Origin of the sequence: Flavobacterium limi (assembly GCF_010645075.1) — a bacterium.
Taxonomy (GTDB): Bacteria; Bacteroidota; Bacteroidia; order Flavobacteriales; family Flavobacteriaceae; genus Flavobacterium; species Flavobacterium limi.
The window spans coordinates 173014-230684 of sequence record NZ_JAADZV010000006.1; the positions used below are offsets into that span (position 1 = coordinate 173014).

Sequence of the window (57671 nt, forward strand, 5' to 3'; positions counted from 1 at the left end):
ATATAAGATCCTAAGGTACTAAACTTTATTTTAGGATTTAAAATTTTAGGAAGTAGTACCTTAGAATTTAAAACTCAATCTTAATTATGGAAGAGAATAGGTCAAAACAGGTTTTCCCTCAGAACATTTGATGCCTGTTGGTTCTACTACTAACATAGCACAATCAGAGATAGCTCCCCATTTTTTATTGTATTCTTTTTGAGCATCTGAATATTTTTTTATTTTTTCTAAAAACTTCTCGGTATCAATTTTTTTAGAATATACAACATATGTTGCATAGCCTCCACAAGCTTTCGCACCCGTGGCAACATAACTCCATTCCTGAGGATTTGTACATGGTTCAGAGTTAGCCAGAGAAGCTGCAACAATCTCGTCGTACATTTTGTCTAATTTTTGAGAATCTTCTTCCTGGGAATTTTCATCATTACTGCAAGAAACAGCTATAAAAGAGACAATAAAAACAATAAAACTTAATTTTTTCATGGTTAGTGATTTAAGGTTGATTATTGTTAAGATGAGTTGATTGTAAAAGGGTTGCTTAAATCATGAGAAAAATTTATAAGATTTTACTTTTAAAATATTAGAAACTTAAATGTTTAATGTTTTACATCCTTTAAAAAACAATTACCACAACTGATGTACAGAGGGTTTTATGTATTCATTGTAAATTTTATTCATGTCTTCAATCTTTTCCGAGGATAATTTAGGCAGATTATAAACTGATAAATTAGAAAGTACATGATTTTCTTTTGAAGCACCCGGAATGATACAACTGATATCTTCAAAACTCAAAATCCATTGTAAAGCATAAGGAGCTAAATTTGTAGCATCAGGAAATAGTGCTTTTAATTCCTCAACAGTTTTAAGCCCTAATTCATAATCAATGCCTGAGAAAGTCTCCCCTTTGTCAAAGGCATCTCCGTTTCTGTTGAAATTTCTGTGATCTTGCGGTTCGAAAGTTGTTTTTGCATCAAATTTGCCGGTTAAGAGACCACTTGCTAATGGAACCCGGGCAATGATCCCGATATCTTTTTTCCTTGCTTCGGAGAAAAATAATTGTGAAGGACGCTGACGAAATAAATTAAAAATAATCTGTACAGTTGTAACGTTTGAATATTCTATTGCTTTCAAAGCTTCTTCTACTTTTTCAACGCTAACACCAAGATTTAAAATTTTTCCCTGCTCTTTCAGACGATCAAACAGTTCAAAAATTTCAGGCCGATAAAAAACATCAGTAGGAGGGCAGTGGAGTTGAATTAAGTCAAGAACTTCTACTCCCAGTCTTTTTAAGCTGTCTTCAATGTATTTTTGAAGTACTTTTGGCTGGTATCCTTCACTAACATGGGGATTAATATGTCGTCCACATTTTGTAGCTACATAAATACGCTCAGATCTCGAACGAACGACTCTTCCAACAGCGGTTTCACTTAAGCCGTTTTCATAAACATCTGCTGTGTCAATAAAGTTAACTCCATTATCAATTGCTGTATTTAAAAGCTCATCTGCAGTTTTGTTATCAAAAGCTGATCCCCATTTCCCTCCAACCTGCCAGGTGCCAAGTGAAATTTCGGATATATTAAAATTGGTCTTGCCTAATTTTCTGTAGTTCATTTTATTTCTTTTAAGGTTCTAAGTTGCTAAGGTTCTGAGTTGCTGAGATTTTATAAACTAAGTGAAAAAAAACTTAGAATTTTAGTGACTCAGAACCTTAGAATCTCTATTTAATCAAATAAATCAGAAGATAAATAACGATCACCGCGATCGCAGATAATAGCTACAATAACGCCTGATTCTAGCTGTTCTGCAATTTTAAGGGCTACAGCAACAGAACCACCACTGCTCATTCCTGCAAAAACTCCTTCTTCTAATGCTAGCCTTTTAGTCATTTCTCTTGCTTCCTTTTCACTTACATCCACAACGGTATCCACTTTTGAGGCATCAAAAATCTTTGGTAAATATTCCTGAGGCCATTTACGAATTCCAGGAATCTGGGATCCGTCGCTCGGCTGTGCCCCGATGATCTGAACATTTGGATTTTTCTCCTTCAAATAAGATGAGGTGCCAATAATGGTTCCGGTCGTCCCCATTGCTGACACAAAATGAGTTACAGTCCCTTCAGTATCTTCCCATATTTCGGGTCCTGTTGTTTTGTAATGTGCTTTCCAGTTGTCGTCATTCGCGAACTGATTTAACATTACGTAACCTCCTTCAGCTACTTTTTTGTCAGCGTAGTCACGTGAACCGATAATTCCTTCACTGGCAGGTGTCAAAATAACCGTTGCACCATAAGCGCGCATGGTTTGTGTACGTTCTTTTGTGGAATCTTCAGGTAACACTAATTCTATTTCAACCTGAAATAACTGAGCAATCATCGCTAGTGCAATTCCGGTGTTACCACTTGTAGCTTCAATTAATTTATCTCCTTTTTTGATATCACCTCTTTCCAGAGCCGATGCAATCATGTTATAAGCGGCCCTGTCTTTTACACTTCCGCCCGGGTTGTTGCCTTCGAGTTTTAATAAAAGTTTTACGTTTTTATTTTTGACCAGATTGACAGTTTCCATTAGTGGAGTATTACCAATCAGGTTGATTAATTTCTGTGGTTTCATTCTATTTTTTTTCTTTTATTTTAACTTCGGTTGTAGTGGTATTCAATACTATTGAATCTGCAGGGATTGATTTGGTTACCCAGGCGTTTCCTCCCACAATGCTATTTTTGCCTATAATGGTTTCGCCTCCCAAAATGGTTGCATTGGCATAAATACAAACATTTTTTTCAACAGTTGGATGGCGTTTGGCATTTTTCATGTCTTTACTCACGCTCAGGGCACCCAAGGTAACTCCCTGATAAATTTTTACGTGTTTTTCTATTACAGTTGTTTCCCCTATAACAATTCCGGTGGCATGATCAATAAAAAACGGTGAAGCAATGTTCGCTCCGGCGTGAATATCAGTTCCTGTAATTCGATGCGCATATTCGCTCATTAATCGTGAAAATAGTAACAAATCGAGTTTGTATAATTCATGGCTTAACCTGTAAATTGCAATTGCATAGAAGCCGGGATATCCCAGATAAACTTCGTCTATGCTGTTTGAGGCAGGATCATTTTCTAAAATATATTCGGCATCCTGATTCAGTTTCTCTAAAACTTCAGGTAGTTTTTCCAGAAAAAGGTCCCACATAGATCCACATAATCTTTCCGGTTTTTTGCATGCCATGACAGCAATTTCTTTAAAACGAAATTCCAGCTCGTCAATGCTTTCATCTAAAACAGCGTTTGAATCAAAAAGAGTATAAAAAAGCTTTTCTGTAAACTCTTCGGTTTTAGTTTTAATGCCGTAATTTATGTTAGAATGGCTTTTTAAAGCTTTGATATTTTGTATGATAAGATCTTTTGACACAATTGTAAAATTGAATGGATAATTTGAAACGTTAAAAGTAAGGTGTTTTTTGTAAATAAAAGCATGAATTCCCTAAAGAAATTTTATATTGAAAATTCAATTTGTGATAAATAAAATAAATTTTGAGAACAGTAATTTATAAGATTGTTAAGAACTTAAATGTGTAAATTAGCAAGTAAAACAGAGTAAAATGAAAAAAGATTCTACTTTTAAGAGTGCTATTTCTAATCTTTCATTTCCAGAAACTGAGAAAGTTTCAGGGAAATCAATACATGATCCTGTTTTAGGGCTTATTGTTAAAGACCATCCTTCCTTTTGCGATAGTGATTTTATCTCTTTTCAGGAATTAAATAAGTATCGGCAGAAATATATTTCGGATTATTTAACTAATGAAATCGGTGCGCTTTCTGATCTTGAGAAAAGTGTTATTTCTTCTTTAAATGAAGATAAATCGATTGTGAGTATTGTAGAAGATGAAGATGAAAAGAGGAATTTCGGGCAAAAAATCGCTGACAAAGTAGCTGATTTTGGCGGAAGCTGGACTTTTATCATTTCGTTTATAATTTTTATTGTGATTTGGATTGGGTCTAATGTTTATGTTTTAATGAACAAAGGTTTCGATCCATACCCATTTATTTTACTGAACCTTATTTTATCATGCATCGCAGCTTTGCAGGCACCGGTAATTATGATGAGCCAGAATCGTCAGGAAGAAAAAGACCGTACCCGTGCCAAAAAAGATTATATGATTAACCTGAAATCTGAATTAGAAATCAGGATGATTCATGATAAAATTGATCATTTGATTATGCACCAGCAACAAGAGTTAATCGAAATCCAAAAAGTCCAGATCGAGATGATGAATGATATTTTAAATCAAATAAAAAAATAATCCGGATCAAAAAAGTTAAAGATAGAAATGTTTATAATAGTATCCTCCAATCATAAATACAGCATTTATAATTCCCGAAGCCCAAAGTAATTTATTGTAATTTTTGGCTTTGTCTAAAAAATGCAAAGCTACTATCCCTAAAAAAATAAGCGAAGTGTAGATTGCAGGATACATCTTAAAAGCGGCTAAAAAATCACCCTGAAAAAGTAAAAACAAGGCACGTTGGAATCCGCAGCCGAAACATTCAATTCCGAATAAGGTTTTACTGAAACAAGGCAGCATATATTTTTCTAAATCCAACGGTTTTGTTTTTACAATTTTACAAAAATAGATATAAGATTTAAATTAGGACAGAGGTACTACTTTAAAGTTTCTTATTTTTGAGGTCTTATATTAAAAATATGAAAGCTTTTAAAATTCTAATAATGGTTCTTGCAATTTCGGTTGCATTGTACCAACAGGTTTCTGAAGATAAAAATATCTATATAACAGTAATTGCAATTGCAGTATTTATGTTTGGCATGATGCAGTTAAGCGCAAAGACACCAAGTAAAAATCAGGAAAAAGAAGAAGAGGATGCTGAATAAAGGAGATAAGGTTTCTGTTCTGGACGAAGCCATTAACGGAACGGTAGTTTCTGTTAAAAATAACGAAGTTTTGATCGAATCTGAAGATGGGTTTATGATGACGTTTCTTGTCAATGAATTAATCAAGGTACAAGATTCAAGTAACTTAATGAATTCAATTAAAAGAATTGATTTGGATTCTGTATCAAAACAAAAAGAAGAGCCAAAACCACGAAGTTTTGTGAAAGAGAAGAGAGATAAGCGCGAAATTTCGGCTCCGGAATTTGATTTACACATCGAAAAATTAGTTCCGAACAAACGCGGAATGTCGAATTATGATATTTTGACACTGCAGACTGAAACTGCAAAGAGACATATTGAATTTGCAATTAAAAACCGTATTCCGAAGATTGTTTTTATACACGGGGTTGGTGAAGGGATTCTGAAAGCCGAACTTGATTTTTTGTTAGGCCGGTATGACGGTATCGATTTTCAGGATGCAAATTATCAAAAATATGGTCTTGGAGCTACAGAAGTTTATTTTAAGCAAAACAAATAACCGATTCGCTTTTAGAAAATTATTTTATAAGGGTTAAAAAAAGCGTCCTTTTTTAATTCATACTTCTTAATAAAGTAAGACTAAAAAAGGACGTTTAATTTACAAGAAAAAAGAGTTTTTTTAAATCTGTTTTAAAGCTTAATTAGATGTTGTGAATAGCTCACCTAGTAAGAAACTATTTCCTAATTTAAAGTTTACGTTTCCATTATCTAAAATTACATCTCTTAATATGATGACATGTTTAAAAACTCCCGGTCCTACACTGGTGGTGGTTACTTCAATAATGCCGGTTTGTCCCGCTACGCCGTCCAGTCCGGTCCAGGTTTGGGTAATGGCAGGACTTGACGGAATTGGAGTTTTACAGAAATAATCAGTTGGAATAAACCCATTATAAACATTGTATACGACCCTGTTTTGAGTTGGACTAATTAAGCCAGTTCTTGGAGTTCCAGAAGGTGTAGTTTCATTGGCAATCAGAGCAGGGTCAATATTGTTTATCATTAAGGATGTTACGTCATCAAAATTGTATACTACTTTTCCGTTAGTCGTAGAAGTGCATAAATCAGCACTTTCATCAAATGTTAAGTCTAAGCCATCAACAGTTGTATCAATATCCCCAAAAACAAAATCAGGTCCTACCTGTTTTCCGGCAGGTTTGGAATAAGTAAGGTTTTTAAATGAAATACTATGTGTATATCCAACTATTCGGGTACTGTTTTCGGTCGTGTTTGGTGGGCCGTATTTAGCTTTTGTTACAATTACAATTGTACCGTTTTTAGCATACCATTCATCAGTTACATTTGGTAATGATGGTCTAATAGCATCACAAATATTAGTTTTTGCTACAGTTCCGTCATATGTTCTGTATACCAGTCTGTAATTGATGTTGTCAATATCAAAAGTTTGTTCACCTGCCACATTTTCTAGTTTGTCTTCAGGCATTTGTAATAATAAACTTTCCTGGTTTTTTAGTTTATAAAGAAGTTCGTAAGTATCTGTACAATTTTCGATTTTAATATCCGGGTTGTCAAAATCAAAAGTTTCTACAGTTAAATCCCCATCGTCACATCCGTTTAACAAAAGGGCGAATAAAAGCAGGCATGCGTATTTTTTCATCGTAATTTTATTTGCATCAAAAATAGTGAAAAATTTCGCAAATGATATTTAAGAATTGACAATTGATATTTCATAACTTTGCCTTAATGAAAAAAGTATACCTTGATAACGCTTCTACTACTGCCATGCGACCTGAAGTTGTTCAGGAAATGACAAGAATTATGATGGATGATTATGGAAATCCGTCTTCTACACACAGTTTTGGGAGAAATACAAAAACAATTATTGAGCTTTCCAGAAAAAATATCTCAAAATATCTCAATTGTTCGGCTCAGGAAATAATTTTTACTTCAGGTGGTACCGAAGCAAATAACTGGATCCTTCGCTCTGTTGTAGAAGATCTGAAAGTGCAGCGAATTGTCACCTCTAAAATTGAGCATCATGCTGTTTTATATACAGCTCTGGCCTTGCAGTCTGATTATAATATTCAGGTCGATTATGTGAATATAAATCCTGACGGGAGTGTCGATTTAACGCATTTGTCTAATTTATTATCTCAAGAAATAAAGACAATTGTAAGCTTGATGCATGTTAATAATGAAACAGGGACTATTTTAGATATGGAAAGAGTTAGTGTGATCTGCAAACAATATAATGCGCTGTTTCATTCTGATACTGTACAGTCTGTTGGAAAAACCAAAATTGATTTACAAAAATGTTCCGTAGATTTTATCGTGGCGAGTGCTCATAAATTTCATGGACCAAAAGGTGCTGGTTTTGCTTTTGTTCGAAAAAATTCAGGGTTACAGCCTTTACTTTTTGGCGGAGAGCAGGAAAAAGGATTGCGTGCCGGAACAGAGGCTGTTCATCAAATTGCCGGAATGGCAACAGCTTTAGCAATTTCATATGAAAACCTTGAAACCGAGCGTGAATATATTTTTGGTTTGAAAATGTATTTGATAACTCAGTTTGAAATTCATTTTCCGGATTTCCGGATTGTGGGTAAAAAAGACGATTTTTATAATATTATAAATATTGTTTTACCTTTTTCACAAGATAAAACTGCAATGTTGCTATTTAGTCTGGATATGAAAGGAATAGCGGTTTCGAGAGGAAGCGCCTGCCAGTCCGGAAGTGTAAAGCCTTCACATGTTTTAAAAGAAATACTTTCGGAGACCGATTTAAAATTACCTAATCTCCGGGTTTCATTCAGTCATTACAATACCAAAGAGGATATTGATTTGTTGATTGAGGGGCTTAAAATAATGTAGTTGTCGATTATTTACGGATTACTTTTACCTGCGAATCATTTGTTAATTTAATGATTGTTGAAGGTTTTCCAGCAACTTTATCACGATATAAATTCACGACATAATCAACTCCTTTGATAATTTCAGGATTAATATCTTTAAATGCAATTGGTGTTGGCTGTCCTGAAATATTAGCAGAAGTAGACACTAATGGCTTTTTCATTCTCTCTAATAATTTAAAACAAAAAGGTTCTTTTACCAATCGAATTCCAAGTGAATTGTCAACAGCAATGATGTTTGGAGCAACATTTCGCGGTTCGTCTAAAATTAAAGTTGTTGGTTTTTCAGATAAATCAAGAATTTGCCAGGCTACTTCGGGAATATTTTTAAAAACATTGTACATCATTTTTTCGCCATTCATTAATACAATCATGCTTTGAGTTTCTGCACGTTTTTTAAGCTTATATATTTTGGCAACTGCATCAGGGTTTGTAGCATCACAGCCAATTCCCCAAACAGTATCAGTTGGATAAAGAATGATACCGCCTTCTTTTATTATTTCGAAAGCTTTATGTATTTCTTCATTAAGATTTTCCATTTTTATATTTAGAATTGAATATTAATAATTACCCATGCAAAGAAACGAATAAAAAGTTCAAATTACCAGATCGTTTTACTCACAGATTGTATAGACAAATGTTAAAAAATATTTGCAGTAAAAATAATTTGTCAAATATCAATATATATTAAAGCAGTCTTTTTTCAGTTTTTTTTAATAATAATAATAGTTTTAGGTTTATTGTTCTATTATATTATATTTGCATTCAAAAGTGCTTATTTTCTTGTTTAAAGACTGTTAAAATTCAATAAGATTGTTAAAGTGGGATTTTTCTGCTGTTAAGTATAGGCTGAAATATAAGCACTCCAATTATATACTATATTGTAAAAAATAATTACGTTTAATGATTTTAGTTTAAGAAAGAGATGAGGTTAATACAGGTTACTGTTTCAAGAGGTTGGCGAGGACACGAACAAAAGATCATATACTTATATGAGGCATTTAAGGAATTTGGATATGTAGATGAGCAATGGATTATATGTCCGGATGATTCTGAAACTTTTAAAATTGCAACTCAGAAAGGCATGAATGTTATTCCACTAAATAATAAATCAGAATATGATTTAAAGTACGCTAAAAGGTTTTCAAAAATAGCAAAGGAGCTTAATGCAGATTTAGTGTTTATACACAATAGTCATTCTCATACACTGATGGTACTGTCAAAGCTGTTTTTTAGCCTCAGACAGCCTTTGGTTTTGTGCAGAACTTTAATAAAAAGAGTTGATACAAACTTTTTTAGAAAATGGAAGTATGATTATAGCGGCATAAAAAAAATTATATGTGTTTCATATCCGGTAGTTGATATTTTAAAACCAGTTGTAAAAGATCATAGTAAATTATGTGTAGTAGGCTGTGTAACTGATGTACATAAATTTACCAAAACAGAGAAAACCGGTGTTTTGCATAAACAGTTTAATATCCCTTCAGATTATAAAATTATTGGTAATATAGCTGCTTTTGTTGATTTCAAGGATCATGTTACCTGGGTAAATACAGTCGCAGAACTGGTAAAAAGAGGAGTTAAAGCCAAATATATTTTAATTGGTAAAGGTCCTTTAGAAATGAAAATAAGAAAACAAATTTCGGAATTAGGTTTAGAAAACGAAATTATTTTAGCAGGTTTTAGAACAGATATACCGGAAGTGCTGCCTGAGTTTGATTTATTATTATTTACTTCAAACTGCGAACCGTTAGGAGGTGTAGTTTTGGAATCCTATGCTTGCAGAGTACCTGTTGTTGCAGCAAACGCAGGAGGAGTTCCGGAAGTTGTTATAGATAATCAAACAGGGTTGCTGGCTGAGGTTGGAAATGCATTGTCGTTTGCTGATAAGGTAGAGCAGATGTTAAATGATACAGTGCTCCAAAAGAATTGTACTGTAAATGGGCGGAAATTTCTAATGGAAAATTGTACAAAAGAAGTTGTTTCAAAAAAGATGATTAAAGAACTAAAAGAAGTTTTACAGAAAAATAATAATTAAAAAGTTGGAATTTAAATTAAACAATTTTCTACGTAGAAAGTACAATCAAACAAGAGCTATTTTATTAAATAAATATTCCAACGACGATGCAGAAGTAACAAAAGCAAAATATTTTTGTAAAAACAAAAAAATATTGAATTTAGATGATCCTAAAGAATTTATGGAAAAAATTCAATGGCTGAAGTTGCATCACTATAAAGAGGAGTATGGTAAATATGTAGATAAATTTGCTGTACGCTCTTTTGTTGAATCGAAAGTAGGTGGACAATATCTAAATGAAGTAATTGGAATATATGATAACGTTGAGCAAATTGATTTCGAAAGTTTACCTAAACAATACGCTATAAGAGGAACTCATGGTTCAGGATATAATGTGGTTGTAAAGAATGCTTCCTCAATTAATCATATTGACCAGAAAAATAAACTAAAATCCTTTCTAAAAAGTAATTATTATAATAAATATAGAGAAACTATCTATAGAGATGTTAAGCCCAGACTTTTAATTGAAAAATATATTTCAAATTGTGAAGACGGTTTAGTTGATTACAAATTCTACTGTTTTCATGGACAGCCCAAATATATTCTTGTAAAGAAGGCTGAACACGGGAAGGAAAAAAAATGTTTCTACGATTTGAACTGGAAAAAGATTGTTTCCAGTGAAGACGATGCAAACTGGCTGAAATCAGAAATAGAGAAGCCGGCAAATTTTAATGAAATGCTAAAAGTTGCCAGCAAATTATCTGATCAGTTTATTTTTGTGAGGGTAGATTTATATTCTATAGAAGACAGGGTTTTGTTTGGTGAACTTACTTTTTTTCCAACAGGAGGGCATAAAAGGTTACCTGTAGATTATTTAAATCTCGAAATGGGAAATTTAATTAAGCTTCCTGTTTGATTTTTTCCTTGAGAAATAAATTTTAAAATACCCTTTCATCCTGTTAACAACCGGGATTCTAAATCCCATTTGTTTTTTTATTACATTTATGCAGGGAGTGCATTTGCCACAAGCCTTATTTTTTCGAGGCTTATGACAAAACCAGGTTAAGTACATGATATTTTCCCACTTGTTTTTTATCGCAATATCCAGCATATCCCTTTTAGACAGCATAGTGACCGGGAAAGAAAAATGCTTAAATACGGGAGCAATTTTATTGTATTTCTCCTGATTTAACGTGTTTGTAAGATCTGCATTTATAAAATTTGTCATTAAAAAATAAGTAAGTGAATCTGTTCTTAGGTTTTTATCATTACTGATCTCTATATTACTTAAATTATGATTATGACAAAATTGAGCAAGCCAGCTGTATTGAGGGCCTAATCTTACAAGTGAATTGATATATTTTGAACTTTCTTCTATTTCTTTATTAATAGTAAGATCTTCCTCAGCATACCAGACAGGAAGGATACGCTGATAAGCTTCAGGATATAATTCTTTGATTTTTTCCTGGATTTTTTTAATTCCCTCCATCTCAACCTTGAGTGATCTTCGGGTTTTGTCAATGACATATATGGGCTGAACATTTTCTTTTTCGACTAATATTATTTGTAAAAGTCTAAAAGTAGAATCCCATCCACTTGTCCACAATAAATTACGAGTAGGCATTTCTTATATAGTAATGTTTATGATACGAATAAAAATTTAAGTTGTAAATGTAATATTTACAATCTGAAATTAAATCCTTAAAAATAATGATTTGGATAATATTTGTTTTTTTAATATAGTCTTTTTTTTTCTTGTTAATAGAATTTTAATCTTAAAAATGAGTTGTTTAAATAGATCACTTTTTTAGGATGAAAGGCGAAAAAGCATTATTTTTACTACTTAATTACAGGTTCTGGTTTTAATGGTTAACATTAAGCCATGACTTAAATTACTAAATAAGCCGATATTTAATGGAAGTTATATTTCATTATTAAAACGAAATTTTATAAAATGTATAAAGCCATTAAATTATATTTCAGATTACAAAAACTAGCCCGTAAATTAAAAAAAGAAGGAAAGAAGATTGATTTTTTAAGCGAATTAAAATATGATTCATATGTTTTAATTGTTGATGTTAAAATACCTGAGTTTAATAAAGATTCGGGTTCCAGAAGGTTAACAGAGATTATAAAAATTCTTCTGAAGAATAAAGTCGGTGTCTTTTTATTGGCTGATTTTAAAGAATATCGTTATAAATCAGATTATATCGAAATTTTTAAAGAAATGGGTGTTGTTGTTTATGAACCGGCTGTTGACAATAAAGGAAAACTGATTACAAAAAATGAGTTTCTAAAAATAATACTGCCAAAAGTACATTTTGCATGGCTCCATCGTCCTGAAATTTTTGAGAAATATTTTCCTATAGTAAAAATTACGAAACCAGATATGAAAGTGTTTTTTGATATGGTCGATTTTCATTATCTAAGATTTAAAAGAGAATCTGAATTATTGAAAGACCCCAAAATAATGGAAGTTGCTAATAAGTACCTGAATTTAGAGTTGGATAACTGTAAAAAAGCAGATAAGATTATTGTAATCTCTGATTTAGAAGGAAAAACTTTAAAAGACTATTATAACGAAGAATCTAAGATAATAACGATTGGAAATATTCATCAGTTTATAAAAAATGAAAATCCTGTTTCGTTTGAAGACAGAAAAGATTTATTATTTATAGGTGGTTTTGATCATAAACCAAACGTTGATGCAGTAGAATATCTTTACGAAGAAATCATGCCTTCATTGTGGAAATCTCAACCTGAAATTTCGATTTCAATTATTGGGAGCAATCCTCCGGATTCAATATTGAAACTGCATTCTGATAAATTTAAAATTATTGGTTACGTAAAAGACGTATCTCCTTATTTTTTAAATTCGAAGATTTTTGTAGCGCCACTGCGTTACGGAGCCGGAATAAAAGGAAAAATAGGACAAAGTATTGAATTTGGCCTTCCGCTGGTTACCACAAATATTGGTGCCGAAGGATTTGATTTTGGAGAAAATACGCAATATATTGTAGGAAATACAAGTCAGGAAATTGTAATGAACATCCTTTTATTGTATCAAAATCAGGAAATTTGGAATAAGATAAGCTCTGAATCTGAAAAAGTGATTGAACCTTTTTCTTCTCAGACAATCGAGCAGAAAATTCTATGCCTGGTAAAATAATTTACGATAGTTTAAATACTGTATTCACCCAGTTTTCGATTGTATATTTATAGTAAATTTTTTCGTCTAAAGGCTCATACGGTTTAGTGAGAAATTCAGGACTTATGTTTATTTCTGTATTTTCATCCAATACTAAAATATTATTCGGATTATAAAAATCATAGTCCTTTATTGATGCATTTGTAGTGATGATTTTTCGCTGCATGGCTAATGCTTCAAAAATCCGGAAGCTTAATCCATTATGGTCTTTTCGGATCAGATCAAGAAATATTTTTGAGTTTTCAAAGTCCTCATTTAAATCTTCAGGCAGTAGTGTTCTTCTGGAGTAGATAATATTTTGATTGCAGTTTTGAGGAGCTTTTTTACCAACAGCGATAAATTTAAAAGGTACGCTGTGATTAGAAAGATAATCAGCCATTTTATTCAGAAAATCAAAACGCTCATCTATTGAAATTACAATAAAAATGTTACCATTTGTATTGTCAATTACCCTTTCTTTTTTCTCAAGGTAGATATAATTAGGGATAAAAGTGAAATTATATTTTTGAACATCAATTAAATCAAATGAAAATATTTCATCAAATGTACCATAAGGTAAATGGTCTATTGGAAACCTTCTGCAGCTGTCATAAATATAAGTCAGATATTTATCGGTCTGTTTTTTTATTTCTAAATGGGCTTTTTTGCTTATTTTATCAGGGCGTATAAACAAAATGACATCCTGATGCCCTAATTTTTTTATCTGCTGTACAATGAATTCTTCCTGCGCCTGATGTTTTCTGTTTTTTTTTAAAACTAATTTATCAAAAGTATTTCCAAGCCGGTCAAAAACCGATTTGTATTTATACTTAAATTTAGAAGCATCGATATGATGGGTTTCGATACTTCTTTTTTGTAATTCAATAACAATATTGTGGTCAAAAAAGGTTGAATCAAAACTAATCAGACAGATTTTCATAAATGTAGTGGCTTTAATTATGCTTTATCAAAAAGTTTTTGGGTGCTTTCAATCATTGAATTTTTCTCGTTCAGTACAAAAGTCCTGAAATCTAAAAACTCTGAAAAAGCTTCATCATAATTGTTCATTAAGTGATTAATGAGTGCGATAACCTTTTCAGGCTGCATTTCGTTTTCGTGAAGCTTATATTTTTCCGGTATTCCTAAATCTTCTTTAAAACCAGAAGTTCCGTCGCGGCCGGTTAACAGGCAGACTCCTGAAACAAGAGCTTCCCTGGGAATTTTATCACGGCCTGGAAAGTAACCAAAATCGATATGAAGTTTTGCTTTTCTCAAAGTATCTCTCATTTCTTCTCTGGACATTCCTGATAAGGGTTTCCATGTATATTGAGGGAGAAGTGTCATATATTTTTCAATCTTATCAAGCCCTTTTTTGGGATTATAAGTAATGATGTCCTCTTTTGTAAAAGCTTCCGGAAGGTTATCAAAAAATAGCTCCGTAACATAATCGCATAAATAAGCAATTTCATTATCGAGCTTTTTTGTGAGCAAAAATTCTTTAGTTCTTTGTGACTGGTACCAATGTGAAACAGTTGGGTTAGGTTCAAAACGATATTCTGTATGTTTAAAAGGTACAATGAGTTGTCTAATCCAGTTTTTTTTCTTTTCACGGCTATTCATCAGCATTTCATAAAAATCAAGACTCAGCCACCACACTTTTTTTTGCGACAAAGGATATTTGGCAATCAGATTGGTCATTGATTCCGGTATGATTATGACATTATCGATACTGTCTTTTACTCTTGTAACATAGGGCACATTATAATTTTTATAAAAAGGATGTACGGGATCTTTTTTATATTTGGAGTATAACATTCTGGCATTATATCCTAATGTGTTTAAAATATAACCTAATTGATGTAATGCTTCTGGTCCCCCGGTAGCTTTTTTGGGAGGACAAATGATATATATGTTTTTCGGCATAATTATTTAAAGGCACTATAAACTACATTGTTGATCCAGCCATCCAGGGTGTATTTATTAAAAATGGCATCAGGTATTTTTACATATTCTTTCTCGAAAAATGAAACAGGAATATCGGGATTTTTTTCGTCAATAATTAAAATATTGTTCGGATTATAAAAATCATAATTTTTGATATCTGAATTTGTAGTAATTAGTTTTTTATTCAGACCAAGGCTTTCAAATACTCTAAAAGTTAATCCGTTTTGGTTTTTTCGGTTGATGTCAAGTAAAACCTGAGAACCGTTTATGTGTTTATTGATCTCAGATAGTGGGATTGGTTTTGTAATATATTCCATAGATGCTATTCGCTTTTTGATTTTCTTATTGTATACGAATAATTTATGACTGATTTTTTTTGATTCCAGATCAGTGGCAATTTTAGACAGGACAGAAATTCTCTTGTCTTCAGAAATAATATTAAAAACTTTCTGCTCAATGGGATTTTCTGGCTTGTCAGGTGTCAGGTTGTAAATCCAATTTGTTGCAAATTTTAGATGATATTTTTCGCAGTCTTCTTTTTCAAAAGAAAAAACTTCATCAAAATAGGGAATAACTTTAATTATTTTAGGGCACCGAATCGTATTATCATTAAAGTACGCAAATGTTTTTTTAGCATATTTTTTTAATTCTAAAATGCTTTTAGGATCAATAAAATCACCTTTAATTACTAATATGATATCTTGTTGGGTGTCATTCATTTTTAATGTTTCGATTATCCTTTTACCAAAATGTATTCTTTTTAGATTTTTTTTCAAGAATGTTTTTAGAAAAAAGTTATAAACTTTGTACAGGATATTAGGGTATTTATATGTGAATTCATTAAAGTTAATATGTTGGACATCGTGTCCTTTTTCTTCAAGGGCATTTACAAGGTGTTTGTTAAACCCCCAATTGTCAAGGCTTATTATTGTAATACGCATATAATGTTTTTTTAAAATCCATATTGCATAATAAATTGAACATTTAAAATTACAATTTATTGTACTGGATTCTTTGATTTGTAAGTTTTCTTATAAAAATTACTTTGGATAATATTTTCGAAATTATTTCTAAGCTATACTTCATAGATGTGGGGAAATCAGAATAGTTGCGTTTATAAATAGTTAAATTGTAATTAGTTTTTGATGCAAATGATGTGAAAACAAAAAAAAGCCAACTCATAAGAGCTGGCTTTTTTGTTGAGAATCAGAGATGTATTTCTTAGTCTGTAAGTTTCTATTTTATTTTATAGAGTCCAATTGATTTTTTTATTTGTTTACTAAAGAAAACCATTTTTACATAAAGCATGTTTTTTAAACTTAGAAAAAACCAGTCTTTATAAGGAATAATTTCCTGCGATATCAGATTACTTAATTCTCCTGAAACAATAAATTCATTCTTTAAGTCCTGCCATTTTACATTATCATAACCATCAAATTCATTGACTTTGTTTTTTTCATGTATGATAGACATCCAGAGCCTTTTATCAGTTACCTGAATAATTCGGCTTTCTTTTTTCCATTGGGTATGGTCATTAAACCAGACAGTTTTTGGATTTTCATTCTTTTCAATCAGACTGATAAAAGGATTAAAAACATGTTCTTTTTTTCCTAAAATGTATATTGGTTTTATTTGTAGCGAGTATCCTTTTATAACATCAATGGCAAGGAAATCCTGAGAAGCAAATTTTTTCTGAACTTCATCAATAAAATACTTGCTGATTACATCATCATTATCGATTCTTGTGGTAATCAGATAAGGCTTTTCGCTGGTTGTAGCTTTTTGAATTTCAGGATAGAATTCATTCATTCCGTTAATAAAAAACAGTTTGATATTCTCTGTTGCGGATGTTAAATCCGTTATTTTTGTTTTGTATTTTTCTGCAGTTGTAGTATCTAAATAAAGCAGCCAGGTAAAATTTTTATTGGATTGTGCTTTAACAGATGGGAGGCAAAAGTTTTCAAAGAGCCACATTCTGTCTTCCATCCACTCATCAGTCAGAAGTTCTTCATTGTTTTTAGTAACATCCCAATTTGGGTTTTTAAGGTTAAATCGGGTAATTAGATAGTGTTCGAACATCTGTTTTGTTGTTAAATAGCGAATAAACTTTTGCGTAAAATTAAATTAATTATTTGAAGAGTAAAATCCAAATCGTTACTTTTGTAAAAAACGTAAAACTGAATTAAATGCATGGAGTTTATCATCCAGATTTTCTAAGCAAAAAGGAAGAAATAAGAGATGCTGTAGAAAATTATGAAACAAAAGGAACGCTGTTTGTTGATGGAAAGAGGAATAAAATTAAAACTTTTGATTTAGGAGAAGTAACACTTAATGTAAAATCGTTTAAAGTTCCAAATTTTGTAAATAAAGTTGTCTACGCTTTTTTCAGACCTTCAAAAGCGCGTCGTTCTTATGAATTTGCTACTATTTTGGTTGAAAAAGAAATAGGTACCCCAACACCAATCGCTTATTTCGAAAATTTTAAGGGAGTCCTTTTGGATAGTTATTATGTTTGTGAGCAAATTTATCCGGAGCTGACTTTTAGAGAATTAACCAATGATTTTGATTATCCTGATCATGAAATAATTTTGAGGCAGTTTACAAAGTTTACGTTTAACCTGCATCAAAATGGAATTGAGTTTTTAGACCACACTCCGGGAAATACTCTGATTAAAAAAAATCCTGCGGGTTCTTACTCGTTTTTTTTAGTGGACTTAAACAGAATGAAATTTCATAAAGAAATGAGTCTGAACAAGCGGATTCTGAACTTTTCAAAATTAACTCCAAACAGAAAGATTCTTGAAGTGATGAGTGACGAATATGCCAAGCTTTATGGCGCTTCCTATAATGAAGTCTTAAAAGTAATGATTGCTGGCGCAGAAGCTTTCAGAGATAAATTTCATCGAAAAAAACGATTAAAAAAGACATTAAAGTTTTGGAAAAAATAATGGCCGATACCCCTAAAAATATGAAAGCATCTGTAATAATGAGTACCTATAATGCCGAAGAATGGCTTGAAAAGGTCATTTGGGGATTAAGTATTCAAACCGAAACCAATTTTGAAATTATTATTGCTGATGATGGTTCCAGGCCAAAAACGAAAGAATTATTAGATAACCTGAGAACTCAGATCTCTATGCCTTTAATACATGTTTGGCAGGAGGATAATGGTTTTCAGAAATCTCAGATTTTAAATAAAGCAATAATGGCTTCCAGTTCGGATTATCTCATTTTTACCGATGGAGACTGCATTCCGAGAAAAGACTTTGTAGCAACGCATCTGAATTACAGAGAAAAAGGCTATTTCCTTTCAGGAGGTTATTTTATGCTGCCTATGGATATCTCTAAAGCTATTACCAAAAATGATATTTTATCACAGAATTGTTTTGATGTAAAATGGCTTATCCAGAATGGCTTAAAAAAATCATTCAAAAATTCTAAATTGACAGCTTCAGGGCTTTTGGCTAAATTTTTAAATGCTGTAACTCCTACAAAAGCTACCTGGAACGGACATAATGCATCAGGCTGGAAAGAAGACCTGGTTTTTATAAACGGTTTTAACCAGGAAATGCAATACGGAGGGCAGGATAGAGAGTTAGGAGAGAGGCTTTTTAATAAAGGACTTAAATCCAAACAAATCCGCTATAGTGCTATTGTGGTACATTTAGACCATGCCAGAGGGTATGTAAACGAAGCAACCTGGAAGAAAAACTTCGCAATCAGAGAAAATACAAAAAAGAATAAAGTTGTAAAAACTACAATAGGGATCGATTCTAATTAGCTTTTAGATATTCTTCTAAAACAGGAATGATTAAATCTGGTGTAAAAACCTGATATAAATCCATAGCCTGATTCTTCATTTCTTTAGCCGACTTTTCGCCGTATAATTCAGGTTTCAGGTCTTTTAAGTGTACTGAAACGTTTTTTATTCCGTCGTCAAAACTATTCCAGGCTTCTTTTTTAATCCAGGTTGAAAAAATAGTAAATGTTGGTTTGTTTAGTGCTTTCGCCATATTTACGGCTCCGCCTTCGTTGCCAATTAAGGCATCACAATGGTATGTAATTGATAAAAATTCTCGGATGGATTTGGGAACAATATCAATTTTGATGTTTTTTTGTGTCTCAGGCTGACATAAATCAAAGATTTCCTGTGCTTCTTGTAATTGTGACGGAATATAATTGAATAATAATGTAGCATTTGTATCCGAAACAATTTTATCCAGAAGTTCAGCCATATATTTGCCAGGATAGGTTTTCGTTTTTCCGCTTCCTAAAACCCCAATCATGTATGTTTTTTTAGAAAAATCAATTTGGTTCTGAATCAGAATTTGTTTTCCGTTTTCAATCTCAGAGTCTTTCAGAAAGATTTCCGGCTTAACTTTTAACGCCTTTTTCAGGTCAAACGATTGTAGTAGAAGCATTCTGTTTTCAAGAGCCAGTCCTGCTGTTGTTTTGGGTACAGAAAGTTCTTTAACAGTATGGGTATAAATTAAGTTAGTGTAAGATTTGTAAAAACCGATTTTGGTTTTCGCTCCGGAGAAAGCAGTAATCATATTGCTTTCCAGTTTTCCATATGCATCAATAATAATATCGTATTTTGATTTTCTGATCTTAAGACAAAACTTTAAAAGTTGAATTTTACTTTTTTTGGACTCATCCGTAAAAAGTATAAGATTATCAATATTTGGATTGTTTTCAACAACCGGACTTGTAAAGGGATAAATTAAGTAATCTATTTGTGCTGTTGGATATTCATTTTTCAAAGTATTGCAAATTGTTGAACTCGCGAGCACATCGCCAATCATTTTTTGTTGAATTACAAGTATCTTCATATAGAAATCGAATCTTTTAAGAGAGTACAAATTGAAGTAAAAAAAATCAATTAAGATTAGTTTTAAAATAAAAATTCCAAATTCCAGTCATAATTTGGAATTTGGAATTTAAAATATTGACATTTAAAATTATACTGCTACGTCATATTCGCGTAACGCATTATTTAATGAAGTTTTTAAATCTGTAGATGGTTTACGGGTACCTATAATCAAAGCACATGGAACCTGATATTCACCTGCTGCGAATTTTTTAGTATAACTTCCAGGGATTACAACAGAACGTGCTGGTACAAAACCTTTCATTTCAACTGGTTCGTCTCCTGTAACGTCAATGATTTTTGTTGAAGCAGTCAAACATACATTTGCTCCCAGAACAGCTTCTTTACCAACATGAACGCCTTCTACCACAATACAGCGTGAACCGACAAAAACGCCATCTTCTATAATAACCGGAGCTGCTTGTAATGGTTCTAAAACGCCTCCAATACCAACACCGCCGCTTAAGTGAACGTCTTTTCCAATTTGAGCACAGCTACCAACAGTTGCCCATGTATCCACCATTGTTCCGGCATCAACATAAGCACCAATATTCACATAACTCGGCATCATAATTACACCGCTTGAAATGTAAGAACCGTAACGGGCAGAAGCTCCCGGAACTACACGAACTCCCTTTTCAGCATAATCTCTTTTTAACAACATTTTGTCATTGTATTCGAAGATTCCGGCTTCTAATGTTTCCATTTTTTGAATCGGGAAATACATCACAACAGCTTTTTTTACCCATTCGTTAACCTGCCATCCGTCTCCTTTTGGTTCAGCAACACGAAGTTTTCCTGAATCTAATAATTCGATAACTTCTCTAATTGCATTAGTAGTTGTTTCTTCTTGTAATAAAGCTCTGTTTTCCCAAGCTTGTTCAATTATAGTTTGTAAAGAACTCATATGTTTAAATTTTTGGCAAAGATAGTTTATTTGAGTAGAATCAAAAAAGCAAATCAATTTGAAAATGTTACAAATTTAACTTTTTGTTTTTAATTTGATCAGATATTTGTGTTTCTGGAAATATTTCTAAAATGGAATTTATTTAATCGTTTTACATGATAAAAATCAGATTTCATGATTTTTGTTCTATTTAGTTTTGTCTCATAATTCCTGAGAAAGAATAGGAATTAAAGATAAATTTTAAATTAATATCAAATCAATATGAATCAGGAAAACCATTTACAAAACTGTGTTGCAGTTATAGATAAGGAAGTCACGTGGGACAAGACACAAGTAATTATGAGTAAAACAAATGCTTTTGGTATTATAGAATATGCCAACGAAGTTTTTGTAGATGTTTCAGGTTATGAAGATTATGAATTAATGGGACAGCCACATAATATTATTCGTCATCCGGATATGCCAAAAGTTATTTTTAAAGTGCTTTGGGAGAATCTGAAACAAGGAAAAAATTTTCATGCTATTGTAAAAAACTTAGCCAAGTCAGGAAGGTATTACTGGGTAATTACCGATTTTGAAATTTCTAAAGATGAAAACGGTGTAATTGTGAATTATTTTGGAAGAAGACAAGCTGTACCTCAGGAAGTTATTTCGCTCCATATTGAACCTCTGTATAAAAAATTACTGCAAATTGAAGCTGCCAGCGGAGTTGAGTTTAGCGAAAAATATCTGATTGGGTTTCTGGAAGAAAAAAAGAGAAGCTATGTTGAATATATTAAAGAACTGATTTATGAGCATGAAAAGGCTCAGTCAAAATTTGCCAATTACGAAATGAAAGCAGAAGACGAAGAAGAGGAAAGAGGCTTTTTTAGCAGACTATTCGGCAGATAATACTGCTTTATAATAATTTTTTTAGTTGTTTTAAATTTGGTTAAAATCCGTTTTGAATTTTTCAGGGCGGATTTTTTGCAGTTTCTATAATTCTGGAAATATGATTAAAAAGGGTTACCTTTAGGATAGCATATAAAAAAGCACTATGAAAGATAATTTTTCAAAACAGGCAGCTGATTATTCTAAATTTCGTCCCCAATACCCGGAAGAAATGATTCAGTATATAATTTCATTTGTAGATGATAAATCAACGGCATTGGATCTGGCTACAGGAAACGGTCAGGTAGCCCATAAACTTTCTGCTCACTTTAAAAATGTATTTGCAACAGATATTAGTCAGAAGCAGCTGGATAATGCGATTCAGGCAGAAAATATAATTTATCACAAAGAATCTGCCGAGAAAACTTCTTTTGCAAACCATCAATTTGATCTGATTGTTGTGGCGCAGGCTGTACACTGGTTTAAATTTGAAGAGTTTTATAAAGAAATTTACAGAATTTTAAAACCTGAAGGTATATTTGCGGTATTAGGCTATGGATTATTTTTTACCAATCCGGATTCAGATAAAATTTTACGACATTTTTATTATGATATAGTAGGGGCTTACTGGGATGCTGAACGAAAGTATCTGGATGAAAATTATGAAACGATTCCGTTTCCGTTTGATGAAATTGCCACAGAGAAATTTCAAAATCAATTCATCTGGACATTTGAGGAGCTTGTCGGATATCTTCAGACCTGGTCTTCAGTACAACATTATATTTCAAAAAATAATCAAAATCCAATTGATTTGATTTATGAGGACTTGAAACTTTCATGGGAAAGTAATGATAAGAAAGTTACATTTCCGCTGTTGCTTAGAATCGGAAAATTAAAATAGTTATCTTTGAAAAAAATAATGAAATGCCCAGAATTCTCTCCATAGACTACGGACAAAAGCGTACCGGAATTGCTGTCACCGATGAAATGCAAATTATAGCTTCGGGTTTAACAACGATTCCAACCCATACTTTAATTGATTTTCTGAAGGATTATTTTGCCAAAGAAAAAGTTGAAGCGGTTTTAATTGGTGAGCCGAAACAAATGAACGGAGAGCCCTCAGAAAGTGCATCTGTCATAAAAGGTTTTGTCACCCATTTTTCAAATATTTTTCCGGATATGAAAGTTGTCCGGGTAGATGAGCGCTTTACTTCAAAAATGGCTTTTCAGACAATGATCGACAGCGGACTAAGCAAAAAGCAGCGACAGAACAAAGGACTGATTGATGAAATTTCCGCAACGATTATGCTTCAGGACTATCTTTCTTCTAATCGTTTTTAAGTTTTAGGCTTATAAATTTCACTTTATTTAGAAAAAAATGTAATTATCTAACTATTATCTTCCTAAAATTAGTTTTTTTTTGGGATTATAAAAAGTAACTTTGCACTTTAAAATAAAATACTGTTATGCCTGACAATACGATACGTTCCAATAGTGAAGTAGTGCTTATTGGAGCTGGAATTATGAGTGCTACACTCGGAGTAATTTTGAAAGAATTACAACCTGATATAAAGATTGAAATTTACGAAAGATTAGATGTTGCTGCAGCTGAAAGTTCAGATGCATGGAATAATGCAGGGACAGGACATTCTGCCTTTTGTGAATTAAATTACACTCCTGAAAAAGCCGATGGCTCTGTAGACCCTAAAAAAGCCATCAGTATTGCTGAAGCTTTTGAGGTTTCACGCCAGTTTTGGTCTTATTTAGTACAGCAAAACAAGGTGCCTTCGCCTGAAAATTTTATCAAAAGCGTGCCTCACATGAGTTTCGTATGGGGAGAAAAAAATGTTAAATACCTTAAAACCCGTTTTGAGGCTTTACAAAAAAATCCATTATTTGCTGAAATGCTTTTTAGCACTGACTTTGAGCAATTGAAACAATGGATGCCTCTAGTGATGGAAGGAAGAGAGCCTGGTGAAAAACTGGCTGCCACTACAATGGCAATTGGTACCGATGTGAATTTTGGTGCTTTGACCAGAAGTATGTTTAACTATCTGGAAAAATTAGACGGTGTGAGTCTATATTTTAACCATGAGGTTAAAAAATTAAAACAGCGCGATGACAAATCATGGAGAATTAAAATAACAGATCTGGGGTCTGGCCAAAAAAGAAAGGCCTATACTAAATTTGTATTTATTGGTGCCGGAGGAGGTTCATTGCCATTATTAGAAAAAGCAAATGTACCTGAAGGTCATGGTTATGGAGGTTTCCCGGTAAGTGGTCAGTGGTTAAAATGTACAAATCCCGAAGTTATTGCAAAACATCAGGCAAAAGTTTACGGAAAAGCAAGTGTTGGAGCGCCTCCAATGTCTGTTCCACATATTGATACCCGTGTAATTGATGGTGAAAAAGCATTACTTTTCGGACCTTTTGCAGGATTTTCAACTCGTTTCTTAAAAAATGGATCATATTTGGATTTACCATTATCTATAAAAGCAAACAACCTGATTCCAATGTTATCTGCAGGATATAACAATATACCGCTAACAAAATATTTAATAGAGCAGGTTCGCCAGTCTCCAAAAGACAGAATAAAAGCTTTACGTGAATATTTGCCAACTGCAAGATCTAAAGACTGGGTTTTAGAAAAAGCAGGTCAGCGTGTTCAGGTAATTAAAAAAGGTGAAAATGGTGGTGGTGTTTTAGAATTTGGAACTGAAGTAATCAATACACAAGACGGAACGCTGGCTGTTTTATTAGGAGCATCTCCGGGAGCTTCTACAGCAGTTTCAATTATGGTTGATTTAATAGGAAGATGTTTTAAAGATCAGATCAATACACCTGAATGGGAAGCTAAACTTAAAAATATGATTCCTTCTTACAAACAGACTTTAAATGACAAGCCGGAGCTTTTAGAAGAACTTAGAAAGCACACAGCTGAAGTTTTAAAGCTGAACAGAAATTAATATAGAAAATATAATCTTTTATTATAAACAACAAATCCGGATGTATTAATCCGGATTTGTTGCTTTTAAATCTTTTGTAATTTTTAATATTTTTTCAGCTAAATTACTCATCCAGATCAATTGCTCAATTACCATTTGAGCTTCCTGCATTTTAGCCTGCCTGGTTTCCTTATCCAATTCTTCATCTGTTGCAAGACGAGTAAAGTTTTTACGTTTCATTTCTTCAAATTGCAAAGTCACGTCTTCTTTGTCAAAAAAAGTATCGGTTATGATAGTTTCATTTCTTAAAATTGAAATCGAATGATCTAAATTTAATAAGATAGTTTTAATGATATAATTAAATGATTCTGATGCTGATGTAGTCTGATGTGCCTGGATATAAGTTGATAATGAGGCCAAAGCAGAAAGCAAAGAATGATTTAGAACCACTAATTTATTTACAAGTGGCAGCGTTTTTTGCTTTGATTTTGGTTCCTGCATCATACGCTGAAAGGAGGTCATGAGATTCCCAATTTCTATAAAAACATTTTTTCTGGCAAGTCGGTAAGAAGTGGGAACTTCTCCTTTTTTATTATAAAAGTCTGCAATTTCCCTGAGGTAAGTCCTATTGGCACGAATAGAGTTTTCAATATGGATAGGTGTATTTATAAATTCCCAGGCTGGCCATAAAAACTGATTGGCGAGGAAAGCTAAAATTGCCCCGACAAGTGAATCAAGAATCCTGAACTGAATTACTTCAACAACATTTGGCACTAAAATCCCATAAATAAAAACGACATACATGGTTACAAAAGTTGCACTGATTTTATAATTGGTCTGGGCGAAAGAAATTCCAAGGAGCATACAGATGATTGAAAAAATACTTAAAACCACATGATTTTGCACAACAGAAACAATTCCGAATGCCAATAAACCTCCTAAAAGTGTACCGAAAATACGATTGTAAGACCGTTCTTTTGTTAAGCCATATCCAGGACGCATAATAACAACAATGGTTAACAAAATCCAGTATACGTTTTGAAAAGGAAGAAACTTCCCAACTATAAATCCAATTAAAATGGTTATCGTCAATCGGACAGAATGCCTGAAAATAGAAGAAGAAAAACTAAGGTTTTCAATCAGTGTACGTAATGGGTAATATTGTGGTGTCAGGAATTTTTCGAGTTCCTTGTCTTTTTCTTTAAGTTTATAAGATTGCATTGCCAATGAAAATGCCCTTTGTATGATCTTGATTTTTCCTACCTGATTTTTAGCATATTTCAGCATGTTGGTTAGCATCAGAACCCCTTCTGCGGCTTCTTCTTTTCCTAATGTTTTTTCGTAGTCAAAAATGGCAAATTCAAGAGCATCAAGTTCATTTTTTAAATCATTTTTATCTACGTAAACCGCAATATGATGCACGTTTTTAGAAAGTTTTTTTAAGGTTGAAGCCAACTTGTATGCAACATTCTGATATGTTCTTAAGACATCCGGATGTTTGTCAAATTTTTCATGAATTTTACTGTGATCGAAAGACGTATATAATGCCAGTTCCTGAATTTCAAGCAGAGTAATAAAAACCAGCAACATTTTTCGGTTCTGACTCGTAGCAGAGCTGCTTTGGTTTCCAATAAGCACTTTTCGTAAATCCTCATGAATCTCATTTAACTCTACCTGAATGCTTAGTTGTTTTTCGATAATTGTTTTTCGGTTCGCTTCCGGACTCCACAAATCTCCTCTTAGTTTTAAATACTTTGCGGTTAATCTGATTCCACGGGCAATTTCAAGTTCGATATATTTATAAGGCTGTATGAAATGAAAAGCAAGAGAAACAATTAGATATAAAATTCCTCCGGTAAAAATATAGCCTGAGTAAGCAAAGGCTTCCCAGCCTTTATGTATATGTCCAAATGATAAAGAGATTGATATTAAAGCAGAAAACGAAACCAAAGTGGCTCTTTGACCATAGACAGAAATCATAGAGCATAAAAAAAGTAAAAATCCTAAAAAAGGGTAGAATAAATAAGGATATGGATAAGCAAGATTTACTAGTAAATTTACCCCGGAAACAATAAAAGAAGCTACAATCAATCCTTTTATTTTGTGACTTAATGTGCTTGGAATATCACTGGGATAAGTATAAAAAGCACCTAATGCAATCGTAAAACCAATTTCAAAATGTCCTAAAAGATTAAAAATTAATACAGGAATAACAGAGGCTATCGTGACTTTTGTGGCATTTAAAAACGAAGTGCTGTTGGTGAATTTTGCAATACGATCAAACATATAAATTAGTTTAAAACAAAGGTAAGATAATTTGGCATAATTATGGCTCAGATTTTAATAACAGTCAAAATGAGATTTAATATACTATTTTCAAATGGTCATTGACTATTTTTTACTATTTTTGACTGCTAAATTTGAAGGATTAGATTAATTTTTCATTTAATAAAAATAAATAATACAATATAGATGATTTTACCAATTGTAGGATATGGGGATCCTGTTTTAAGAAAAGTTGGTGAGGTAATTACGCCGGATTATCCAAACTTAAAAGAAACAATAGCAAACATGTACGAAACCATGTATAATGCTTATGGCGTGGGACTTGCTGCACCACAAGTAGGCTTGGCAATTCGTTTGTTTGTAATTGATACAGCACCTTTTAGTGATGATGAAGAACTAAAGGAAGACGAGCAAAAAAACTTAAAAGGTTTCAAAAGAACTTTTATCAATCCTAAAATTATTAAAGAAGAAGGAGAGGAGTGGAGTTTTAACGAGGGATGCTTAAGTATCCCTGATGTCCGTGAAGATGTATATAGAAAACCTACGGTAACACTTGAATATTGTGAGGAAGATTTTGTAACAAAAACGGAAGTTTTTGAAGGATTGATTGCAAGAGTTATTCAACATGAATATGATCATATTGAGGGAATATTGTTTACAGATAAAATATCATCTTTAAAAAAACGTCTGATCCAGAAGAAACTGAAAAATATTACAGAGGGTAAAACTTTTCAGGAATACAGAATGAAATTTGCATCCGCTAAAAAAGGAAGATAATAGATAATACCAAAAATTCTTAATACTAATTTAATAAACATGAATTTAGACAAAATTTTAGCCATTTCAGGAAAGCCTGGTTTATATGTATTGAAAGTGCAAACGCGTACAGGTTTTGTGGCAGAATCATTATTAGACGGAAAAAAAATTACTGTAAACTTAAAAAGTAACGTAAGTTTATTGTCTGAAATTTCAATCTATACTTATGAAGGGGAGAAACCTTTGACGGAAGTAATGCAGCGTATTGCCGTTAAAGAAAACAAGGAACAGGCTATTTCACATAAAGAAGACAATGCAAAATTAACAGCTTATTTCAAAGAGATTTTGCCGGAATATGACGAAGAAAGAGTATATCCATCTGATATTAAAAAAGTATTAAACTGGTATAACATGCTTCAGGCAAAAGGGTTAGTTACTGATGAAGCTCCGGCTGCAACTTCAACATCTGAAGAAATTGCTGTTGAAGAACCGGTAAAAAAAGCTCCTGCCAAAAAAGCAAAAGCTAAAAAAGAAGAATAGTAGTTCTATATTCAAATATACAATCCTGTTAAGATGTTTTCTTAACAGGATTTTTTACTTTTACAGGATTAGGTTACAACAAAAAATCATAAAATGAGCAAAGAACTTCAGCTTAAAGCTTTCGAAAGATTATTAATTATTATGGATGAACTCCGTGAGCAATGCCCCTGGGATAAAAAGCAGACTTTACAAACATTAAGGCACCTCACCATAGAAGAAACTTACGAACTAGGAGATGCTATTTTAGATAATGATTTGAATGAAGTTAAAAAAGAACTGGGAGATTTATTACTTCATATTGTATTTTATGCTAAAATAGGTTCTGAAACGAATGATTTTGATATAGCCGATGTCTGCAATGAAATTTGTGATAAACTGATTCATCGCCACCCCCATATTTATAGTGATACTATAGTGAAAGACGAAGACGAAGTCAAACAAAACTGGGAAAAACTAAAACTAAAAGAAGGGAAAAAATCTGTTTTGGAAGGTGTTCCGAGAAGTTTGCCTGCCTTGGTAAAAGCCAGCCGAATACAGGATAAAGTAAAAGGGGTTGGTTTTGACTGGGAAGCACCGCATCAGGTTTGGGATAAAGTACAGGAAGAACTGCAGGAATTGCAAGTTGAAGTTAAATCCGGAAACCAGGATAAAATTGAAGCTGAATTTGGGGATGTTCTATTTTCTATGATCAATTATGCCAGATTTTTAAATGTAAACCCCGAAGATGCCCTGGAACGAACCAATAAAAAATTTATCAAACGTTTTCAGTATTTAGAAAGTAAAGCAGAGCAATTAGGAAAACCGTTGATGGAAATGACTCTGGCGGAAATGGATGTGTTTTGGAACGAAGCTAAAAAGTTATAATTGTTCTGAAAGCCTTTTTAAGGCTTTTATATCTTTCAATACAATTTTTTTACCCACTAATTCTATCAATTCCAGTTTGTTAAAATCAGACAGTAATCGAATACAGCTTTCTGTGGCAGTACCAATCATACCTGCAAGTTCTTCACGGGTGAGCTGAACTTTCAATGTCTTATCTGCATTTTCTCCAAAAGCATCATGTAAATGTAATAAGGTTTCGGCTAAACGTTGTTTTACTGTTTTTTGAACTAAGGCAATTTTATCGTTTTCAGATTCTTTCAAATCTTCACAAACGGATTGCATCAGGTTCAATGAAAACTGATTGTTATTATTAAAGAAATGTATAATTTCAGATTTTGGAATAAAGCAAACCTCCATGTCTGCAATGGCTTTTGCAGATAAATTTGCAGGTTCATTGCTAATCATGGAACGTTGTCCTAAAAGCTCTCCGGATTTTACCAGTTTTATAATCTGATCTTTTCCGTTGGCACTTAATTTGGAAAGTTTTCCAACTCCATCTTTTACACAAAAAACACCATTGGTTACTTCGCCTTCCTCAAAAATGGCTTCTCCTTTTTTTATTTTGTGAGTAGTTTTACTATTTGCTAATTTTATAACTTCTTCTTTATTAAGAGCTTTTAATGAAGAAAGCTGGCGTACGATACATTGGTCACATTTATTCATAGCAAAAATATTTACTGCAAAATTAACCAATAATCGCTTTCATAGGTGAAATTATTTTTGAAAATCCATTAAAGAAAACCATTCTTAATAATCTTTTATTTATTTTTTAATTGAAGAATTGTATTCATTCTAACATGATAAATGTCATAGTTATAGTTCCTTCTTATTCTGAATCTTTGCCTTATTAAAAAGAAACAAATATGAGTGAGCAGGGTTGTTTTCATTGTGGGCTTAGCATTCCTAAAAATGAAGTAATCAATTTTGATGAGAAAAAGTTTTGTTGTACTGGCTGTAAAACAGTCTATGAAATTTTTAGTCTTAATGATTTGACTTCGTATTATGACTTTGAAAAATCACCGGGGGCTACTCCTCAGGACATTCAGGGAAAATATGATTTTTTAGAAAATGAAATGATTCTTTCTAAAGTTTTGGAATTTCAGGAAGGATATACTTCAATTGTTTCTTTAAATATTCCACATATTCATTGCAGTTCCTGTATCTGGCTTCTTGAAAATCTTAATCGGCTTCAGCCCGGTATTAGCATGTCTCAGGTTAATTTTCCGGAAAAGAAAGTCCGAATCACATTTAATTCAGAAACAGTTTCGCTTAAATCAATCGTTTATCTGTTAAGTTCCATTGGTTATGAACCTTATATTAGTCTGGAAAATTATGAAACAGGAAAAACAAAAGTAGACCGGACGCTGACTTATAAATTAGGTGTTGCGTTTTTTTGTTTTGGAAACATTATGCTGCTTTCATTTCCGGAATATTTCGAGATGAAAGAATTTTGGCTGGACAATTATAAACCGTTTTTCAGAGGATTAATTTTTGTGTTGGCATTACCAAGTTTTCTGTATTCAGCTAGCGGCTATTACGTTTCGGCTTATCATAGTATCAAAACCAAAATGCTAAACATCGATATTCCAATCGCTTTAGGAATTATTGTAATGTTTATCCGAAGTTCTTATGATATGCTGATGGATCACGGACCTGGTTTTTTTGACAGCTTAGTCAGTTTGGTCTTTTTCATGCTGCTAGGAAAAATGTTCCAGACAAAAACCTATAGTTTTTTGAGTTTCGAAAGAGATTTTAAATCGTATTTCCCAATTGCCGTTACCCGAATCAATTCGAATTCATCTGAGGAAAGTGTGCCAATTTATGATGTCCTAAAAGGCGACAGATTATTGATCAGAAATCAGGAATTGATTCCCGTTGACGGAATTTTAATGAGTGAAAAAGCCGAAATAGATTATAGCTTCGTTACTGGAGAGGCTATACCAATCAATAAAAAATCGGGAGATAAATTGTTTGCCGGTGGGAAACAAATTGGAAAAGTTATCGAAATGGAAGTTTTACATTCGGTTTCACAAAGTTATCTGACGCAATTGTGGAGCAATGAAATTTTTCAGAAAAGAGTCGATCAAAAGCACAAAACCATAACAGATGCAATAAGCCGGTATTTCACCCCAATCTTACTTCTTATTGCATTTGCCGGTTTTGGATATTGGATATTCATTGATGCCAATACAGCTTTTAATGTTTTTACTGCAGTTTTAATTGTCGCCTGTCCCTGCGCATTGGCACTCACTGCACCGTTTACGTTCGGTAACATTCTCCGAATTATGGGGAAACAAAAAATGTACCTTAAAAATGCTTTGGTTATAGAGCAGCTGGCAAAAGTAGATACCATTGTTTTTGATAAAACCGGAACCATAACGACAAATAAAAAATCAAATATTGTATACGAAGGCAAGGCACTTTCTGATGAAAATTATATGTTGATTAAAAATGTACTTCGAGGATCAAATCATCCTTTAAGCCGAATGCTTTATGATTTTTTACCGGAATATAAAAGAATTAAAGTTGATGAATTTCAGGAAATTACCGGAAAAGGAATTTTAGGGGTTATTGATGGCAAAGAAATAAAAATCGGTTCAGCAATATTCGTTGAAAGTCCGAATTCAGATCTGTCAGAAATAGAAAGGACATCGCTCCACATCAGAATCGATACATTTTATTTTGGAAAATTCAATTTTCAAAATCAATACAGAGATGGTCTTGAAACGTTATTTTCAACTTTAAGTGAAAGCTATCAGATAAAAGTGCTTTCGGGTGATAATGATGGTGAAAGAACCAATTTAGAATCTATTCTGCCAAAAGGCACGGAACTTATTTTTAATCAAAAACCTGAACAAAAGCTGGAGTTTATTAAAAACCTGCAGGAAACAGGTAGGAATGTAATGATGGTGGGAGATGGCTTAAATGATGCCGGAGCTTTGGCACAAAGTAACGTTGGGATTTCGATATCTGAAAATGTCAATGTGTTTTCTCCCGCTTGTGATGCTATTCTGGATGCGAATGAATTTTCGCGATTGGATTACTTTTTAAAATTATCCCATAAATCAATCAGGATCATCAAAATGAGTTTTGTTTTATCACTGCTTTATAATGTCGTTGGGCTCACATTTGCCGTTACCGGGAACTTACTTCCACTAGTAGCCGCGATCATCATGCCGTTAAGTACTATTACGATTGTGAGTTTTGTAACGCTGATGAGCAATTTTTATGCGAATAAAAAATAACGGGCTTTTAATGAGCTTTGGGCTGTTTTTTGAGATTCTTTTAAGTTTTCTCACCATGATAATTATCATATTTTATCAGTCACCAACGCTCTAATTTTGTTACTATAAATTTAAAGATATGAGTGTTATTTATCTATTAATCTCAGTAAGTATTTTTGTTGCAATCTGTTTCTTTATTGCCTTTATAGCAGCTGTCAAATCAGGGCAGTATGATGATGATTACACGCCCTCGGTCAGGATCCTCTTTGATGACGAAACCAAAATCACCTCTCAAAATAATAATTCACCAATAGAAGAAAAACAAGTTTAATTATGGAAATGGAACAATTTTACTACGACAACAAAATCGTAAAAAAATTCATTTACGCCACCATTCTTTTCGGGGTAGTGGGTATGTTAGTGGGACTTACCCTTGCGGTTATGTACCTTTTTCCCAATCTTACCGATGGGATCTCATGGCTTAGTTATGGGCGTTTAAGACCTTTGCATACCAATGCGGTAATTTTTGCCTTTGTAGGGAATGCCTTTTTTGCAGGGATGTATTATTCACTGCAAAGATTACTAAAAGCCAGGATGTTCAGTGACTTTTTAAGCAATCTGCATTTCTGGGGCTGGCAGTTAATAATTGTCGCTGCGGCAATTACCTTACCATTAGGATATACTTCTTCAAAAGAATATGCTGAATTAGAATGGCCAATAGATATTGCGATAGCTGTAATTTGGGTAGTAATGGGAATCAATATGATTGGTACCATGTTACGCAGAAGAGAGCGACATTTGTACGTAGCCATTTGGTTTTATCTGGCCACATTTGTGACTGTAGCCGTTTTGCATATTTTTAATAACCTCGAAATCCCGGTTTCAGGATTAAAAAGTTATTCTGTCTATGCAGGTGTTCAGGATGCATTGGTACAGTGGTGGTACGGACATAATGCGGTGGCATTTTTCCTGACAACTCCATTTTTAGGATTGATGTACTATTTTATTCCAAAGGTAGCTAACCGACCAGTTTATTCTTATCGATTATCGATTATTCACTTTTGGTCTTTAATATTCATTTATATCTGGGCTGGACCGCACCATTTATTATATTCTGCTTTGCCAAACTGGGCTCAGAATTTAGGTGTAGCATTTTCTGTAATGTTGCTTGCTCCTTCATGGGGAGGTATGATAAACGGTCTTTTGACTTTAAGAGGTGCATGGGATAAAGTTCGAGTTGAACCGGTGCTAAAATTCTTTGTCGTAGCGATTACAGGTTACGGAATGGCAACTTTTGAAGGGCCAATGCTTTCTTTTAAAAATGTAAATGCTATTGCACACTATACAGACTGGATCGTAGCACACGTACACGTTGGAGCTTTAGCCTGGAACGGATTCATGTCTTTCGGTATCATCTACTGGCTGATTCCGCGAATGACCAAAAGTCAGCTGTTCTCTACTAAACTTGCTAATTTCCACTTCTGGATTGGAACTTTAGGAATCATATTGTATGCTTTACCAATGTATGTTGCAGGTTTTCAACAAGCCTCTATGTGGAAACAGTTTAACCCTGACGGTACTTTAACTTATGGGAATTTCCTTGAAACCGTTACAGCGATTATGCCTTTGTACTGGATGAGAGCTATAGGTGGTAGTTTATATCTTATCGGAATGCTGACACTGGTTTATAATATCATCATGACGGTTAGAGCTGGGCAACCTGTTGAAGATGAATTGGCTCAGGCTCCTGCATTACAGACTATTAAAAGCGGCAGAATCAGTGGTGAAAAATTCCACTCATGGTTAGAAAGAAAACCAATTCAACTGACCATTTTGGCAACCATTGCTATTTTAATTGGAGGAATTATTCAGATTGTTCCAACGATTATGGTAAAATCGAATATTCCAACGATTTCAAGTGTAAAACCATACACACCTTTAGAACTGGAAGGTCGTGATTTATACATTCGTGAAGGCTGTGTTGGCTGTCATTCTCAATCGGTTCGTCCGTTCAGAAGCGAGGTAGAACGTTACGGTCCTCAGGCAAAAGCAGGAGAATTTGTGTACGATCATCCATTCCTGTGGGGATCAAAACGTACAGGTCCCGATTTGCAAAGAGTAGGAGGAAAGTATAATGATAACTGGCATTTTAATCACATGTGGAATCCTCAAAGTACCTCTGCAGGATCGATCATGCCGGGCTATAAATGGCTGTTTGATAATAAACCATTGGATATTTCATTACTCGAAAAGAAAATGAAGGCAATGCAGACATTAGGAGTTCCTTATTCAGAAGCAGAAGTTGCTGATGCGCAGAAAACATTGAGAACTCAGGCTCTTGCAATTGAAAAAAGCTTAGAAAATGATCCTGACTATGTAAAAAGTTATGAAGATAGCAGAAAAAAGGCTGCCGCAAAAGGCGAAAAATTTGTTCCGATGAATGAAAGGGAAATCGTGGCTTTGATTGCTTACATACAAAGGCTTGGGACTGATATTAAAGTAAAAGAAACTTCAAAATAACAGCATTATGTTTGAACAAATAAAACACAATATGGAGACAATCGCGGGTATCGAAATTTACCCGATTCTCTCCCTCATGATTTTCTTCCTGTTTTTTGTCGGTTTAGGTTTTTGGGTATTCTCCTATACTAAAGATAAAATTCAGCAAATGAGTGAAATACCTTTAGATGATAGTATAATTTCAAAAGATATTTAAGATGAAAAAGTTTTTTCCAGTATATGTAAGATTGCCCATTATTTTTTTCATCGTATTTGGTTTGATGGAATATTTTATAGACTCGGGTGACAGGGCTGCTTTTATAAAATATCCAATGGTTGCTGTCTTTTTGTTTGTCTTTTTGTTTATTCTGATTGCTATCGAAATTACACTCAGTGCTGTAAACCGCGTGATGTATCAATTGATGTCTCCCGAAGAAAAAGCAAAATTGGCACACGAAGAAAGTCTTAGTTTTCAGGAGAGTACCTGGTTTAAGAACCTGATGCACAAGCTTACGAAAACAGAACCAATTGAAAAAGAAGGGGACTTGTTGATGGATCATGATTATGACGGAATCAAAGAATTAGATAATAATTTGCCGCCATGGTGGGTGTATTTGTTCTATATCTGTATTGTTTTTGGAGTTGCTTATGTTTTTTACTTTGATGTTTTTGGAGGAGACAATCAGGAAATGGAATTGAAGAAAGAAATGGCTCAGGCAAAAATTGAAGTAGAAGAATATCTTAAAACTGCTCCGGATCTGATGGATGAAAAAACAGTCGTACTGCTTACGGATGAAGCAAGTTTGGCAGAAGGAAAAGAAATATTCACAATGAATTGTGCTGCCTGCCACAGAGCCGATGCGGGAGGGCAAATTGGTCCAAACTTAACAGATGACCGTTGGATTTTAGGAGGCGGAATTAAAGAAGTATTTCATACAATCTCCAATGGTGGTCGTGACGGAAAAGGAATGGTTTCCTGGAAAACAAACGGAATGAAACCAAAAGAAATTCAGAAAGTAGCAAGTTACATTTTGTCTCTACAGGGAAGTAATCCAAAAGATGCCAAAGAAGCTGAAGGTGAAGTTTGGGTAGACGAAAGTGCCGAAAAAACCGATGCTCCGGAAAAATAATACAATGATAATACAAGCAGTTAAAAAATAATTACCATGTCAAATTTACCAGACGAAGCTTTTAGAGATACCATCGGAACTATTGATGAAGGCGGAAAACGAAAGTTCATTTTCCCTAAAAAACCGTCTGGTAAATTTTATGAGTATCGCAAAATTGTCAGTTATGTTTTATTAGGGATCTTGATTGCAAATCCGTTTATAAAAATTAACGGAAACCAGTTTATGATGTTCAATATTGTAGAACGTCGTTTCAATATTTTCGGATTTCCTTTCTGGCCACAGGATTTTTATCTTTTTGTGATTTCAATGCTCGTTGGAGTTGTTTTTATAATTCTGTTCACCGTAGTTTTCGGAAGGATATTTTGCGGATGGATCTGTCCACAGACGATTTTTCTGGAGATGGTTTTTCGAAGAATCGAATATTGGATTGACGGAGACCGCGGCGCACAATCACGTTTGGCAAGACAGGAATGGAACGCGGAGAAAATCCGAAAAAGGCTCACGAAATGGTTTGTTTTCTTCCTGATTTCTTTCGGGATTGCCAATGTTTTTCTGGCGTATTTAGTGGGCAGTAATACCTTATTTCTAATGATAGAGCAGGGGCCAGTTCAACAAGCGGGTAATTTTACTGCACTGCTAATTTTTACCGGCGTTTTCTATTTTGTTTTTGTATGGTTCCGGGAGCAGGTTTGTATTATTGCCTGTCCGTATGGAAGGCTACAAGGAGTTCTTCTGGACAATAAGTCTATAAATGTAGCTTATGATTTTGTTCGTGGCGAAAAAGAAGAAGGCCGAGCCAAATTCAGTAAAAAAGAAAACAGGGCATTAACCGGAAAAGGAGATTGCATCGATTGCCATCAATGTGTACATGTTTGCCCAATGGGAATCGACATTCGAAACGGAACCCAGTTAGAATGCACCAATTGTACCGCCTGCATCGATGAATGCGATTCGATTATGGACTCGGTTGGTTTACCGAAAGGACTGATTCGTTACGCTTCTGAAGATGAAATAGAGAAAAAAGAGCCTTTTAAATTCACAACCAGAATGAAAGGGTATACAGCAGTATTATTTATTCTGTTGAGTGTTTTTGTCGGAATGTTGTTTTTAAGAACCAATGTCGAAGCGATTATTTTACGTTTGCCAGGACAATTGTTTCAGCACAAAGGCGATAAAATCAGTAATGTTTACACTTATAAAATCGTAAACAAGACGATGAAAGATTACAGTGATATCCATTTTGAGTTAATCGATCAGAAAGGTGAAATCAGCAAAGTTGGAGAACAGCATTTTAAAATAGCTAAAGAAGGCATTTCACAAGGAACCTTATTTATAGAAATTGATGAGCTATTGCTGGAAAGTGATAAAACCAAAGTGAAAATTGGTGTGTACGACGGTAAGGAATTACTGGAAACCACCACTACAAATTTCTTAGGACCAAGAAGTTTTAATTAAAGTATAAACCTGTTGGAGGTATAATTTAAAAAAAAAAAAAATATATTAACACATAGAAACATAGATTAAAATTTAAATAAAAAAAATTTAGAAAAAACTAGTTTTCACACATAGCTATGTGTTTTGAAGCAAGTGAAACGCCTTTTCTAGTCTATGAAAACTATGATTCTATGTGTTGTAATTATACTCAATACATTAAATAACAATATCATGAAAATCAATTGGGGAACAGGAATTGTCATTGCATTCGGATTGTTTATGACGTTTATTTTATATTTTGTTTTTGAAGTACAATCGAATAGTAAATACGACAATGATTTAGTTGTTGAAGAATATTACAAACACGATTCGCATTTTCAGGATGAAATGGCGCGGATTCAGAATGCACATGATTTGCAACACAAGCCTTCAATTCAGTATGTGGAAGATGGAGTAAAAATCACTTTTCCGGAAACTTTTGAAAGCAATAAATTAAAAGGAAACGTTTTGCTGTACCGTCCTTCAAACAAAAAGTTTGATTTCAATACTCAGATTGCCCTGACCAACTCATCTTTGCTTATTCCGCAAAAGAAACTGGTAAAAGGACGCTGGGATGTCAATATGGAATGGCAGTATGAAGGGAAAAAATATTTGACGAAAGAGGTTATTTACGTAAATTAATCATAACAAAATGCTTTATTCAGCTTTCATATTAGGTCTTATCAGCAGTCTGCATTGCGTTGGAATGTGCGGTCCAATTGCGATGATGCTTCCCGTTGATCATCAAAATGAAGCTAAAAAAGTAACGCAGATCATAACCTACCATTTAGGCAGATTAACCGCCTACACTACAATCGGATTGATTTTCGGATTATTGGGAAGAGGTTTTTTCCTGGCCGGATTACAGCAAAAAATGTCTATTTTTATAGGTCTGGCGATGATTGCTGCAGTTCTGATTCCGGAAAGAATCTTTTCAAAATATAATTTTTCTAAACCGGTTTATAAAGTGATTTCAAATATAAAATCTACTTTAGGCAAACAGTTTAAAAACAAAAGCTACAAATCTCTTTTTACGATTGGTTTACTAAACGGCTTCCTGCCTTGCGGAATGGTATATGTAGCTTTATTTGGAGCTATAGCCATGCAAAGTGCAGGTTTAGGTGTTTTGTACATGCTCTTGTTCGGATTAGGAACCGTACCATTGATGAGCATTGTAGTTTACATGCATTCTTTACTCAAATTACCTTTTCGAAATAAAATTCAAAAAGCAATTCCGTATGTAGCGGTTGTAATTGGAGTCTTATTTATTCTCAGAGGTTTAGGATTGGGAATTCCTTATGTTTCTCCCTCTAATATGAGTTTGTTTGTACAGGGGAATCCTGATTGTCATTAAGGGAAGAAATTTTTAGAAATGGATTATTTCTCTTAGTTTTCTGGTTTGTATGGCATCGAGGGAGTAGGTAACGATTTGAGCCTTTGCGATGGGTGGGGAAATCGACGCGAAAAACTTCAATTTTGCACAAATGTTGAACCGAAGCACAACTATTGAACATTACAATTTCGCCCTACTATTGCAAACCTCTTGTTAGCTGTCATTTTTTTATTCTTTAAATTGTATTATTCCAAAATTTGTCGCAATCCAAAGTGTGTTTTCACTATCAATACTTATGTCCAAGATAGTGTTTTTATAAATTCCATCTCTAAAAAGTATTGATGTTAATTCTCCATTTTTAGTGAATTTTATTAAACCGTTATTTGTTGCCATCCAGGCTGTATTGCTTTTGTCAACCTCAATATCTCTAACCATATGGTCTGAAATTTTTGAATTTGATTTATTGTAATGTTTCCAATGTTCATTTTCTTTAACTGAAAAACCACCATTTCCAAAACCACCACCACCATAGCCAATAATCAATTTTGTTGGAGTTATGAATTTTACTGCTCTAACAACTGACAATTGAAGTTTATTAGTTTCTTCTTCGTAGAATTGCCATTTTTCTTCACTACCAATTATCAAACCTTCGTTATGCCCAATAGCAATTTCATTTGTTGGGCTAATGTCTAATGCTCTAATTGTAATAGGTTTTGATGGTAATTTTATCTTGGTCCAATTTTTTCCATCAAATTTCACTAAACCATTTCCTCCAAAGTATAAATTTCCATTTTTATCTTCGGCTATAGCTATAATTCCATTTATCTCTTTAAGTATTTTACTTTCAATTTTATTAATTTTATGATCTGTTTTTATAATATAAAGTTCTTCTGGATTTGAAGTTGTTATCCACAGATTTCCAATTTTGTCTTGATAAATAGGACCAATATATTCTCCTTTTATTTCCTTTAAAGTTTCAAATTTCGAGTTATCAAAAATTGACAATCCAAGCTTTGATGTTCCAATATATTTTTTGTTTGATTTAGTTTCAACTAAAATACTTTTAATATCATTTTCAGGAAGTTCTGAATTTTCAGATGAATAAAGTTTTAAAGAGGTTTGTGCATTTGTGTTTAAAGTAATAAAACCAAAAACTAAAATAAAAATTTGTTTCATATACGTTCTTTTGTGGTAAAATTACAACTAACGTTCCCTTGCTACAATAGGTTTGGGGTTAAAAATGCGTAATCTTTCGGATTTGCCTAAATTTCCCAAATACAAGACCATTTTTAAATTAAGCCAATTGCCCAAATCGCTTGTAGCAAGTGTTGTATGCAGGTTTATTCTTCAAGTTTTCGGTACCAAGTATTATAAGTTTTATTGCCCCAAAATCCTTTAATTTTTTCTGTTTGCAATTTTCCATTAGTTTTTACAATAATTAATTTGTTCTTTTTAAGAAAAAAAAGAGTATTTGGTAAAACTCTGTTTTGTCCACCAGAAGATAATGATTTGATTGTATTTTGAGTTTCGTTTATTCGTTTAGGAATTTCATCTTCCGCCAAAACCAAACTATCTTTATAAGTATTATTTTTCTTGTCAAATATTTTTAAAGTATCATTGATTTTTACGACTTCAAGTTTTAAAGTGTCGTTCGATATTAACCAGTTTCCATTAGTCCAGCTTGCTGATAAATCAAATTGCCAAGTATGTCTAAATTTATTATTTGCTAATAACTCAATTTTATTTCCAAAGGAATCTTTATATATTCCCAAATATTTGCTTTGAGAAAAACACATTGAAGAAAAGCAAAGAATTAAATATTTCAATTTCATTTTAGATTCGGTTTTTCAAAACTTGCATACAACTTGTTTACATGCGAAATAAATATTCGCATATCTACCCAAATTTAGGTGTATATGCGAAGATTTGTTTCGTTTTATATTTTTCCAAATATAATATTTTTCGCTATAAATTAACTTTTTACCTCAATTATCTATAATAAAGAATATTTATTCAAAGTAATAATAAAATCACTGTACCTTTTAAACCGTCATAGAAAACAAATTCGTTTCCGGAGATTTTCTTTTTAAATGCAAATCAAAAGCCATGCAGATATTGCGTACAAAGGGTTTTCCGGCTTCCGTAATGCTGATTTTATTTTCTTTAATTACTAGTAACTGATCTTTTTCCATTTCTTTTAAATCCAGTAAAACAAAAGGAAGTTCTTCAAAATAAAGAGCTTCATTATTCCAGGAAGTTTCAAGTGTACAGGTTAAATTCAGGATGTGTTTTCGTATTATTAAATCTTCGTCATTTAAGATATGGCCTTTCACAACCGGGAGCTGGTCTGCATCTATCAATTGATAATATTCTTCGAGGTTTTTATGGTTTTGGGCAAAACTGTACCAGCTGTCGCTAATAGACGAAACACCCAAACCAATCATCAATTGGGTTTTGGAGGCGCTGTAACCCATAAAATTTCTATGCAGCGTTTTATGCTGTGCCGCTTTGTACAAACTGTCAGGGGCTAAAGCAAAATGGTCCATGCCAATTTCATGATACCCATATTTAGAAAGCATTTTTTTTCCAATTTCGTACAGCTTTCTTTTTTCGGCATCTTTGGGCAGGTCTTCGTCGTTAAATCCGCGCTGTCCGTTTCCTTTAATCCACGGCACGTGTGCGTAGCTGTAAAAAGCCAGTCGATCCGGTTTTAGGGAATTTGTTTTTTCAATAGTATCAATTACATCTTCAATTTTCTGAAAAGGCAATCCGAAAATAATATCATGCCCGATAGAAGTATAACCAATTTCTTTTGCCCAAAAAGTTACTTTGGCTACATTATGAAACGGCTGAATGCGGTGAATCGCTTTCTGCACTTTTTCGGAATAATCCTGAACTCCAAAACTTACCCGGCGAAAGCCTAAATCATACAGTTTTTTGAGCTGTTCGTAAGTTGTATTGTTAGGATGACCTTCAAAACTGAATTCATAATTTCCGGCTTTATCAGCTAAATCAAAAATACCGTTTATAAGATTTTCTAAATTATTTACGGAGAAAAAAGTAGGGGTTCCACCGCCCAGATGGATTTCTTTTATAATGGGCCTTTCAGAAAGTAAATTGCAATATAAGCTCCATTCTTTTAAAACGGCCTGAATATATTTTTCTTCGACTGAGTGGTTTTTTGTAATTCGTTTGTTGCAGCCACAAAAGGTACACATGCTTTCGCAAAAAGGCAGATGAATATACAAACTTATTCCGTTTTGTGAATTGCTTTCTGCAAATGATTTTTGAAGAGATTCAACCCATTTTTGTTGGGTAAAGTTGTTTTCATTCCAGTAAGGAACTGTAGGATAACTGGTATATCTTGGTCCCGGAACATTATATTTTTGAATCAGTGAAATTTCCATAAAAATTCATTTTAGAGATTCAAAATTACTTTGTCAGTTAAAAAATTAAAATGATAAATATCATGTAGCCACAAAAAAAAGAGACTCATTACGAGCCTCTTTTTCTGAATTAAATAACTAACGTGAAATAGAATCCTGGATGATTTTAAGCCATTTTTTTGCAAACATATGATCCTGATAAACGCTGATCTGTTTGATGCGGTCATCATCAAAATCATAGAAAGGTATTGTGATTTTTCTGGAAGTTTCTTTCTCCTGAAATTCGAAATCGATCTTGACAATTGTGTCCTGATTTCCTTCTGTAGTCAGGACCAATTTACAGGAAGAAACACTTTTTAGATCTACATAAGTTGATTCCTGCTGATTAGGATTGAAATTCATCAGGATAAACTTTCTGTGTTTTTGGTCTATAGTAAGCGTTTTATTGCTTTGGGATTCAGTTAAATCAAAATCCTGCGGATGCGTTGGATTGAATTTCTTTTTGATATTCAGGATTTTTGATTTGTTTGCAGCGCTCGATCGTGCTGAAAAATAAATTGGTATTGCGACTATGATGGCAATCACAATACCAATTATGGTTACACTTGTTTCCATGTTTTTAAAATTTTGGTAAATGATGAAATGATAAACAGTTTTATAGACAAACGGTTTATTTAATTTTGAAGAACTTTCTTCGGACTAAAATTTCATGTATTACTACCAGAAAAAATGGAAAGGGTAGAGCATCAGTAAGACCTTTTTACTCTGTGTATAAGATTGATTTGCAAAGTTTGAAGCTGATTCTAAAACCGTATGCTGAGGTATAACAGCTATTAAAGAATCAAACCATTTGATTACAGCGGGATATTCAGTTTTTATGTTTGCAGCAAACTGATAACTGGTCTGTGGCTGTATAAAAGCTTGTGAGTCCGTAAAATCTTTAGAGAAATTGGTGTCCGTTTTTTGACTTTCGATTTGTTGCACAGAAATTTGGTTTGCCTGAGCGGCAAAAAATCCCATGATCAAAAGTGATACAAAAATAACGGTTTCACGAATCCAATTCATGGAGGCGAATTTAGTTCATAAAACACAATTAAAGAAATTTTAAGTGCTAATTACTTCTTAAAAGTTATCCTCAACTTTTTGTGAGTTGAGGATAATGTATGTTATTGCTGCATTTTGAAGTAATAATCAGCTGAATGTTTTCCTCCGCCATAGAACAGGAAGAATATACAAAGTAGCAATACTATTATTGCTAAAATCAGACTTTCGGAGTGCATGCGTCCCATAAAATTTACAAGTACGGCACCAAATAATACAGGTAACTGAGCTGCAATTGCCCAACGGGTCAGCAGCCCAAAAACAATCATTATCCCTCCAATCATGTGGGCTGGTGCGATATAATGCAAAAGAAACATTCCGCCACCATACTGATCAACAGGAGAAATTAAATCATGCAGGTACTGAGCATTCGTGACAAATGAAACGCCTTTCATAAATAAAAAAACACCCAATACAATACGTACTAAATCCAATGGTAAATAAGTATGCGCATTTGCCCACTTATTCAAACTTTTTACATTTTCCATGATGATACGGGATTAAAGATTATATACACTAAAGTTACTAATTTTTAATCGTATATTTATTTTCAACCCCTTGAAAATAAGTTTTTTACTTTTTATTTAACGTATTATTGAGAAATCCTGAAACGTTATACCTGAATCACACCTAAATTAAATGGTTTTTGGATAGGAGCGTGGTTTGCAGCCTCGATTCCCATAGAAATCCAGGTACGGGTTTCTAACGGATCAATGATAGCGTCTGTCCATAATCTGGAAGCGGCATAATAGGGTGAAGTTTGTTCGTCGTAACGTGCTTTTATTTTGTTGAATAATTCTGTTTCTTTGGCTTCATCGATGATTTCTCCTTTCGCTTTAAGCGAAGAAGCTTCAATTTGTGCTAATACTTTTGCAGCCTGAGTCCCTCCCATAACGGCAAGTTCTGCACTTGGCCAGGCAAAAATTAATCTCGGATCATAAGCTTTTCCACACATGGCATAATTACCTGCTCCGTAGGAGTTTCCAACAATTACAGTAAATTTAGGTACAACTGAATTGCTGACAGCATTGACCATTTTGGCTCCGTCTTTTATAATGCCGCCATGCTCAGATTTTGACCCAACCATAAAACCTGTAACATCCTGCAAAAACACTAATGGAATTTTCTTTTGATTGCAGTTGGCAATAAAACGGGTAGCTTTGTCCGCGCTATCTGAGTAAATAACGCCTCCAAACTGCATTTCACCTTTTTTAGTTTTAACTACTTTTCTTTGGTTGGCAACAATTCCAACAGCCCAGCCGTCAATTCTGGCATAACCTGTAATTAGAGATTGTCCATAACCTTCTTTATAAGCTTCAAATTCAGAGTTATCAACCAAACGATTGATGATTTCCATCATATCATATTGCTCGTTTCGGGCTTTTGGTAAAATTCCGTAGATTTCATTTGGTTCTAAAGCTGGTTTTTCGGCTTTGATTCGGTTATAGCCAGCTTTATCATAATCGCCAATTTTATCTACAATGTTTTTTATTTTGTCTAAAGCGTCTTTGTCATCTTTCGCTTTGTAGTCGGTAACACCTGAAATTTCACAATGTGTAGTGGCTCCGCCTAAAGTTTCATTGTCTATCGTTTCTCCAATAGCGGCTTTTACCAAATAACTTCCGGCAAGGAAAATACTTCCTGTTTTATCAACAATCAAAGCTTCATCACTCATAATCGGTAAGTAAGCTCCTCCTGCAACACAACTGCCCATTACAGCTGCGATTTGGGTAATTCCCATGCTGCTCATTTGTGCATTATTTCTAAAGATGCGGCCGAAATGTTCTTTATCGGGAAAAATCTCGTCCTGCATTGGCAGATAAACCCCCGCGCTGTCTACAAGGTAAATGATTGGCAGTCTGTTTTCTATAGCAATTTCCTGCGCACGCAAATTTTTCTTCCCTGTAATAGGAAACCATGCACCGGCTTTCACTGTTGCATCATTGGCAACAACAATACACTGTTTACCTTTAATATATCCTATTTTGATTACAACTCCTCCAGATGGACAGCCACCGTGTTCGGCATACATTCCTTCTCCTGCGAAACCTCCAATTTCAATACTTTTAGAATTTTCATCCAATAAATAAGCGATTCTTTCACGGGCTGTCATTTTGCCTTCAGCATGTAATTTCTCGATTCTTTTTTCGCCTCCGCCTAATTTTACTTTGGCAAATTTTTGTTTTAATTCTGAAAGAAGCAGTTTATTGTGATCTTCGTTTTTATTGAAGTTTAAATCCATGATGTAGTATTGCTTTTATAAAAATAGTGTTGGCTAATTTACAAAATAGAAGTTAATTCCGAACGATTATAAATAGTAGTAAACAAAAAAAAACAGAAGCTAACTTCTGTTTTTAATATATTTTTAAATGATGAATTATTTTTTTGAATCACAGACAAGTCTCTTTAAAATAGCCCATTGTTTTAAGGCATCACGAGCTTCAACAGCAGGATATCCAAGCATTGTTTTACCTGCAGGAATATCTCCTGTAACACCAGATCCGGCACCAACAACAGCGCCGTCACCAATTGTAGTGTGGTCTTTTATGGAAGCGCTTCCGCCAATGATAACCCCGTTTCCTAAAGTTACTGAACCGGCTAAACCACTATTTCCGGCCATTATACAAAATTTACCTAATTTGCTGTTATGTCCAATCTGGACTAAATTGTCGATTTTACAGCCATCACCCAAAATAGTAGAACTGAATTTTCCACGGTCAACACATGAATTCGCTCCAATTTCAACTCCGTTTCCGATAATTACGTTTCCAATTTGTGGAATTTTCACCAAGCCTTTTTCTTTACAAGGACGAAATCCAAATCCATCAGCCCCAATTGTTGCGTTTGGATGAATAATACAGTCATTGCCAATGTGGCAGCGTTCGCGAACCACAGCTCCGGACCAGATTACAGTATTTTTACCAATAGTACATTCGTCAAGAATAGTAACATTTGGATAAATGGTGACATTTGCAGCAATTTCTACTTTTGGACCAATATAAGATCCTGCTCCAACTTTACTTCCTTCACCAATAATCGCTGTCTCGTCTATAACTGCTGTTCTGTGAATTTCATTATGAAATACAGGACTGGGCGGGGCAAAAAGTGTCAGAATCTGAGACATGGCCAAATCAGCATTTTTTACTTTAATAAAAGCGCGATTATTTCCTGGTTCAATAGAAATGTCTTCATTAACAACTGCTACTGAGGCTTTTGAAGCCTCCCACAATTTTTCGTATTTTTTATTTCCTATAAAAGAAATTTCAGAAGTCGTAGCTTTTTCTAATTGTTCTGTAGCAGTTATACATTGAGAAGTATTGCCATAAATTTCACCATTTATGACTTCGTTAATTTCTTGAATTGAATAGGATTTCATCTAATGAATTAAATTTTATTGGGGATTAATTTTCGCCAAATAAAATAAATTAGATTTGAATTACCTAATCTGGCTTTTAAGTTTTTTAAATAAATTTTAGAATAAGAACTTTTAAAGTATTTTTTTAACATTTAAAATAACGAATCAGTAATTGTTTTTAAAATTCCTGATTATCTTTTAGTGTGTGTTTTGTTGATGAAAAATTGACAAAAAACTTGTTTTGATTTTTTTTAAAAATATTTATTGATTGTAATATGTTGTTAATTAATGTTTTATGTCTGTTTGTTTAGTCCGGAAAAGTTCTGTGATAAGATTCCCAAATTTTTTAATAAAAGTAGAAGTTTCAATTTATTTTGAAGTTTTTACAAAATTTTCTTGATTAGAATAAATTAGTAAATATCTTTTTATCATTTTTAAAGATTAACAATCTGTAAATGAAACATTAATAAGAGAAAGTTTAATTTTTTTTTTTGTTAAAGTGATTTTGATGCTATTTTAAATGTTTTAAAAAGTAATTTAAAGAAAAAGCGATTCATTTTTTTTCAGAATGAATCGCTTTTAATATTTATCAATTTTTAATGTTACTCTTTTATTTTGGCGAGAGAAAGAGCATTTATGCAATATCGTAAACCACTTGGCTGAGGGCCATCGGGAAAAACATGCCCCAAATGCGCATCGCAGGTATTGCAGACTACTTCAACACGAATCATTCCGTATGATTTGTCGGCATGATATGCTATTGCATTTTCTTTGATTGGCTGAGTAAAAGAAGGCCATCCTGTTCCTGATTCAAATTTCTCAGAAGCATCAAAAAGCAAAGTACCACAGCATTTACATTCGTAAATTCCAGGTTCAAATAAACTACACATTTCAGAACTAAATGATCTTTCGGTTCCTTTTAAACGTGTTACCTGAAATTCTTCAGAAGACAGGAGCTGTTTCCATTCTTCTTCTGTTTTTTCCACTCGTTTTTCAGGAATTGGATTTCCTTTATTTGTAAAGTGAATTACATCTGCCCATTTTATCATAACTATTTTCTTTTTAGTTTGAAGTTTACTGCGACCTTAAATCGTAATCGAAAAACTCTTTATTCTTCTTCTTTTTGTCCCATCATCATTAAATATGCTTTAAGGAATGGGTCGAGATTTCCGTTCATAACGCCATCGACATCACTGGTTTCATAACCTGTACGAACGTCTTTTACCAATTTATAAGGTTGCATTACGTAATTACGTATTTGTGAGCCCCATTCGATTTTCATTTTTCCGGCTTCAATATCAGCACGTTGTGCCTGCTGTTTCTTTAACTCGATTTCATACAATTGCGAACGAAGCATCTGCATGGCACGCTGTCTGTTATCCTGCTGAGATCGCGTTTCAGAACACTGAATCTGGATTCCGGTTGGTTTGTGGACCAGCTGAACTTTTGTTTCAACTTTATTTACATTCTGTCCTCCGGCACCACTCGAGCGGGATGTTGTAATCTCGATATCAGCAGGATTAATGTCAATTTCGATACTGTCATCAACAAGTGGATAAACATAAACAGATACAAATGATGTATGACGTTTGGCATTACTGTCAAAAGGTGAAATTCTAACCAGACGATGTACGCCATTTTCACCTTTTAGGTAACCAAAAGAATAGTCGCCTTCAAATTCTAAAGTTACGGTTTTAATACCGGCAACATCACCTTCCTGAAAGTTAAGTTCCTTTATTTTATACCCATAACTTTCTCCCCACATCATGTACATTCGCATTAGCATTCCGGCCCAGTCACAACTTTCTGTTCCACCGGCTCCGGCTGTAATTTGTACCACTGCGCTTAAACTGTCGCCTTCGTCAGAAAGCATGTTTTTGAATTCGATGTTCTCAATGTGCAGCTGTGTTGCGTTGTAATTTTCATCCAGTTCTTCAACAGAAAGCTCTCCTTCTTTATAAAAATCATAAGCTAGCTGGAGTTCATCCGTAAGTTCCACAGCTTTGTTATAATCTTCAATCCATTTTTTCTTGTTTCGAAGATTTTTCACAATCGTTTCTGCTTCTTTTGGTTTGTTCCAAAAATCAGGAGCAAAAGTTTTTTCTTCTTCGTTTGCAATTTCGATTAGCTTGGCATCAACGTCAAAGATACCTCCTCAACGCACCAAGGCGCTCCACAATACCTTTTACTTGTTCGGCTGTTGTCATAAATTAATAATAGTTTTATATGTTTTTTACAAATATTACGTTTAATTTGGTACAAGTTAAAATTTATTAAAACTCGCAGTTAATAACTAACAGTAATACGTAATTTTGCTTTACAAAAATAAGATATAGTTTTTAGAATATGGAAATAAATTTAATCAGCGATACCATTACTAAGCCTAGTTACGAAATGTTACAATATATGTTCAACGCTCATGTTGGCGATGATGTATACAGACAAGATCCGACGGTTATCGAATTAGAAACCAGAGTAGCTGAGTTTTTTGGTATGGAAGCTGGACTTTTTTTTCCGTCTGGAACTATGGCAAATCAAACCGCAATTAAACTGCATACACAGCCCGGAGAACAATTAATTGCCGATAAATATGCACATATTTATAACTATGAAGGTGGCGGTGTCTCTTTTAACAGTGGGGTTTCATGCTGTTTATTAGACGGGGACCGGGGTATGATAAACGCCGCTCAGGTTGCCGCAGCAATAAATGATCCGGAGTTTTATCACAGTCCGTTAACGACTTTGGTTTGTGTAGAAAATACGACTAATAAAGGAGGTGGGGCCTGTTATGAATTAGAAGATTTAAGAGAAATAAAAAAAGTTTGCGATGCTAACAATTTGAAGTTTCATTTGGATGGGGCCAGAATTTGGAATGCATTGGTAGCAAAAAGGCAAAATCCGAAAGAATTTGGAGCTATTTTCGATACCATTTCTGTTTGTTTATCAAAAGGTTTAGGGGCTCCAATAGGTTCTATTTTGCTAGGAACTAAAGCAGATATTCACAGGGCGTTAAGAATCAGGAAGATATTGGGGGGCGGAATGCGTCAGGTTGGCTATTTAGCTGCTGGGGGCTTATATGCTTTGGCGCATAATATTGAACGAATGACTGAAGACCACAGAAGAGCGAAGGAAATTGCAGCAGTTTTAAAAACAAAACCATGGGTAGCAGCTATTGAACCTGTAGAAACTAATATTTTAATTTTTTCATTGGCAGAGGGGTATAGTGATCAGCTTTTAATCGAAAAATTAAAACAGAAGAATATTTTAATAAGTTCAATGGGAAACAACAAACTTAGGATAGTTACGCATTTGGATTATAAAGAAGTTATGCATACTTATGTGATTGAAACACTTCAGAAGTTTTAATTTTTGATTTTTTATATTTTCAAAAGGACTAAAAAAAGCAGGATTATTTAAACCCTGCTTTTTTTTTAGTTGTTTACTCTATCAATAATCGTAAGCTGATTAATTATTGATTTATCTGATTTCAGTTTTGAATATTTGTATTTTTTTGTTAAGATATTGTATCTTAACATGATATAGTCATCATCTTTCTGTAAATAGCATACATATTCTGAGGTTAATTGATCTATAAAACCTTTACCACTTGGGATTCCTCCAATTCTTAAAGTTTCATTTTCTAAAAAGTCTTCGTAAGAGTTATCTGCTAAATTGATTTTTGTGATTGTTGCAGTTCCGTTTTGGCTATTACTTTTTAAGCAAAAAATAATATCTTTATTATAAGAAGCAGCTTTGTAAAAAGGCGTATTTAAATTGTTGAATAATGATACCTTTTTTGCCGTATTATCATCTGTATTGATCTCAAATGTATCACCAGTCCCGTGAGTGGTATAAAGTTTATTTTCATTTAAAAAACTTGAACTTGATGCAATTTGGTCAAAATTTAAGCCTAAGTAAAAAACTTCAGAAGTGTTAGGGTCAATTTTTACAAAATATGAATTGTTTTTTGCATTACTGTACATATTGCCTGCCACGATACCGAAAAGTGTTTTTTTTGAATTATCCCATGTAAGGGAAATTAGAACGGGCTCATCGCTAGCTATTTCATTTGGATAAACTAATTTTTTTGAAGTAGTTTTTCGGGTTATTCTGTCAAAAATAAAAAGATTTTCATTGGGTGCTGGATAATGTTCAGCCAGAAATATTTTATCTGAATTTGAAGCAACGGTGTTCAAATTAATAGCATTGGTTTTTATACCGTCGAATTGATCATAAGCTGTTATTTTTCCGCTGTTATTTCCAATTTTATTTATTTCTCCCCATTCATTTACAGTTAAAAAACTATAATCATCTTTAACAGATTCATCCTTTGAGTCTAATGGATCACACGAAAATAAAAATAAACTGGCAAAACTAATTGCCAGAGTTTTGTATGTTAGTTTCATAAATAAATCGAATTATTTAAATAAATTATCCATTCCTGGAATAGATGGCATATCCATTCTTGCGACAGCATCTAATTCTCTTTCGTTAACGCTGGTTGCTTTTTCGATAGCTTTATTCAGGGTCACGATTAAATAATCTTCCAGTTGTTCTTTGTCTTCCAGTAAAGAATCATCAATTGAAATTGTTTTGATTTTTCTGCTTGCAGTAATTGTTATCTTTAATAATCCATCAGCACTTTGTTCGTCAATTAAAACAGTGTCTAAACGTTTTTTGGTATCTTCAATTTTTTGCTGGGTTTCTTTAAGTTTGCCCATCATTCCCATTAAATCCATTTTTTGTTTGATTTTTAAATTATTTCATACAAAATTAGTATATTGCTATATGAAAACAATGGATTTTTTTATGAAAAATTTAATTTTCGTTCTGTTGTGATTGTACTATTTTTGCTTCTCGTATTTAAAAACTAATGCTTAATTAAATCAATGCAAAACGATATAGTAGCTCCAAAAGCAAAAGAAATTCCAAAATCATTAAGAAAACATAAAGAAATCCGAACAGATAACTATTTCTGGTTAAATGACAGAAAAAATCCGGAGGTTATTGATTATCTGAATAAGGAAAATGATTATTATCAAAAAATGACTGTACATACAAAAGATTTACAGGAATCTTTGTATGAAGAAATGAAAGGAAGAATTAAAGAAGATGATTCATCTGTTCCTTACTATTATAATGGATATTACTATATTACCCGTTTTGAGACAGGACAGGATTATCCAATTTTTTCGAGAAAAAAAGGAAGTCTTTCTGCTGCTGAAGAAATCATGTTTAATTGTAATGAATTAGCAAAAGGACATGCGTATTTTAAATTAGGAGGGCTAAGTGTTAGTCCTGACAATAGATTTGCCAGCTTCAGTGTTGATATTATAGGAAGAAGAATTTACACCATTCAGGTTAAAAATTTAGAAACAGGGGAAATTCTTCCGGAAAAAATAGAAAATGTAACCGGGGAATCAGTTTGGGCAAATGATAATAATACTATTTTTTATGTTAGACAAGATGAAGTTACCTTACGATCAGATAAAGTATTCAGACATAAATTAAATTCAGATTCTGCAGCTGATGTTTTGGTTTTTAATGAAACCGATGATACTTTTAATGTTTCTGTAAGTAAAGAAAAATCCAGAAAATATATTGTTATTGGCTCAGGAAGTACTTTGACAACTGAATACAGAATTTTGAATTCGGATAATCCTGATGGAGAATTTGAAATATTTCAGACGCGTGTACGAGGTTTAGAATACAGTATTTCTCATTACGAAGACTCATTTTATATTTTGACGAATAAAGATAAGGCAACCAACTTTAAGTTAATGAAAACGCCTGAAAACAGAACTGAAAAAAAATTCTGGAAAGATCTTATTCCGCATCGTGAAGATGTTTTGCTGGAAGATATTGAAATATTCAAAAATTATCTGGTGGTTGAGGAGCGATCAAACGGTTTAAATCATATTCGAATCATACCATGGAATGACGAACCGGACTATTATTTGCCTTTTGGGAGTGAAACTTATAATGCTTATACAACAACTAATATTGATTTTGATACCGATGTTTTGCGTTACAGCTATCAATCACTGGCAACACCATCATCTGTGATTGATTTTAATATGAAAACCAAAACCAAAGAAATCTTAAAAGAACAAGAGGTTTTAGGTGGGAAATTTGATAAAAACAATTACGTTGAAGAGAGAGTTTGGGTAACAGCAAGAGATGGCGTAAAAGTGCCAATTTCGATGGTCTACCATAAAGATTTAGAAAAAAATGGTAAAAATCCTTTATTGCTATATGCCTATGGTTCTTATGGGATAACTATGGAAACTTATTTTTCTTCTACACGACTTTCCCTGTTAGACCGCGGATTTATTTACGCTATTGCTCATATTAGGGGCGGTGAAGATTTGGGGAGAAAATGGTATGAAGATGGAAAACTGTTAAAAAAGAAAAATACCTTTACAGATTTCATTGATTGCTCTAAATTTGTAATAAACGAGAAATATACTTCTGCAAAACATTTGTATGCAGAGGGAGGATCGGCCGGAGGACTTTTGATGGGAGTTATCGTAAATGAAGCCCCGGAATTGTATAATGGAGTTATTGCTCAGGTTCCTTTTGTAGACGTTATTACAACAATGCTGGATGATAGTATCCCGCTGACAACAGGAGAGTATGATGAGTGGGGCAACCCGAATAATAAAAAATATTATGATTATATGTTATCGTATTCGCCATATGATAATGTAAAAGAGCAAAAATATCCTAATATGTATGTTTCTACCGGCCTGCACGATTCGCAGGTTCAATATTGGGAACCTGCCAAATGGGTGGCTAAACTCCGGAGTTTAAAAACAAATGATACAGTGCTGTTTTTGGACACTAATATGGATGCGGGTCATGGCGGGGCTTCGGGGCGTTTTCAGGCTTTAAAAGACTTAGCAAAGGAATTTAGTTTTTTATTAGATTTAGAGAAAATTCAAAGCTAATTAGAAATTTTTTGTTAAATTTGCAACCTATCGGGCTTATTAAAAAAGGTCTTGATTAACTATTTTTTTATGAAAGAAGAAATAAATGCTTATAATAATGTTTTAGAATTAATAGGTAATACTCCACTTATTAAGCTAAATAAAGTCACCGAAGGGCTAGAAGGAAATTTCTACGCAAAGGTAGAAGCTTTTAATCCGGGACATTCGTCGAAAGATAGAATAGCATTATATATCATTGAAGAAGCAGAGAAAAGAGGGATTTTATCTCCAGGTGATACCATAATTGAAACAACATCCGGAAATACAGGTTTTAGTTTGGCTATGGTAAGCATCATAAAAGGCTACAACTGCATATTGGCAGTAAGTTCAAAATCATCCAAAGATAAAATTGACATGTTGAGAAGTTTAGGGGCGAAAGTTTATGTTTGTCCGGCACACGTTTCAGCAGATGATGAAAGATCGTATTATAACGTTGCAAAACGTTTACATGAAGAAACTAAAGGGTCCGTTTATATTAATCAATATTTTAACCAGTTAAATATTGATGCACACTACAATACTACCGGTCCAGAAATATGGCAGCAAACCAAAGGTCAGATCACACACCTTGTTGCTTGCAGCGGAACAGGAGGAACAATCTCCGGAACTGCAAAATTTTTGAAAGAGCAAAATCCAAATATTAAGATTTTAGGTGTTGATGCCTTCGGATCAGTATTGAAAAAATACCACGAGACAAGAGAATTCGATACTAAAGAAATTTATCCTTACAGAATTGAAGGTTTGGGTAAAAATTTAATTCCGTCTGCAACTGATTTCGATATGATTGATAAATTCATGAAAGTAACAGATGAAGAAAGTGCTCATTCTGCCAGAGAGATTACACGTAAAGAAGGTTTGTTTGTAGGATATACTTCTGGTGCTGTAATGCAGGCAATTAAACAATACGCTGAAGAAGGGGAATTTACTGAGGATAGTAATATTATTGCAATTTTCCCTGATCATGGCTCTCGATATATGAGTAAAGTATTCAGTGATGAATGGATGAACGAACAAGGATTCTTTGATAGTGTGAATGAAGAAGAAGTTCAAAAGATTGAATTTGTAAAGTAATTTATTAAAATTACTTTTAATTATAAAACAAAAAACTCCAGATGAAAATCTGGAGTTTTTTGTTGGGTTTATTTGGCTAAAAGCTCTAAAATTTTTGCTCTTAATTCAGGGCCTCTTAAGTCCTGTGCAACGACTTTTCCTGATGAATCAAGTATAAAGGTTGCAGGGATAGATTCTACGCCATATTGTTTTGCAATTGGTTCATCCCAGAACTTTAAGTTGGAAACGTGTGTCCAGTTTAAATTGTCTTTTGCTATGGCTTCTTTCCAGGCTGATGCTTCCTTATCCAGTGAAACACCAATTATGTTTAATCCTTTTGAGTGCAGTTCTTTATAAATTGCTACAACATTAGGGTTTTCTTTTCTGCATGGCCCACACCATGAGGCCCAAAAATCTACAATTGTTACTTTTCCTAAACTTTCTTTAAGCGATACTGTTTTACCTTCCGGATTAGGAGCTGAAAAATCTGATCTTCATTTAGCGCTGCCAACCGGAGGAGCTGATGCACCAACTGCAGGCAATTTCATTTGACCAATTTTTTCTTTAATCGCTTTTCCTGGTTTTGTATTTTTCAATGACTCATCTAGAGAGTTGTATAAGCCTTCTGTTTTTTTGAAATCAGAGCTTGGGTCATTAATCAGACTTTGAACAATTAAAACTGAAATAAATGATTTTGGATGTGTTTCAGCGTAAGCAGTATATTTCTTTTTAGATTCAGCCTGAACATCAGTTTGAATAGCCATATATTCTTTCATTAAACCATTGATAACTGCTGTGTCTTGTTTTTGCTGAGCAGTCTGCATAGTTTGAGTGTTTTTTTTCTGAAAATCGATTAATCTCTTCTGAACTTTAGTAAGATCCTCGTTGAATTTCACATACTCATCATTGCTGTAAGTTCCTGAAATTTTTGATTTATGAATACTATCTTTATCAACTTCAATTTTAATTTCACCAGTTTCTAAGATAAACGGAACCGGACCTTGTAAATCCTGAACAATTAAAGTGTGAAAAGCAGGTTCAGTAACTTTTCCTTTTATTTCAAATTTTCCATTTTCAACTTTTACAGTATCAAGTGCTAAAACAGCCATTGTTGTTGGATCCTGACCCTGAAGAATAATTGTTTTTCCGTTCTCGATTCCTTTTGCAGTTCCGGTAATAAGGAATTCTCCGTCTTTAACTTTGCTGCAAGAAATTATCGCTGCAGAAGCGGTAAGTAAAAAAAATATTTTTTTCATTATAAAAAATTAATTAGTTAATTGATTTGTGCAACAAAAGTATTTAAAATTATAAAACATCAACAATTTTACTGCCTAAAATTTTGTTATAGTTTTTTATGGGTTAAATAATTGAAAAACAAAGTTTTATTTGTTTTTTGATCGTTATAAAACAGCTAAAAATTTTATTATTCAGAATTAAACAGATGATTGAGATAATTTTTAGCATAAAAAAAGGCGTTCTGACACCAGAACGCCTTTGGAAATATTATTAGAGAAATCTATTCCTGATTTGTTTTCTTTCTCCAGGTGAAAGAGTTTAAAATATGTCTTTTTGCAAATCTTGCAGGAGAATCAGCGTTTACCATTTTTACATAAGTAGCTTTAGGAACACTAATGTACTCATAAACACTGCCGTTAGAAAAATCGATAATCAAACGACCTTCAACAAATTTATAATCTGTAATTGAACAAGTCGAAATTGTTTCAGTATATTCAGGTAAATTAGCTTTAATCGTTTCAGGATTAATACTTACCAAAAAGTGGTATGCCTCAATGATAGCCTTACTTTTTTCTTCTGCAGCTTTTAAACCGGCGTCATCTCCCTGAAATTTATCAGGATGAGCTTCTTTCATCGCATTACGATAAATGGTTTTTAAATCTTTTAATTCTGCAGTTTTGTCTACGTTTAGTAACTTTCTGTATTCAACTATTTTTTTCATAAATAAAGGTAACTACTTGTCTATTAGTTTGAAATTGATGTTAATTGTTCAAAAAGACAAATTTTTTGCAAAGGTACACTTTTTTTTAACTTTTTACTTTTGATAGAAAAAATATTTGATTTTGTATCAGGTTTGAAGTTACGAAGTTAGTAACCTCAAAGAGCGCAAAGATTTTTAGGAAGTCTGGTGTTTAAAAAAAACAATGCCCGCAAAGCTTTGTGGGCATTGTGTATATTTTTGTTTGCTTTGCAGTAAAACAAGCTGAAACAAAAAATTATTCAGGCTTATGATTAGCTTTATCGAAGTTTTTTGATTTCTTCGGATATTTGTCATAACTGATATCACTTGGGTTTTCAATGACTGATTTGATTGTAACCCAATCTCCAATAGTGAAGTTTGAATGCGCAATTTTGTAATCTAAAAGATATTCCCCACAAAAATAATTGTTGTTTTCATCTTTTTCGATGATGCCGGTGTAAATTCCTTTTTGGGGCATTTTTTCTTGTGAATCTTTAGACATAGTTTGTGTTTTAAATTAAAGCTGTAAAGTTAATCAATTTTCGTTTGTTTTAGGGAGTTCGTGACAATCTGAGTATATTTGCACATGCAAAAAAACTTTAAGCCACATCCTAATTCCTTTAAAAATACATTTTGTGTTTTTAATGAAGTATTGCCGGAAGCTATTGAGGGATTGAAAATTCAGTTTGCAAGTAAAGCAGGCAGTACCTATTATTATACTGAAGCCGGGATGTATCGCGTTTCAAATCATTGGGGAAGATTAGCCAACAGCAAATGGAGATTAGTTGCAAGGGAGCCGGAAACTCCTTTGAAAACAAAAATAGGTTTTGCAGCCTGGAGTGAGTTTTATCCTGATAATTCGGAAGAAAAATTATACTATATAGAAGCGAATTATGATAAAAACACCGTAACTTATCAGCATAAAAATAATCCGGAATATAATAAAAAAGCAATTCTGAGAACAAGTTTTGAAACCACAAAACGGATAAAACAAATCAGGAATTTGCAACAGCTGACTTCTTGGGCAAAGTATTTTAACTACGATGATATTACTGGCTTAAGAAAACAAATCATTGAGGAATTGATTTACACAGAGAAGACTTTAGACGAAATTAAAAGAGAAATATAATGGGACGCAACAACGAAAGGAATATAAAGAAGCACAATG

The 57671-nt window shown here is 33.3% G+C and carries 60 protein-coding genes and 1 pseudogene (1 of these 61 running past the window's edge); 29 read left to right on the forward strand and 32 right to left on the reverse strand.

Annotated features, from left to right (window positions below; genetic code table 11):
• Window positions 1-84 precede the first annotated feature (84 nt).
• The 4 genes from GXM16_RS13775 to epsC all read right to left on the reverse strand — a co-directional run bounded on the left by GXM16_RS13775 (window position 85) and on the right by epsC (window position 3402).
• Window positions 85-483 carry a hypothetical protein gene (locus tag GXM16_RS13775; protein ID WP_163395031.1) on the reverse strand — a complete coding sequence of 133 codons (399 nt, stop codon included), beginning with the start codon at window positions 481-483 and terminating at the stop codon, window positions 85-87.
• A 141-nt stretch (window positions 484-624) separates the two neighbouring features.
• Complete coding sequence (locus tag GXM16_RS13780; RefSeq protein WP_163395032.1) at window positions 625-1611, reverse strand: aldo/keto reductase; 987 nt, start codon at window positions 1609-1611, stop codon at window positions 625-627.
• Window positions 1612-1721: 110 nt separating this feature from the next.
• Window positions 1722-2609 carry a cysteine synthase CysM gene (cysM, locus tag GXM16_RS13785; RefSeq protein ID WP_163395033.1) on the reverse strand — a complete coding sequence of 296 codons (888 nt, stop codon included), beginning with the start codon at window positions 2607-2609 and terminating at the stop codon, window positions 1722-1724.
• A gap of 1 nt (window position 2610) precedes the next feature.
• Window positions 2611-3402: a serine O-acetyltransferase EpsC gene (gene epsC, locus GXM16_RS13790; RefSeq protein ID WP_163395034.1), complete on the reverse strand. Its 792-nt coding sequence runs from the start codon at window positions 3400-3402 to the stop codon at window positions 2611-2613.
• 190 nt (window positions 3403-3592) lie between these two features.
• Between epsC and GXM16_RS13795 the strand changes: the two genes are divergently transcribed.
• Window positions 3593-4294 (forward strand): DUF1003 domain-containing protein, encoded by a 702-nt coding sequence (locus GXM16_RS13795; RefSeq protein ID WP_163395036.1) that lies wholly within the window; start codon window positions 3593-3595, stop codon window positions 4292-4294.
• A 15-nt stretch (window positions 4295-4309) separates the two neighbouring features.
• On the opposite strand, the gene GXM16_RS13800 is transcribed toward GXM16_RS13795, so the two are convergent.
• The gene (locus GXM16_RS13800; RefSeq protein ID WP_163395037.1) at window positions 4310-4594 is read right to left on the reverse strand and encodes a DUF2752 domain-containing protein; all 285 of its coding nucleotides are present in this window, start codon (window positions 4592-4594) and stop codon (window positions 4310-4312) included.
• 101 nt (window positions 4595-4695) lie between these two features.
• Here GXM16_RS13800 and GXM16_RS13805 point away from each other — a divergent pair, with 101 nt between their 5' ends.
• Window positions 4696-4881, forward strand: coding sequence for a hypothetical protein (locus GXM16_RS13805; protein ID WP_163395038.1), 186 nt, complete (start codon window positions 4696-4698; stop codon window positions 4879-4881).
• On the forward strand, window positions 4871-5419 hold the full coding sequence (locus tag GXM16_RS13810) for a Smr/MutS family protein (protein ID WP_163395039.1): 549 nt from the start codon (window positions 4871-4873) through the stop codon (window positions 5417-5419). The genes GXM16_RS13805 and GXM16_RS13810 overlap by 11 nt, the downstream gene beginning before the upstream one ends.
• Before the next feature lie 138 nt (window positions 5420-5557).
• Here the strand turns inward: GXM16_RS13810 and GXM16_RS13815 are convergent, their stop codons facing one another.
• The gene (locus GXM16_RS13815) at window positions 5558-6535 is read right to left on the reverse strand and encodes a hypothetical protein (RefSeq protein WP_163395040.1); all 978 of its coding nucleotides are present in this window, start codon (window positions 6533-6535) and stop codon (window positions 5558-5560) included.
• 86 nt (window positions 6536-6621) lie between these two features.
• Between GXM16_RS13815 and GXM16_RS13820 the strand changes: the two genes are divergently transcribed.
• Window positions 6622-7746, forward strand: coding sequence for a cysteine desulfurase family protein (locus GXM16_RS13820; protein ID WP_163395041.1), 1125 nt, complete (start codon window positions 6622-6624; stop codon window positions 7744-7746).
• 7 nt (window positions 7747-7753) lie between these two features.
• On the opposite strand, the gene GXM16_RS13825 is transcribed toward GXM16_RS13820, so the two are convergent.
• Window positions 7754-8323, reverse strand: coding sequence for an L-threonylcarbamoyladenylate synthase (locus GXM16_RS13825; protein WP_163395042.1), 570 nt, complete (start codon window positions 8321-8323; stop codon window positions 7754-7756).
• A 386-nt stretch (window positions 8324-8709) separates the two neighbouring features.
• On the opposite strand from GXM16_RS13825, the gene GXM16_RS13830 reads away from it, so the two are divergent.
• Window positions 8710-9822: a glycosyltransferase family 4 protein gene (locus GXM16_RS13830; RefSeq protein WP_163395044.1), complete on the forward strand. Its 1113-nt coding sequence runs from the start codon at window positions 8710-8712 to the stop codon at window positions 9820-9822.
• A gap of 4 nt (window positions 9823-9826) precedes the next feature.
• Entirely contained in the window at window positions 9827-10717 is an 891-nt protein-coding gene (locus GXM16_RS13835) for an ATP-grasp fold amidoligase family protein (protein WP_163395046.1), read from the forward strand.
• On the opposite strand, the gene GXM16_RS13840 is transcribed toward GXM16_RS13835, so the two are convergent.
• The gene (locus GXM16_RS13840; RefSeq protein WP_163395047.1) at window positions 10697-11425 is read right to left on the reverse strand and encodes a hypothetical protein; all 729 of its coding nucleotides are present in this window, start codon (window positions 11423-11425) and stop codon (window positions 10697-10699) included. The genes GXM16_RS13835 and GXM16_RS13840 overlap by 21 nt on opposite strands.
• Before the next feature lie 330 nt (window positions 11426-11755).
• Here GXM16_RS13840 and GXM16_RS13845 point away from each other — a divergent pair, with 330 nt between their 5' ends.
• Window positions 11756-12970, forward strand: a complete 1215-nt coding sequence (locus GXM16_RS13845) for a glycosyltransferase (protein ID WP_163395049.1) — start codon at window positions 11756-11758, stop codon at window positions 12968-12970.
• A gap of 1 nt (window position 12971) precedes the next feature.
• Here the strand turns inward: GXM16_RS13845 and GXM16_RS13850 are convergent, their stop codons facing one another.
• From GXM16_RS13850 to GXM16_RS13865, 4 genes are all read right to left on the reverse strand, one after another.
• On the reverse strand, window positions 12972-13928 hold the full coding sequence (locus GXM16_RS13850; protein WP_163395051.1) for a WaaS/CpsH family glycosyltransferase: 957 nt from the start codon (window positions 13926-13928) through the stop codon (window positions 12972-12974).
• A 17-nt stretch (window positions 13929-13945) separates the two neighbouring features.
• On the reverse strand, window positions 13946-14911 hold the full coding sequence (locus GXM16_RS13855; RefSeq protein ID WP_163395052.1) for a hypothetical protein: 966 nt from the start codon (window positions 14909-14911) through the stop codon (window positions 13946-13948).
• Window positions 14912-14913: 2 nt separating this feature from the next.
• A complete protein-coding gene (locus tag GXM16_RS13860) occupies window positions 14914-15873 on the reverse strand; it encodes a WaaS/CpsH family glycosyltransferase (protein ID WP_163395054.1) in 960 nt (319 codons plus the stop codon).
• 295 nt (window positions 15874-16168) lie between these two features.
• Window positions 16169-17011: a glycosyltransferase gene (locus GXM16_RS13865; RefSeq protein ID WP_163395056.1), complete on the reverse strand. Its 843-nt coding sequence runs from the start codon at window positions 17009-17011 to the stop codon at window positions 16169-16171.
• Window positions 17012-17118: 107 nt separating this feature from the next.
• On the opposite strand from GXM16_RS13865, the gene GXM16_RS13870 reads away from it, so the two are divergent.
• Window positions 17119-17880 carry a Kdo domain containing protein gene (locus tag GXM16_RS13870; protein WP_163395057.1) on the forward strand — a complete coding sequence of 254 codons (762 nt, stop codon included), beginning with the start codon at window positions 17119-17121 and terminating at the stop codon, window positions 17878-17880.
• A gap of 20 nt (window positions 17881-17900) precedes the next feature.
• Window positions 17901-18713 carry a glycosyltransferase family 2 protein gene (locus GXM16_RS13875; protein WP_163395059.1) on the forward strand — a complete coding sequence of 271 codons (813 nt, stop codon included), beginning with the start codon at window positions 17901-17903 and terminating at the stop codon, window positions 18711-18713.
• Here GXM16_RS13875 and GXM16_RS13880 read toward each other — a convergent pair.
• Window positions 18706-19764: a glycosyltransferase family 9 protein gene (locus GXM16_RS13880; RefSeq protein WP_163395061.1), complete on the reverse strand. Its 1059-nt coding sequence runs from the start codon at window positions 19762-19764 to the stop codon at window positions 18706-18708. The genes GXM16_RS13875 and GXM16_RS13880 overlap by 8 nt on opposite strands.
• 129 nt (window positions 19765-19893) lie before the next feature.
• The gene (locus GXM16_RS13885) at window positions 19894-20709 is read right to left on the reverse strand and encodes a 2,3,4,5-tetrahydropyridine-2,6-dicarboxylate N-succinyltransferase (protein ID WP_163395062.1); all 816 of its coding nucleotides are present in this window, start codon (window positions 20707-20709) and stop codon (window positions 19894-19896) included.
• 261 nt (window positions 20710-20970) lie between these two features.
• Here GXM16_RS13885 and GXM16_RS13890 point away from each other — a divergent pair, with 261 nt between their 5' ends.
• The 4 genes from GXM16_RS13890 (at window position 20971) to GXM16_RS13905 (ending at window position 24545) form a co-directional block, all read left to right on the forward strand.
• Window positions 20971-21600: a PAS domain-containing protein gene (locus GXM16_RS13890; RefSeq protein WP_163395064.1), complete on the forward strand. Its 630-nt coding sequence runs from the start codon at window positions 20971-20973 to the stop codon at window positions 21598-21600.
• Window positions 21601-21745: 145 nt separating this feature from the next.
• Window positions 21746-22480: a class I SAM-dependent methyltransferase gene (locus tag GXM16_RS13895; RefSeq protein WP_163395065.1), complete on the forward strand. Its 735-nt coding sequence runs from the start codon at window positions 21746-21748 to the stop codon at window positions 22478-22480.
• Between the two features lie 23 nt (window positions 22481-22503).
• Window positions 22504-22920 carry a Holliday junction resolvase RuvX gene (gene ruvX, locus GXM16_RS13900; RefSeq protein ID WP_163395067.1) on the forward strand — a complete coding sequence of 139 codons (417 nt, stop codon included), beginning with the start codon at window positions 22504-22506 and terminating at the stop codon, window positions 22918-22920.
• 125 nt (window positions 22921-23045) lie between these two features.
• Window positions 23046-24545, forward strand: a complete 1500-nt coding sequence (locus tag GXM16_RS13905) for a malate:quinone oxidoreductase (RefSeq protein WP_163395069.1) — start codon at window positions 23046-23048, stop codon at window positions 24543-24545.
• A gap of 45 nt (window positions 24546-24590) precedes the next feature.
• On the opposite strand, the gene GXM16_RS13910 is transcribed toward GXM16_RS13905, so the two are convergent.
• Window positions 24591-26810, reverse strand: a complete 2220-nt coding sequence (locus tag GXM16_RS13910) for an FUSC family protein (RefSeq protein ID WP_163395071.1) — start codon at window positions 26808-26810, stop codon at window positions 24591-24593.
• A gap of 186 nt (window positions 26811-26996) precedes the next feature.
• On the opposite strand from GXM16_RS13910, the gene def reads away from it, so the two are divergent.
• The 3 genes from def to mazG all read left to right on the forward strand — a co-directional run bounded on the left by def (window position 26997) and on the right by mazG (window position 28970).
• Window positions 26997-27587: a peptide deformylase gene (gene def / locus GXM16_RS13915; protein WP_163395073.1), complete on the forward strand. Its 591-nt coding sequence runs from the start codon at window positions 26997-26999 to the stop codon at window positions 27585-27587.
• A 39-nt stretch (window positions 27588-27626) separates the two neighbouring features.
• The gene (locus GXM16_RS13920; RefSeq protein ID WP_163395075.1) at window positions 27627-28106 is read left to right on the forward strand and encodes a DUF5606 family protein; all 480 of its coding nucleotides are present in this window, start codon (window positions 27627-27629) and stop codon (window positions 28104-28106) included.
• Between the two features lie 93 nt (window positions 28107-28199).
• On the forward strand, window positions 28200-28970 hold the full coding sequence (mazG, locus tag GXM16_RS13925) for a nucleoside triphosphate pyrophosphohydrolase (protein WP_163395077.1): 771 nt from the start codon (window positions 28200-28202) through the stop codon (window positions 28968-28970).
• Here the strand turns inward: mazG and GXM16_RS13930 are convergent.
• Window positions 28965-29651 carry a Crp/Fnr family transcriptional regulator gene (locus GXM16_RS13930; protein ID WP_163395078.1) on the reverse strand — a complete coding sequence of 229 codons (687 nt, stop codon included), beginning with the start codon at window positions 29649-29651 and terminating at the stop codon, window positions 28965-28967. The two genes, mazG and GXM16_RS13930, sit on opposite strands and share 6 nt — an antisense overlap.
• Window positions 29652-29851: 200 nt before the next feature.
• On the opposite strand from GXM16_RS13930, the gene GXM16_RS13935 reads away from it, so the two are divergent.
• From GXM16_RS13935 to GXM16_RS13970, 8 genes are all read left to right on the forward strand, one after another.
• Window positions 29852-32233 (forward strand): heavy metal translocating P-type ATPase, encoded by a 2382-nt coding sequence (locus GXM16_RS13935; protein WP_163395080.1) that lies wholly within the window; start codon window positions 29852-29854, stop codon window positions 32231-32233.
• Between the two features lie 118 nt (window positions 32234-32351).
• Window positions 32352-32543: a cbb3-type cytochrome oxidase assembly protein CcoS gene (gene ccoS, locus GXM16_RS13940; RefSeq protein WP_089052370.1), complete on the forward strand. Its 192-nt coding sequence runs from the start codon at window positions 32352-32354 to the stop codon at window positions 32541-32543.
• Between the two features lie 2 nt (window positions 32544-32545).
• Window positions 32546-34732 (forward strand): cytochrome-c oxidase, cbb3-type subunit I, encoded by a 2187-nt coding sequence (gene ccoN, locus GXM16_RS13945; protein WP_163395082.1) that lies wholly within the window; start codon window positions 32546-32548, stop codon window positions 34730-34732.
• A 7-nt stretch (window positions 34733-34739) separates the two neighbouring features.
• Window positions 34740-34928, forward strand: a complete 189-nt coding sequence (locus GXM16_RS13950) for a CcoQ/FixQ family Cbb3-type cytochrome c oxidase assembly chaperone (RefSeq protein WP_163395083.1) — start codon at window positions 34740-34742, stop codon at window positions 34926-34928.
• A 1-nt stretch (window position 34929) separates the two neighbouring features.
• Window positions 34930-35841, forward strand: coding sequence for a cbb3-type cytochrome c oxidase N-terminal domain-containing protein (locus GXM16_RS13955; protein WP_163395084.1), 912 nt, complete (start codon window positions 34930-34932; stop codon window positions 35839-35841).
• 36 nt (window positions 35842-35877) lie between these two features.
• The gene (gene ccoG, locus GXM16_RS13960) at window positions 35878-37296 is read left to right on the forward strand and encodes a cytochrome c oxidase accessory protein CcoG (RefSeq protein WP_163395085.1); all 1419 of its coding nucleotides are present in this window, start codon (window positions 35878-35880) and stop codon (window positions 37294-37296) included.
• A 210-nt stretch (window positions 37297-37506) separates the two neighbouring features.
• Window positions 37507-37956, forward strand: coding sequence for a FixH family protein (locus GXM16_RS13965; RefSeq protein WP_163395087.1), 450 nt, complete (start codon window positions 37507-37509; stop codon window positions 37954-37956).
• A gap of 10 nt (window positions 37957-37966) precedes the next feature.
• On the forward strand, window positions 37967-38668 hold the full coding sequence (locus GXM16_RS13970; protein WP_163395089.1) for a sulfite exporter TauE/SafE family protein: 702 nt from the start codon (window positions 37967-37969) through the stop codon (window positions 38666-38668).
• A gap of 207 nt (window positions 38669-38875) precedes the next feature.
• Here the strand turns inward: GXM16_RS13970 and GXM16_RS13975 are convergent, their stop codons facing one another.
• The 10 genes from GXM16_RS13975 to prfB form a co-directional block, all read right to left on the reverse strand.
• A complete protein-coding gene (locus GXM16_RS13975; RefSeq protein WP_163395090.1) occupies window positions 38876-39823 on the reverse strand; it encodes a two-component regulator propeller domain-containing protein in 948 nt (315 codons plus the stop codon).
• Between the two features lie 164 nt (window positions 39824-39987).
• The gene (locus tag GXM16_RS13980) at window positions 39988-40479 is read right to left on the reverse strand and encodes a hypothetical protein (RefSeq protein ID WP_163395092.1); all 492 of its coding nucleotides are present in this window, start codon (window positions 40477-40479) and stop codon (window positions 39988-39990) included.
• 210 nt (window positions 40480-40689) lie between these two features.
• Window positions 40690-42054 carry an oxygen-independent coproporphyrinogen III oxidase gene (gene hemN, locus GXM16_RS13985; protein ID WP_163395094.1) on the reverse strand — a complete coding sequence of 455 codons (1365 nt, stop codon included), beginning with the start codon at window positions 42052-42054 and terminating at the stop codon, window positions 40690-40692.
• A gap of 117 nt (window positions 42055-42171) precedes the next feature.
• A complete protein-coding gene (locus tag GXM16_RS13990) occupies window positions 42172-42648 on the reverse strand; it encodes a hypothetical protein (protein ID WP_163395095.1) in 477 nt (158 codons plus the stop codon).
• A 102-nt stretch (window positions 42649-42750) separates the two neighbouring features.
• Window positions 42751-43098 (reverse strand): hypothetical protein, encoded by a 348-nt coding sequence (locus GXM16_RS13995; RefSeq protein WP_163395097.1) that lies wholly within the window; start codon window positions 43096-43098, stop codon window positions 42751-42753.
• A gap of 101 nt (window positions 43099-43199) precedes the next feature.
• Window positions 43200-43622, reverse strand: coding sequence for a DoxX family protein (locus GXM16_RS14000; protein WP_163395099.1), 423 nt, complete (start codon window positions 43620-43622; stop codon window positions 43200-43202).
• 125 nt (window positions 43623-43747) lie between these two features.
• Window positions 43748-45376 (reverse strand): acyl-CoA carboxylase subunit beta, encoded by a 1629-nt coding sequence (locus GXM16_RS14005; RefSeq protein ID WP_163395101.1) that lies wholly within the window; start codon window positions 45374-45376, stop codon window positions 43748-43750.
• A 135-nt stretch (window positions 45377-45511) separates the two neighbouring features.
• Entirely contained in the window at window positions 45512-46510 is a 999-nt protein-coding gene (lpxD, locus tag GXM16_RS14010) for a UDP-3-O-(3-hydroxymyristoyl)glucosamine N-acyltransferase (protein WP_163395103.1), read from the reverse strand.
• 581 nt (window positions 46511-47091) lie between these two features.
• Window positions 47092-47538 carry a peptide-methionine (R)-S-oxide reductase MsrB gene (gene msrB, locus GXM16_RS14015; protein WP_163395104.1) on the reverse strand — a complete coding sequence of 149 codons (447 nt, stop codon included), beginning with the start codon at window positions 47536-47538 and terminating at the stop codon, window positions 47092-47094.
• Window positions 47539-47597: 59 nt separating this feature from the next.
• Window positions 47598-48696, reverse strand: a protein-coding gene (gene prfB / locus GXM16_RS14020; RefSeq protein ID WP_163395106.1) for a peptide chain release factor 2 whose coding sequence is annotated in 2 segments (ribosomal slippage) — window positions 47598-48632 and window positions 48634-48696 — 1098 coding nt in all. Because the reading frame shifts where the segments join, the coding sequence is not laid out codon by codon here.
• A gap of 139 nt (window positions 48697-48835) precedes the next feature.
• Here prfB and GXM16_RS14025 point away from each other — a divergent pair.
• Window positions 48836-49855 carry a threonine aldolase family protein gene (locus GXM16_RS14025; RefSeq protein ID WP_163395108.1) on the forward strand — a complete coding sequence of 340 codons (1020 nt, stop codon included), beginning with the start codon at window positions 48836-48838 and terminating at the stop codon, window positions 49853-49855.
• A 65-nt stretch (window positions 49856-49920) separates the two neighbouring features.
• On the opposite strand, the gene GXM16_RS14030 is transcribed toward GXM16_RS14025, so the two are convergent.
• Together GXM16_RS14030 and GXM16_RS14035 are read right to left on the reverse strand one after the other, a co-directional pair.
• The gene (locus GXM16_RS14030) at window positions 49921-50895 is read right to left on the reverse strand and encodes a hypothetical protein (protein WP_163395109.1); all 975 of its coding nucleotides are present in this window, start codon (window positions 50893-50895) and stop codon (window positions 49921-49923) included.
• 12 nt (window positions 50896-50907) lie between these two features.
• A complete protein-coding gene (locus GXM16_RS14035) occupies window positions 50908-51228 on the reverse strand; it encodes a YbaB/EbfC family nucleoid-associated protein (protein WP_163395111.1) in 321 nt (106 codons plus the stop codon).
• Window positions 51229-51378: 150 nt separating this feature from the next.
• Here GXM16_RS14035 and GXM16_RS14040 point away from each other — a divergent pair, with 150 nt between their 5' ends.
• A complete protein-coding gene (locus tag GXM16_RS14040) occupies window positions 51379-53439 on the forward strand; it encodes a S9 family peptidase (protein ID WP_163395113.1) in 2061 nt (686 codons plus the stop codon).
• Between the two features lie 69 nt (window positions 53440-53508).
• On the forward strand, window positions 53509-54549 hold the full coding sequence (capA, locus tag GXM16_RS14045; RefSeq protein WP_163395115.1) for a cysteate synthase: 1041 nt from the start codon (window positions 53509-53511) through the stop codon (window positions 54547-54549).
• Between the two features lie 68 nt (window positions 54550-54617).
• On the opposite strand, the pseudogene GXM16_RS14050 reads toward capA, so the two are convergent.
• From GXM16_RS14050 to GXM16_RS14065, 4 genes and pseudogenes are all read right to left on the reverse strand, one after another.
• Window positions 54618-55004, reverse strand: a pseudogene (locus tag GXM16_RS14050) (peroxiredoxin family protein); the annotation flags it as partial.
• Between the two features lie 18 nt (window positions 55005-55022).
• Window positions 55023-55784: a DUF4369 domain-containing protein gene (locus GXM16_RS14055; protein WP_163395117.1), complete on the reverse strand. Its 762-nt coding sequence runs from the start codon at window positions 55782-55784 to the stop codon at window positions 55023-55025.
• A gap of 260 nt (window positions 55785-56044) precedes the next feature.
• Window positions 56045-56485: a KTSC domain-containing protein gene (locus GXM16_RS14060; protein ID WP_163395119.1), complete on the reverse strand. Its 441-nt coding sequence runs from the start codon at window positions 56483-56485 to the stop codon at window positions 56045-56047.
• Window positions 56486-56759: 274 nt separating this feature from the next.
• The gene (locus tag GXM16_RS14065) at window positions 56760-57005 is read right to left on the reverse strand and encodes a hypothetical protein (RefSeq protein ID WP_163395121.1); all 246 of its coding nucleotides are present in this window, start codon (window positions 57003-57005) and stop codon (window positions 56760-56762) included.
• 84 nt (window positions 57006-57089) lie between these two features.
• Between GXM16_RS14065 and GXM16_RS14070 the strand changes: the two genes are divergently transcribed.
• Together GXM16_RS14070 and GXM16_RS22675 are read left to right on the forward strand one after the other, a co-directional pair.
• Window positions 57090-57632 carry a hypothetical protein gene (locus tag GXM16_RS14070; protein ID WP_163395122.1) on the forward strand — a complete coding sequence of 181 codons (543 nt, stop codon included), beginning with the start codon at window positions 57090-57092 and terminating at the stop codon, window positions 57630-57632.
• On the forward strand, window positions 57632-57671 hold the 5' end (the start) of the coding sequence (locus GXM16_RS22675; RefSeq protein WP_167519870.1) for a hypothetical protein. It continues 104 nt past the right edge of the window; only the first 40 of its 144 coding nucleotides appear in the window; it begins with the start codon at window positions 57632-57634; the stop codon falls past the right edge of the window. Before GXM16_RS14070 ends, GXM16_RS22675 begins: the two co-directional genes overlap by 1 nt.

Coding starts and splice junctions, on each gene's coding strand:
- GXM16_RS14000 (WP_163395099.1), bottom strand. CDS start 43,622: ATGGAAAATGTAAAAAGTTTGAATAAGTGGGCAAATGCGCATACTTAT.
- GXM16_RS14030 (WP_163395109.1), bottom strand. CDS start 50,895: ATGAAACTAACATACAAAACTCTGGCAATTAGTTTTGCCAGTTTATTT.
- hemN (WP_163395094.1), bottom strand. CDS start 42,054: ATGGAAATTTCACTGATTCAAAAATATAATGTTCCGGGACCAAGATAT.
- GXM16_RS13825 (WP_163395042.1), bottom strand. CDS start 8,323: ATGGAAAATCTTAATGAAGAAATACATAAAGCTTTCGAAATAATAAAA.
- GXM16_RS13995 (WP_163395097.1), bottom strand. CDS start 43,098: ATGAATTGGATTCGTGAAACCGTTATTTTTGTATCACTTTTGATCATG.
- msrB (WP_163395104.1), bottom strand. CDS start 47,538: ATGATAAAATGGGCAGATGTAATTCACTTTACAAATAAAGGAAATCCA.
- GXM16_RS14005 (WP_163395101.1), bottom strand. CDS start 45,376: ATGGATTTAAACTTCAATAAAAACGAAGATCACAATAAACTGCTTCTT.
- GXM16_RS13795 (WP_163395036.1), top strand. CDS start 3,593: ATGAAAAAAGATTCTACTTTTAAGAGTGCTATTTCTAATCTTTCATTT.
- GXM16_RS13875 (WP_163395059.1), top strand. CDS start 17,901: ATGAAAGCATCTGTAATAATGAGTACCTATAATGCCGAAGAATGGCTT.
- GXM16_RS13855 (WP_163395052.1), bottom strand. CDS start 14,911: ATGCCGAAAAACATATATATCATTTGTCCTCCCAAAAAAGCTACCGGG.
- GXM16_RS14025 (WP_163395108.1), top strand. CDS start 48,836: ATGGAAATAAATTTAATCAGCGATACCATTACTAAGCCTAGTTACGAA.
- GXM16_RS13845 (WP_163395049.1), top strand. CDS start 11,756: ATGTATAAAGCCATTAAATTATATTTCAGATTACAAAAACTAGCCCGT.
- GXM16_RS13780 (WP_163395032.1), bottom strand. CDS start 1,611: ATGAACTACAGAAAATTAGGCAAGACCAATTTTAATATATCCGAAATT.
- GXM16_RS14060 (WP_163395119.1), bottom strand. CDS start 56,485: ATGAAAAAAATAGTTGAATACAGAAAGTTACTAAACGTAGACAAAACT.
- GXM16_RS14070 (WP_163395122.1), top strand. CDS start 57,090: ATGCAAAAAAACTTTAAGCCACATCCTAATTCCTTTAAAAATACATTT.
- GXM16_RS14055 (WP_163395117.1), bottom strand. CDS start 55,784: ATGAAAAAAATATTTTTTTTACTTACCGCTTCTGCAGCGATAATTTCT.
- GXM16_RS13805 (WP_163395038.1), top strand. CDS start 4,696: ATGAAAGCTTTTAAAATTCTAATAATGGTTCTTGCAATTTCGGTTGCA.
- GXM16_RS13935 (WP_163395080.1), top strand. CDS start 29,852: ATGAGTGAGCAGGGTTGTTTTCATTGTGGGCTTAGCATTCCTAAAAAT.
- GXM16_RS13775 (WP_163395031.1), bottom strand. CDS start 483: ATGAAAAAATTAAGTTTTATTGTTTTTATTGTCTCTTTTATAGCTGTT.
- GXM16_RS13870 (WP_163395057.1), top strand. CDS start 17,119: ATGCATGGAGTTTATCATCCAGATTTTCTAAGCAAAAAGGAAGAAATA.
- GXM16_RS13965 (WP_163395087.1), top strand. CDS start 37,507: ATGAAAATCAATTGGGGAACAGGAATTGTCATTGCATTCGGATTGTTT.
- ccoS (WP_089052370.1), top strand. CDS start 32,352: ATGAGTGTTATTTATCTATTAATCTCAGTAAGTATTTTTGTTGCAATC.
- GXM16_RS14040 (WP_163395113.1), top strand. CDS start 51,379: ATGCAAAACGATATAGTAGCTCCAAAAGCAAAAGAAATTCCAAAATCA.
- lpxD (WP_163395103.1), bottom strand. CDS start 46,510: ATGAAATCCTATTCAATTCAAGAAATTAACGAAGTCATAAATGGTGAA.
- GXM16_RS13890 (WP_163395064.1), top strand. CDS start 20,971: ATGAATCAGGAAAACCATTTACAAAACTGTGTTGCAGTTATAGATAAG.
- GXM16_RS13895 (WP_163395065.1), top strand. CDS start 21,746: ATGAAAGATAATTTTTCAAAACAGGCAGCTGATTATTCTAAATTTCGT.
- ccoG (WP_163395085.1), top strand. CDS start 35,878: ATGTCAAATTTACCAGACGAAGCTTTTAGAGATACCATCGGAACTATT.
- GXM16_RS13920 (WP_163395075.1), top strand. CDS start 27,627: ATGAATTTAGACAAAATTTTAGCCATTTCAGGAAAGCCTGGTTTATAT.
- GXM16_RS14035 (WP_163395111.1), bottom strand. CDS start 51,228: ATGGATTTAATGGGAATGATGGGCAAACTTAAAGAAACCCAGCAAAAA.
- GXM16_RS13950 (WP_163395083.1), top strand. CDS start 34,740: ATGTTTGAACAAATAAAACACAATATGGAGACAATCGCGGGTATCGAA.
- capA (WP_163395115.1), top strand. CDS start 53,509: ATGAAAGAAGAAATAAATGCTTATAATAATGTTTTAGAATTAATAGGT.
- GXM16_RS13865 (WP_163395056.1), bottom strand. CDS start 17,011: ATGTTCGAACACTATCTAATTACCCGATTTAACCTTAAAAACCCAAAT.
- def (WP_163395073.1), top strand. CDS start 26,997: ATGATTTTACCAATTGTAGGATATGGGGATCCTGTTTTAAGAAAAGTT.
- GXM16_RS13885 (WP_163395062.1), bottom strand. CDS start 20,709: ATGAGTTCTTTACAAACTATAATTGAACAAGCTTGGGAAAACAGAGCT.
- GXM16_RS13930 (WP_163395078.1), bottom strand. CDS start 29,651: ATGAATAAATGTGACCAATGTATCGTACGCCAGCTTTCTTCATTAAAA.
- GXM16_RS13910 (WP_163395071.1), bottom strand. CDS start 26,810: ATGTTTGATCGTATTGCAAAATTCACCAACAGCACTTCGTTTTTAAAT.
- GXM16_RS13820 (WP_163395041.1), top strand. CDS start 6,622: ATGAAAAAAGTATACCTTGATAACGCTTCTACTACTGCCATGCGACCT.
- mazG (WP_163395077.1), top strand. CDS start 28,200: ATGAGCAAAGAACTTCAGCTTAAAGCTTTCGAAAGATTATTAATTATT.
- GXM16_RS13955 (WP_163395084.1), top strand. CDS start 34,930: ATGAAAAAGTTTTTTCCAGTATATGTAAGATTGCCCATTATTTTTTTC.
- ruvX (WP_163395067.1), top strand. CDS start 22,504: ATGCCCAGAATTCTCTCCATAGACTACGGACAAAAGCGTACCGGAATT.
- GXM16_RS13850 (WP_163395051.1), bottom strand. CDS start 13,928: ATGAAAATCTGTCTGATTAGTTTTGATTCAACCTTTTTTGACCACAAT.
- GXM16_RS13905 (WP_163395069.1), top strand. CDS start 23,046: ATGCCTGACAATACGATACGTTCCAATAGTGAAGTAGTGCTTATTGGA.
- GXM16_RS14065 (WP_163395121.1), bottom strand. CDS start 57,005: ATGTCTAAAGATTCACAAGAAAAAATGCCCCAAAAAGGAATTTACACC.
- GXM16_RS13880 (WP_163395061.1), bottom strand. CDS start 19,764: ATGAAGATACTTGTAATTCAACAAAAAATGATTGGCGATGTGCTCGCG.
- GXM16_RS13975 (WP_163395090.1), bottom strand. CDS start 39,823: ATGAAACAAATTTTTATTTTAGTTTTTGGTTTTATTACTTTAAACACA.
- GXM16_RS13860 (WP_163395054.1), bottom strand. CDS start 15,873: ATGCGTATTACAATAATAAGCCTTGACAATTGGGGGTTTAACAAACAC.
- cysM (WP_163395033.1), bottom strand. CDS start 2,609: ATGAAACCACAGAAATTAATCAACCTGATTGGTAATACTCCACTAATG.
- GXM16_RS13990 (WP_163395095.1), bottom strand. CDS start 42,648: ATGGAAACAAGTGTAACCATAATTGGTATTGTGATTGCCATCATAGTC.
- GXM16_RS13810 (WP_163395039.1), top strand. CDS start 4,871: ATGCTGAATAAAGGAGATAAGGTTTCTGTTCTGGACGAAGCCATTAAC.
- GXM16_RS13980 (WP_163395092.1), bottom strand. CDS start 40,479: ATGAAATTGAAATATTTAATTCTTTGCTTTTCTTCAATGTGTTTTTCT.
- ccoN (WP_163395082.1), top strand. CDS start 32,546: ATGGAAATGGAACAATTTTACTACGACAACAAAATCGTAAAAAAATTC.
- GXM16_RS13830 (WP_163395044.1), top strand. CDS start 8,710: ATGAGGTTAATACAGGTTACTGTTTCAAGAGGTTGGCGAGGACACGAA.
- GXM16_RS13970 (WP_163395089.1), top strand. CDS start 37,967: ATGCTTTATTCAGCTTTCATATTAGGTCTTATCAGCAGTCTGCATTGC.
- GXM16_RS13840 (WP_163395047.1), bottom strand. CDS start 11,425: ATGCCTACTCGTAATTTATTGTGGACAAGTGGATGGGATTCTACTTTT.
- GXM16_RS13815 (WP_163395040.1), bottom strand. CDS start 6,535: ATGAAAAAATACGCATGCCTGCTTTTATTCGCCCTTTTGTTAAACGGA.